The organism is Saccharothrix sp. ST-888, from assembly GCF_000955975.1.
Classification (GTDB): Bacteria; Actinomycetota; Actinomycetes; order Streptomycetales; family Streptomycetaceae; genus Kitasatospora.
Genome location: NZ_JYJF01000035.1, coordinates 1 through 57,671 on the forward strand (window position 1 = coordinate 1; position 57,671 = coordinate 57,671).

At 72.9% G+C, this 57,671-nt stretch carries 45 protein-coding genes (1 of these 45 running past the window's edge); 20 read left to right on the forward strand and 25 right to left on the reverse strand.

Annotated elements, in window-relative coordinates; all coding sequences use genetic code 11:
- The 3 genes from UK12_RS43275 to UK12_RS13980 all read left to right on the forward strand — a co-directional run.
- A partial coding sequence (locus tag UK12_RS43275; protein ID WP_231591197.1) for an LLM class flavin-dependent oxidoreductase occupies nt 1–618 on the forward strand: 618 nt, incomplete at its 5' end.
- A gap of 57 nt (nt 619–675) precedes the next feature.
- Nucleotides 676–2,061: an amidase gene (locus UK12_RS13975; RefSeq protein WP_045303254.1), complete on the forward strand. Its 1,386-nt coding sequence runs from the start codon at nt 676–678 to the stop codon at nt 2,059–2,061.
- Nucleotides 2,062–2,261: 200 nt separating this feature from the next.
- Complete coding sequence (locus UK12_RS13980) at nt 2,262–3,740, forward strand: glutamate synthase subunit beta (protein WP_045303255.1); 1,479 nt, start codon at nt 2,262–2,264, stop codon at nt 3,738–3,740.
- 34 nt (nt 3,741–3,774) lie between these two features.
- Here the strand turns inward: UK12_RS13980 and UK12_RS13985 are convergent, their stop codons facing one another.
- Nucleotides 3,775–5,448: a phospholipase D-like domain-containing protein gene (locus UK12_RS13985; RefSeq protein ID WP_197084841.1), complete on the reverse strand. Its 1,674-nt coding sequence runs from the start codon at nt 5,446–5,448 to the stop codon at nt 3,775–3,777.
- 414 nt (nt 5,449–5,862) lie between these two features.
- Here UK12_RS13985 and UK12_RS13990 point away from each other — a divergent pair, with 414 nt between their 5' ends.
- From UK12_RS13990 to UK12_RS14020, 8 genes are all read left to right on the forward strand, one after another.
- Nucleotides 5,863–6,648 carry an HAD family acid phosphatase gene (locus UK12_RS13990; protein WP_045303256.1) on the forward strand — a complete coding sequence of 262 codons (786 nt, stop codon included), beginning with the start codon at nt 5,863–5,865 and terminating at the stop codon, nt 6,646–6,648.
- 349 nt (nt 6,649–6,997) lie between these two features.
- Nucleotides 6,998–7,300 (forward strand): hypothetical protein, encoded by a 303-nt coding sequence (locus tag UK12_RS13995; protein WP_045303257.1) that lies wholly within the window; start codon nt 6,998–7,000, stop codon nt 7,298–7,300.
- A gap of 293 nt (nt 7,301–7,593) precedes the next feature.
- The gene (locus UK12_RS14000; RefSeq protein WP_045303258.1) at nt 7,594–8,478 is read left to right on the forward strand and encodes a hypothetical protein; all 885 of its coding nucleotides are present in this window, start codon (nt 7,594–7,596) and stop codon (nt 8,476–8,478) included.
- Between the two features lie 164 nt (nt 8,479–8,642).
- On the forward strand, nt 8,643–9,194 hold the full coding sequence (locus UK12_RS14005) for a SigE family RNA polymerase sigma factor (protein ID WP_063838259.1): 552 nt from the start codon (nt 8,643–8,645) through the stop codon (nt 9,192–9,194).
- Between the two features lie 712 nt (nt 9,195–9,906).
- A complete protein-coding gene (gene lanKC / locus UK12_RS14010) occupies nt 9,907–12,507 on the forward strand; it encodes a class III lanthionine synthetase LanKC (RefSeq protein WP_052681873.1) in 2,601 nt (866 codons plus the stop codon).
- A gap of 64 nt (nt 12,508–12,571) precedes the next feature.
- Nucleotides 12,572–12,694 carry a SapB/AmfS family lanthipeptide gene (locus tag UK12_RS39695; RefSeq protein ID WP_156178706.1) on the forward strand — a complete coding sequence of 41 codons (123 nt, stop codon included), beginning with the start codon at nt 12,572–12,574 and terminating at the stop codon, nt 12,692–12,694.
- Nucleotides 12,695–12,923: 229 nt separating this feature from the next.
- Nucleotides 12,924–14,735, forward strand: a complete 1,812-nt coding sequence (locus UK12_RS14015; RefSeq protein ID WP_063838260.1) for an ABC transporter ATP-binding protein — start codon at nt 12,924–12,926, stop codon at nt 14,733–14,735.
- Nucleotides 14,732–16,603: an ATP-binding cassette domain-containing protein gene (locus UK12_RS14020; protein ID WP_197084842.1), complete on the forward strand. Its 1,872-nt coding sequence runs from the start codon at nt 14,732–14,734 to the stop codon at nt 16,601–16,603. Before UK12_RS14015 ends, UK12_RS14020 begins: the two co-directional genes overlap by 4 nt.
- A 38-nt stretch (nt 16,604–16,641) precedes the next feature.
- On the opposite strand, the gene UK12_RS14025 is transcribed toward UK12_RS14020, so the two are convergent.
- Nucleotides 16,642–17,820 carry a PP2C family protein-serine/threonine phosphatase gene (locus UK12_RS14025; protein WP_082119597.1) on the reverse strand — a complete coding sequence of 393 codons (1,179 nt, stop codon included), beginning with the start codon at nt 17,818–17,820 and terminating at the stop codon, nt 16,642–16,644.
- Between the two features lie 250 nt (nt 17,821–18,070).
- Between UK12_RS14025 and UK12_RS14030 the strand changes: the two genes are divergently transcribed.
- Nucleotides 18,071–18,547 carry an AtaL-like protein gene (locus UK12_RS14030; RefSeq protein WP_045303260.1) on the forward strand — a complete coding sequence of 159 codons (477 nt, stop codon included), beginning with the start codon at nt 18,071–18,073 and terminating at the stop codon, nt 18,545–18,547.
- A gap of 86 nt (nt 18,548–18,633) precedes the next feature.
- Nucleotides 18,634–19,407, forward strand: a complete 774-nt coding sequence (locus UK12_RS14035; RefSeq protein ID WP_045303261.1) for an SDR family NAD(P)-dependent oxidoreductase — start codon at nt 18,634–18,636, stop codon at nt 19,405–19,407.
- 100 nt (nt 19,408–19,507) lie between these two features.
- Here UK12_RS14035 and UK12_RS14040 read toward each other — a convergent pair whose 3' ends face one another.
- Nucleotides 19,508–20,353, reverse strand: a complete 846-nt coding sequence (locus tag UK12_RS14040) for a GNAT family N-acetyltransferase (RefSeq protein ID WP_231591198.1) — start codon at nt 20,351–20,353, stop codon at nt 19,508–19,510.
- A gap of 215 nt (nt 20,354–20,568) precedes the next feature.
- On the opposite strand from UK12_RS14040, the gene UK12_RS14050 reads away from it, so the two are divergent.
- Nucleotides 20,569–21,090, forward strand: coding sequence for a GNAT family N-acetyltransferase (locus tag UK12_RS14050; protein WP_045303288.1), 522 nt, complete (start codon nt 20,569–20,571; stop codon nt 21,088–21,090).
- A gap of 366 nt (nt 21,091–21,456) precedes the next feature.
- Here UK12_RS14050 and lepB read toward each other — a convergent pair whose 3' ends face one another.
- A complete protein-coding gene (gene lepB / locus UK12_RS14055; protein WP_197084843.1) occupies nt 21,457–22,233 on the reverse strand; it encodes a signal peptidase I in 777 nt (258 codons plus the stop codon).
- Nucleotides 22,234–22,650: 417 nt separating this feature from the next.
- Between lepB and UK12_RS14060 the strand changes: the two genes are divergently transcribed.
- Nucleotides 22,651–24,699: an HAD-IIB family hydrolase gene (locus UK12_RS14060; RefSeq protein WP_156178708.1), complete on the forward strand. Its 2,049-nt coding sequence runs from the start codon at nt 22,651–22,653 to the stop codon at nt 24,697–24,699.
- 72 nt (nt 24,700–24,771) lie between these two features.
- Here UK12_RS14060 and UK12_RS14065 read toward each other — a convergent pair whose 3' ends face one another.
- From UK12_RS14065 to UK12_RS14085, 5 genes are all read right to left on the reverse strand, one after another.
- Nucleotides 24,772–25,923, reverse strand: coding sequence for an N-acetylglucosamine kinase (locus tag UK12_RS14065; RefSeq protein WP_231591199.1), 1,152 nt, complete (start codon nt 25,921–25,923; stop codon nt 24,772–24,774).
- A 102-nt stretch (nt 25,924–26,025) separates the two neighbouring features.
- Complete coding sequence (locus tag UK12_RS14070; RefSeq protein WP_231591200.1) at nt 26,026–26,781, reverse strand: ABC transporter permease; 756 nt, start codon at nt 26,779–26,781, stop codon at nt 26,026–26,028.
- A gap of 91 nt (nt 26,782–26,872) precedes the next feature.
- Entirely contained in the window at nt 26,873–27,853 is a 981-nt protein-coding gene (locus UK12_RS14075) for an ABC transporter ATP-binding protein (RefSeq protein ID WP_045303265.1), read from the reverse strand.
- Entirely contained in the window at nt 27,850–28,377 is a 528-nt protein-coding gene (locus UK12_RS14080; protein WP_063838261.1) for a MarR family winged helix-turn-helix transcriptional regulator, read from the reverse strand. The genes UK12_RS14075 and UK12_RS14080 overlap by 4 nt, the downstream gene beginning before the upstream one ends.
- A 144-nt stretch (nt 28,378–28,521) precedes the next feature.
- A complete protein-coding gene (locus UK12_RS14085) occupies nt 28,522–28,917 on the reverse strand; it encodes a hypothetical protein (RefSeq protein WP_045303266.1) in 396 nt (131 codons plus the stop codon).
- Between the two features lie 297 nt (nt 28,918–29,214).
- On the opposite strand from UK12_RS14085, the gene UK12_RS14090 reads away from it, so the two are divergent.
- Nucleotides 29,215–30,702: a purine-cytosine permease family protein gene (locus UK12_RS14090; protein WP_045303267.1), complete on the forward strand. Its 1,488-nt coding sequence runs from the start codon at nt 29,215–29,217 to the stop codon at nt 30,700–30,702.
- A 306-nt stretch (nt 30,703–31,008) separates the two neighbouring features.
- Here UK12_RS14090 and UK12_RS14095 read toward each other — a convergent pair whose 3' ends face one another.
- Both UK12_RS14095 and UK12_RS14100 read right to left on the reverse strand, forming a co-directional pair.
- Complete coding sequence (locus UK12_RS14095; protein ID WP_052681869.1) at nt 31,009–31,440, reverse strand: hypothetical protein; 432 nt, start codon at nt 31,438–31,440, stop codon at nt 31,009–31,011.
- A gap of 213 nt (nt 31,441–31,653) precedes the next feature.
- On the reverse strand, nt 31,654–32,097 hold the full coding sequence (locus UK12_RS14100; RefSeq protein ID WP_197084844.1) for a hypothetical protein: 444 nt from the start codon (nt 32,095–32,097) through the stop codon (nt 31,654–31,656).
- 220 nt (nt 32,098–32,317) lie between these two features.
- On the opposite strand from UK12_RS14100, the gene UK12_RS14105 reads away from it, so the two are divergent.
- Entirely contained in the window at nt 32,318–35,062 is a 2,745-nt protein-coding gene (locus tag UK12_RS14105) for an ATP-binding protein (RefSeq protein WP_197084845.1), read from the forward strand.
- Between the two features lie 186 nt (nt 35,063–35,248).
- Here the strand turns inward: UK12_RS14105 and UK12_RS14110 are convergent, their stop codons facing one another.
- A complete protein-coding gene (locus UK12_RS14110; RefSeq protein WP_045303269.1) occupies nt 35,249–36,676 on the reverse strand; it encodes an amino acid permease in 1,428 nt (475 codons plus the stop codon).
- Between the two features lie 440 nt (nt 36,677–37,116).
- On the opposite strand from UK12_RS14110, the gene UK12_RS14115 reads away from it, so the two are divergent.
- Both UK12_RS14115 and UK12_RS14120 read left to right on the forward strand, forming a co-directional pair.
- Entirely contained in the window at nt 37,117–38,526 is a 1,410-nt protein-coding gene (locus tag UK12_RS14115; protein WP_045303270.1) for a family 2B encapsulin nanocompartment shell protein, read from the forward strand.
- The gene (locus tag UK12_RS14120) at nt 38,513–40,117 is read left to right on the forward strand and encodes a SufS family cysteine desulfurase (protein ID WP_156178712.1); all 1,605 of its coding nucleotides are present in this window, start codon (nt 38,513–38,515) and stop codon (nt 40,115–40,117) included. Before UK12_RS14115 ends, UK12_RS14120 begins: the two co-directional genes overlap by 14 nt.
- 51 nt (nt 40,118–40,168) lie before the next feature.
- On the opposite strand, the gene UK12_RS14125 is transcribed toward UK12_RS14120, so the two are convergent.
- The 13 genes from UK12_RS14125 to UK12_RS14185 all read right to left on the reverse strand — a co-directional run bounded on the left by UK12_RS14125 (nt 40,169) and on the right by UK12_RS14185 (nt 56,578).
- On the reverse strand, nt 40,169–42,001 hold the full coding sequence (locus UK12_RS14125; protein WP_052681871.1) for a hypothetical protein: 1,833 nt from the start codon (nt 41,999–42,001) through the stop codon (nt 40,169–40,171).
- Nucleotides 42,002–42,134: 133 nt separating this feature from the next.
- Entirely contained in the window at nt 42,135–43,346 is a 1,212-nt protein-coding gene (locus tag UK12_RS14130) for an FAD-dependent monooxygenase (protein ID WP_045303271.1), read from the reverse strand.
- A 63-nt stretch (nt 43,347–43,409) separates the two neighbouring features.
- Nucleotides 43,410–44,750, reverse strand: a complete 1,341-nt coding sequence (locus UK12_RS14135) for a M1 family metallopeptidase (RefSeq protein WP_045303272.1) — start codon at nt 44,748–44,750, stop codon at nt 43,410–43,412.
- Nucleotides 44,751–44,844: 94 nt separating this feature from the next.
- On the reverse strand, nt 44,845–45,372 hold the full coding sequence (locus UK12_RS14140) for a nucleoside 2-deoxyribosyltransferase (protein WP_082119602.1): 528 nt from the start codon (nt 45,370–45,372) through the stop codon (nt 44,845–44,847).
- 92 nt (nt 45,373–45,464) lie between these two features.
- Nucleotides 45,465–46,082: a class I SAM-dependent methyltransferase gene (locus UK12_RS14145; protein ID WP_045303273.1), complete on the reverse strand. Its 618-nt coding sequence runs from the start codon at nt 46,080–46,082 to the stop codon at nt 45,465–45,467.
- 55 nt (nt 46,083–46,137) lie between these two features.
- Entirely contained in the window at nt 46,138–48,024 is a 1,887-nt protein-coding gene (locus UK12_RS14150; RefSeq protein WP_045303274.1) for a hypothetical protein, read from the reverse strand.
- A gap of 151 nt (nt 48,025–48,175) precedes the next feature.
- On the reverse strand, nt 48,176–49,441 hold the full coding sequence (locus UK12_RS14155) for an MFS transporter (RefSeq protein WP_045303275.1): 1,266 nt from the start codon (nt 49,439–49,441) through the stop codon (nt 48,176–48,178).
- Complete coding sequence (locus UK12_RS14160; protein ID WP_197084846.1) at nt 49,438–50,784, reverse strand: ATP-grasp domain-containing protein; 1,347 nt, start codon at nt 50,782–50,784, stop codon at nt 49,438–49,440. The genes UK12_RS14155 and UK12_RS14160 overlap by 4 nt, the downstream gene beginning before the upstream one ends.
- A complete protein-coding gene (locus UK12_RS14165; protein WP_045303276.1) occupies nt 50,781–51,959 on the reverse strand; it encodes a DegT/DnrJ/EryC1/StrS family aminotransferase in 1,179 nt (392 codons plus the stop codon). The genes UK12_RS14160 and UK12_RS14165 overlap by 4 nt, the downstream gene beginning before the upstream one ends.
- Nucleotides 51,956–53,122, reverse strand: a complete 1,167-nt coding sequence (gene blsG, locus UK12_RS14170) for an arginine 2,3-aminomutase (protein WP_052681872.1) — start codon at nt 53,120–53,122, stop codon at nt 51,956–51,958. Before blsG ends, UK12_RS14165 begins: the two co-directional genes overlap by 4 nt.
- A 235-nt stretch (nt 53,123–53,357) precedes the next feature.
- Nucleotides 53,358–54,347 (reverse strand): CGA synthase-related protein, encoded by a 990-nt coding sequence (blsF, locus tag UK12_RS14175; RefSeq protein WP_045303277.1) that lies wholly within the window; start codon nt 54,345–54,347, stop codon nt 53,358–53,360.
- Complete coding sequence (blsE, locus tag UK12_RS14180) at nt 54,335–55,336, reverse strand: cytosylglucuronate decarboxylase (RefSeq protein ID WP_045303278.1); 1,002 nt, start codon at nt 55,334–55,336, stop codon at nt 54,335–54,337. Before blsE ends, blsF begins: the two co-directional genes overlap by 13 nt.
- A 39-nt stretch (nt 55,337–55,375) precedes the next feature.
- Entirely contained in the window at nt 55,376–56,578 is a 1,203-nt protein-coding gene (locus UK12_RS14185) for a hydroxymethylcytosylglucuronate/cytosylglucuronate synthase (RefSeq protein ID WP_045303279.1), read from the reverse strand.
- Nucleotides 56,579–56,798: 220 nt separating this feature from the next.
- Here UK12_RS14185 and UK12_RS14190 point away from each other — a divergent pair, with 220 nt between their 5' ends.
- A protein-coding gene (locus UK12_RS14190) for an ABC-F family ATP-binding cassette domain-containing protein (RefSeq protein ID WP_045303280.1) crosses the window boundary here: on the forward strand, nt 56,799–57,671 show its 5' portion. It continues 768 nt past the right edge of the window; only the first 873 of its 1,641 coding nucleotides appear in the window; its start codon is at nt 56,799–56,801; its stop codon lies beyond the right edge, outside the window.

The window sequence follows — 57,671 nt, forward strand, 5'->3', positions numbered from 1 at the left end:
CAGGAGACGGTCGACTGGAAGGGCCGCTTCCGCACCCCGCTGCAGGGCTTCACCTCCACCCCGCGCCCGCTGGACGACGTCCCGCCGTTCGTCTGGCACAGCTCCATCCGCTCGCCCGAGATCGCCGAACAGGCCGCGTACTACGGCGACGGCTTCTTCGCCAACAGCATCTTCTGGCCCAAGGAGCACTTCCAGAAGCTCATCGAGCTCTACCGCACCCGCTACGCCCACTACGGCCACGGCACCCCCGAGCAGGCGTACGTCGGCCTCGGCGGCCAGGTGTTCATGCGCAGGAACTCGCAGGACGCGGTACGGGAGTTCCGCCCTACCTGCGCGCCACCGTACTGCCCACCGGCGTGTACGCGGCCTCGGCGGACTGGGGCGACGCCGAGCACGAGCTCGCACCCAGGATCGCCCGCGCGGCAGGAGAGTCGGCCTCGGCGCTGCTCGCCCGACCGTTCGCCGACCGCCCGGCGCAGGAGCCGGTGGTCCCGTTCGAGCAGCAGCTGGCGGCGCTGCGCGCCGGGTAGCACCGGGTCGGCAGCCGACGCCGCTGCGCGCCGGAGCCCGCGCCCCCGGCGTGGAGCCGGTCTTGTCCGCCCCAGGGGCGCTCGGTAGGTTGCTTCCGGGCGCCCCTTCGGGCGCTGCGGACGGGGTGGAGCAGGGGAGCGGCTGGTGGCGGACTGGGTCGGGCGTACTGCCGGGGAGATCGCCGGGGCGGTGCAGCGCGGTGAGGTGACGCCCCGTCAGGTGGTGGCCGAGCACCTGGCCCGGATCGAGCGGGTGGACCCTCGGATCGGGGCGTTCCGCAAGGTCCTCGCCGAGCAGGCGCTCGCCGCGGCCGACCGGCTCGCCGACCGGGACGACCTGGCGTCGCTGCCGCTGGCGGGTGTCCCGGTCGCCGTCAAGGACAACCTGGCGGTGGCGGGTGAGGCGACCCGGAACGGTTCGGCCGCGACCCCCGACACACCGGCGCCCGCCGACCACGAGACCGTCCGCCGCCTGCGGGCCGCCGGAGCCGTGGTCATCGGCCTCACCGCGGTTCCCGAACTCTGTGTGTTCGGCACCACCGACAGCGTGTTCGGCACCACCCGCAGCCCGTGGGACCTCTCCCGGAGCTCCGGCGGCTCCTCCGGCGGCAGCGCCGCCGCGGTGGCGGCCGCGATGGTGCCGATCGCGGTCGGCAACGACGGCATGGGCTCGATCCGCATCCCCTCCGCCAACTGCGGGGTGCTGGGCCTGAAGCCCGGCCACGGCCTGGTGCCGGCCGACCTGGGCCACGACGGCTGGTCCGGCATGTCGGAGAACGGGCCGATCGCCACCTGCGCCGCCGACGCCCGGCTGCTGCTGGCGGTCCTCGCCGGCGGGGGGCCGGCACCTGCTGCCGGCACGGACCCGGCCGCGCGCGCTGAGGACGGTCCGCTGCGGATCGCCCTCTCCGTCCGCTGCCCCACCGCCGGAATCCCGGTCGACCCGCAGCTGGTCGCCGCCGTCCGCGATACCGGCCGGCACCTCGCCGGGGCCGGGCACCGGGTCATCCGGGCCGAGGTGCCCTACCCGTGGTGGCTGGGGGCCGCGTCCGTCGGCCGCTGGCTGGCCGGGACGGCCGACGACGCGCGTGGACTCCACCCGCAGCTGCTCAACCCCCGGACCCGGCGCCATGCCGCCCTGGGCCGGGCGGTCACCCGGGCCGGACTCGTCCGCCAGGCCCAGCGCAGCAGCTGGCAGACGCAGCTGGACCGGTTCTTCGCGCAGTACGACGTGCTGATCACTCCCACCCTCGCGCGGCCCGCGCCGCCCGCGTACCGCTGGCACACCCGTGGCTGGCTCGGCAGCGTCCTGTCCAATATGCGGTACGCACCCTTCAGCCACCCCTGGAACCTCGCCCGCTGGCCCGCGCTCGCGCTGCCCGCCGGGCACCACCCCGACTTCGCCGCAGCCCTGCCGCTCTCGGTGCAGCTGGTGGCACCGCCCGGGGGCGAGCAGCGCCTGCTCGCGCTGGCGGCGGAGCTGGAGGAGCGCCGCCCCTGGCCGCGTACGGCGCCGGATCCGGCGCGCTAGCCGCACGAGGAGCACGGTGCCGGAGCCGGCCGGGCCCCGCGGCGGCCAGGACCTCGGGAGTCCCACCGGTGTCACGGCTTCCCGTCCGACCCGCGTGGGCGTACCGTGGCGACACGGTGCCGTATGTCGTCCCCGCGCCCGCGGGAGGGGTGGGCGGCCTTGCCGGTCCGGTGTCGTCGCGCAGGCGGTGGAGGCGACCGATGGGCGATCCGAAGGCATTCCTGAACAATCCCCGCCGACACCGTGAGCGGCGGGCGGTGCCCGAACGCGTCCAGGACTGGGCGGAGGTCTACCGGGAGCGGGCGCTGCTGCCGATCATCGGCGGGCAGGCGGCCCGCTGCATGGACTGCGGCATCCCGTTCTGCCACAGCGCCTGCCCGCTCGGGAACCTGATCCCCGACTGGAACACCCTGGTCGCGGCCGACGACTGGCAGGCCGCGAGCGCCCGGCTGCACGCGACCAACAACTTCCCCGAGTTCACCGGACGGCTCTGCCCGGCGCCCTGCGAGAGCGCCTGTGTGCTGGCCATCGACTCCGACGCCGTCACGATCAAGAACGTCGAGCTGGAAATCGCCGACCACGCCTGGGAGTTCGGCTACGAGCAGCCGCAGCCGCCGGAACGGCTCTCGGGTTGTACCGTCGCGGTCGTCGGCTCGGGTCCCGCCGGGCTGGCCGCCGCGCAGCAGCTGACCCGCGCCGGGCACACCACGACCGTCTACGAGCGGGCCGACCGGATCGGCGGACTGCTCCGCTACGGCATCCCGGACTTCCGGCTGGAGAAGCACCGCCTCGACCGCCGGATCGAACAGATGCGGACCGAGGGCACCAGGTTCCGTACGGGTGTCGCGGTCGGCCGCGAGCTGCGCGCCGACGAGCTGCGGGCGCGCTACGACGCGCTCGTGCTGGCCGTCGGTGCCACCGCCAGTCGCGAACTCGCCGTACCAGGGCGTGAACTGGCCGGTATCCACCAGGCGATGGAGTACCTGCCGCAGGCCAACCGGGTGGTGGCCGGTGACGGCGGACCGGCGGTCTCGGCCGAGGGCCGACGGGTGGTCGTCGTCGGCGGCGGCGACACCGCAGCCGACTGCGTGGGTACGGCGCTGCGCCAACACGCCTCGGAGATACGGCAGCTGGACATCAACCCGCGTCCGCCCGAACTGCGTGCCGAGGGCCAGCCGTGGCCGGTGCACCCGAAGGTGTACCGGGTCACTACCTCGCACGAGGAGGCGCGGGAGCTGGCCGCCGAGCCCGGCGACCCGCGCGAGTTCGCCACCACCACCGTACGGTTCGAGGGCGGCGCCGAGGGGCAGGTCCTGGCGGTGTGCCTGGCCGAGGCCGAACCGGGCGACCGGCGGCCCCGACCGGGCACCGAGCGGGTGATCGCGGCCGACCTGGTGCTGCTGGCGCTCGGCTTCTCCGGCCCGGAGCACGGCACCGACCTGGTCGACCAGCTCGGCCTGGGGCTGGACCCCGCCGGGAACTTCGCCCGCGACGGCGCCTTCGCGACCGGCACGGACGGCGTGTTCGTCGCGGGCGACGCCGGGCGCGGGCAGTCCCTGATCGTCTGGGCGATCGCCGAAGGCCGTTCGGTGGCCGCCGCCGTCGACCGCTACCTGACCGGCTCCACCGCCCTGCCCGCGCCCGTCGCCCCGACCGACCGCCCGCTCACCGTCCGGTGAACGAACCCACGGGGGTGGGCAGCGGGCGGGGAGGTCAGCCCTTGCACAGGCCCCGGGTGTAGTCCACGGTGGCGGTGTCCTGGGAGAACTTCCACTCGGGGCTCAGCAGTCGGGCGTCGAGCTGGGCGGCGGCGGTCGGGTCCTCGACGATGTAGCCGAAGTCCTGCAGCCAGGCCGGGTAGAGGTTCTTGGAGCCGATGTAGAAGGCGGCGCCGTCGACCGAGACCAGCTTGTGGTGCAGGGCGAAGGGCTTGCCGTCGGCCCAGGTGGCGGTGGGCGCGGCGCGGAACGAGGCCAGCTGGAGGTTCTGGCACATGGTGGACTTCGCCGCCTGGGCCGAACCGCCGTTCAGCTTGCCGAGCCGGGCCAGCAGGGTGTCGCTGATCTCCGACAGGGACTTGATCTGCGAGTAGCCGCCGCTGCCGACCGCGCCCCGGTTGGCCGGGTCGCTGACCACGATGCGCACCTTGACCCCGGCGGCCAGCTTGGCGGCGAGGGTGTCGTAGAGGCGGACGTCGTAGCGGGGGAGCGGCGGGCAGGTGCCGTTCACGTCCTGCTGGGAGATCTCGATGTGGCTGTCGGCGCCGGCGATCAGGGCCCGCAGGGCGTTCTCCTCCGGGTTGACGGTCTCGTAGTCCCGGTCGCCGTTGGTGTTGTCGTGCAGGTTGACCGGGCCGCAGGCGGTGTCGCCGCCGGCCGTCGGCGCGGGCCGGTAGGTGGAGAGCGGGTCCTTGTCGCGGATGCCGACGCCCAGGCCGCCGACGGCGATCACCGGGGTGCTGCCGGTGGCGGGCGCGGCCGAGGGGTTGCGGTCCTGCTCCATGGTCGGCATGCAGGCGGCGCCGTTGGAGGACGCGAACCAGGCGGCCGAGAAGACCCCGGTGTTCCGGCAGGTCCAGGTCCACAGCGTGTCCAGGTAGCGGCCGGCCGAGCCGGCGGCGGGACCGGTCAGCGCGAGGTCGACGTCCGACACCGGATGGGTGGTGTCGATGTAGTCGTCCTTCCAGCCGTTGATGCCGCCGGTGACCACACTCTGCCCGTCGACCACCAGCAGCTTGGAGTGGTTCCAGGAGAAGGCGGTCTTCGAGGTGGTCATCGAGGCCACCGTCAGCGTGATGTCCGGCGCGGCGCTGCCGAGCCTGCGCACCAGCTCGTCGCGGTAGGAGGTCGGCAGGACGTTGATGTTGTACAGCGGCGCGGCCCCGACCAGGATGCGCACCTGGAGCTTGTTCCCGGCGGCCGCCGCCGACTTGAGACCGGCGACGATCGCGTCCTCGAACGCCCCGTTCGGGAACGGGGCGAGGGTCGAGATGTCGACCGTACGGGTCGCCCCGGCGATGTTCTCGGTCATCTTGGCCAGCAGCGCCCGAGTCCCGGGCCGGTCGGTGCAGTTGGCGTCGCCCCAGCAGCCGGGGGTCTGCAGCAGCCAGCCGCCCGGGTCCCCGGCCGGGGCGTCGAGGGCGTTGCCGCTGGTGCGCTGCCAGACCGAACCCTCAAGGCCGGGGGAGACCTGGCGCAGCGCTTCCTCGACGGAGTCCAGGTGCGGGGTCGCCGATCCGGTCGCCGACCGGGCGGCCGCACCGGTCGCGGGCCGGGCGGTGTCCGCGAAGGCGGGGCCGGCGGCAGCGGGTATCGCGCCGAAGATGGCGGCACCGGCCAGGACCGTCCCGGTGAGTCGGCGAAGGCGTCGGGGCTGATGGCGGAGCAAGATGTGATCCTTTGGGAAGCGATTAACTGTGCATTTACTGTACGGTAACCTGATATTTCGTCAGAACCCGCCGAGCGGCGGGTTCATGTCATGCCGCTCCGATCACCAATCCGCCTATGGCCATGAGTAGTTGACGGAGTGGCCCGCCATCCGGCGGGGGTCGGCGCGCCCCCCAGGGGTCCGAGCGGTCCGCCACCGTGTCACCGATCGCACACCCGGCAGTCACGGCTCCACCTCCCGGCGTGCGGGATCCTTCGCATCTCCCCGTCGGCGGGCACCGCGCGTAGACAACGCGCATAGAGCGCCCTTGACCGGCTCTGTTACCCGCCAGTACGGTCTGGGGCACCGTGCCCGGAAGAGCGGCGACGGGCGAACCGCGCCCACCCGCTCGGGGGTAGAAGGAGCAGTGCTCAGATGGTCGGAAACACCCTCAGAAACCGGTCCCAGAAGCTCGCCATCCTCGCGGTCGGCGTGGTCGTGGGCGGGGCGGTGGCCGGTGGCGGCTTCGCGGTCGCCGACTCGTCGGCGCCGAAGAGCGACCGGCAGATCACCAACATGACCGACGAGGTCAGCAAGATCAAGGCGTACTACGGCGACACGGTGGACGCCAAGGGCGAGCACTGGGCTTCGCCGGACAGCAACTACGCCGCCCAGGTCAAGTCGATCGAGAACAAGGCGCAGAAGTACCTGGAGAGCAAGATACGGCACGACCGCGGCGCCAAGAAGGCGATCGTGCTCGACGTCGACGACACCTCACTGTCGACGTACAACTACGAGTTGGAGACGACCTTCGTCTACAACCCGGCCAGCAACGCGCAGTACATCGCCACCAAGACCATGCCGGCCGTGTTCGGGATGAACACGCTGGCGACCTGGGCGAAGCAGCACGGCTACACCGTCTTCTTCGTCACCGGGCGTCCCGAGACCCAGCGTTCGGCGACGGCGGCCAACCTCGCCGCCGTCGGGTTCCCGGCCGCCGACCAGGAGCACCTGTACCTGAAGAACCCGGTGACCCCGCCGCCGTACCTGCCCTGCGGCAAGACCTGCACGACGATCGAGTACAAGTCGGGTACCCGGGCGCACATCGAGAGCCTGGGCTACCAGATCGTCGCCAACTTCGGCGACCAGTACAGCGATCTGTCGGGCGGTCACGCGGAGAAGACCTTCAAGATCCCGAACCCGATGTACTACCTGCCCTGACATGACGTCGGCCGTGTGAACGGCGGCAGTGCGAAACGGCCCCCTGCTCCTGCCCGCTCCGGGCGGGGCAGGGGGTTTCGGGCATCCGGCTCCGGCTTCGGCCCCGTGGCCCGTGACGGTGGCCGCGCCTGTGGCTGTGGCCGTGGCCCGCGGCCCGGTGAGGTGCGGCCGGGTCGGTCGTGGTCGAGGGACGGCGCGTGCCGCGAGGGGTCTGCGAGACGTGCTCCTTTGCGCCCCTTGCTCACCCGCGTGGGTCATCGGTGCGTGACCGGCGCCTTCCTATCGTGAGGGGGAGTTCGTGCGCGTCACGCTCCTTGTAACGCGTGCCCGCACAGAGGGAGTTCAACCCATGCGCCGTGCCGCCACCGTGCTCGCAGCCCTGCTCTGGCTGCTGGCAGGGGCAGTTCCGCCACCGGCCAGTGCCGCGACCGGACTTCTGCTGCTCAACGGCGATGCCTACGACAACCCGCCGAGCCACCGCTGCATCGTCCACGACGGCGCACCGCTGACCGTCGAGAACCGGCTCGACACCGCCGTGATCGTCTGGTCGACCACCGACTGCACGGGGACCGACAACTGGGTGGTCGCCCGGGACCAGGTCTTCACCCTGCCCAACGGCCGCGCCGTGTACACCTGGTACGACCGGTCGTAGCAGGCCCGCAGTACGGGTCCGGTCCGTCGACCCCGGGGGGAGGGAGCCTGCGGACCGCCGTGTCACCGGGGCCGTCCCCGACCGGGCCGTCGCACCGCATGCAGGACCAACTCCCTGACGCACCGCCTCCGTGGCCCGGCCGCCGGGGCGCCGGTCGGGGCACGGCGAAAATTCTCCCGTTCAGGTGCGACCGGATCGGCCGCCCGACCCGTCCTTGGGTTCGGGGCCCGTAGCCGAGCGGGTCGGCCGGACCGCTGAACCGCAGGGGCGGCGGGTTGTGAGTGGGGAGTGAGATGGACGATTTCCGTGAGGTCCTGAGCGACGAACTGTCGCTCGAACCGCCACCGCCCCTCCTGGGCGGGATGATCGAGGAGGCCGCGCGTGCCGGGCGGCGCACTCGCAGGGTGCGGATGTGGACCGCCGTCGCGGGGTCGGCCACCGCGATCGCCGTCGTGGCGGTCCTGCTGGGCGTGGTGACCAACAAGGGGCCGGCCGCCGGTGGCGGGCCGGCCCGGCTCGACGCGGCTGCGGGGAGCGGCGCCCCGGCCGTCCCGCAGACCTCCGGTGCCGCCTCGGCAGCCGCACCGTCCGCTGCGCCGTCCACGGCTCTCCCGCCGACGTCCGGAGCGTCACCGACCGTCAACCCGGCGTCCTCGCGCACCGGTGTCCCGGGTACTCCGCCGGATGACGGGAAGGTCCCGGCGACGGCGCCCGGCCTGCTGCAGCAACTGCTGAGCCTGCTGCCTCCCGGCCAGACCAGCCACTACGCGGGGAACGGGGGCGACGAGCCGCTGGTGCAGACGTACCTGACCACGGCGGCCGGCACCGGGATGATCAGGCTGAGCGTGCACCCCATCGCGGGGCGGATGGTCTGCGACGGGGGAACGCCGAAGTGCGTGACCGACGCCGCCGGCCGGATCGTGCAGGTCTACCACATGGAGGGCAACTGCGTGCAGAGCACGGGGTTGCTGGCCGACCGGGGTGACGGCACGGTGGTGCAGATCGACCTCGGCAGCTGCCTGAACTACCAGGACGACCGCAACAGACCCGGTGTGCAGGCCCTGACGGTGGAGCAGGCCATCGCGATCGCCGAGAACCCGGCCGTCAGCACGCGTCTGGACCGCACGACGGTCCTGGCCGGTGCCGCCCGGTTCCCGGACCTGCCGGCCTTGTTCTGACCCTGCGGCGGCCGGGGGCGGTACCCGGTACCGGGATCCCGTCCCCACGAATGACCGCCGCACAGTGACCGACCAGCAGCGCCACGGCCCCCCGTGTCATCGACGGGCCGTGGCGCCAGTATCGTTTCCAGGCCGGTGAGCCGGTCGGAACGGGGGGAAAGCTCATGCGTGGTGAGCAGGAGTTCATAGCCTTCGCCGAGGCCAACGTCGTGCGGCTGCGGCAGATCGCCTATCTGATGTGCCGTGACTGGCACCTCGCCCAGGACCTCACTCAGAGCACGCTCACCAAGATGTACGTCGCCTGGAACCGGATCGGCCGCAAGGGCCCCGACGACCCGTTCCACTACGCCCGCAAGGTGCTGCTGAACACCTTGCTGGACCACCGCCGCCTGCGCAGCAGCAGCGAGGTCACCGTCGAGCAGCTGCCGGATCGGACCGCCGACAGCGACCCCACCGCCGTGCGGCTGACGCTGCTGGACGCGCTGGGACGGCTGGCCCCGCGCGACCGCGCCATCCTCCTGCTGCGCTACTGGGAGGACCACAGCGTCGAGACGACCGCCGAGATCCTCTCGCTCAGCCCGTCGATGGTGAAGTCGCGCAGCATGCGGTCCCTGGCGGTACTGCGGGAGCAGCTCGGCGGCGACCGCCGCCTGTTCTTCGACGACGCCGGGCGCGACGCCGGGCTGAGGTTCCGGGCGGCGGCCGGGACCCACTGAGCGATTCGTCCACGGGCCCGGGAGCCCTCGCACTCGCCCCACCGGGATGCCCGGCCGCGTGAGTGCGAGGGCTCCCGGGCCGTTTCGCTGCCCGTTGCCCGCCGGACCGCCGCCGGCTGTGGCTCCGCCTGCCGCACCGCCGCCCGCTGTGGCTCTGCCCGCCGGCCGCTGGAGCGCGTCGCGGGCGGCTGCGCCGTGCTGCCCCTCCGGACGCCCCGTCAGGGTGCGGAACAAGCCACCCGGGCGTCGGCGCGGGCCGTGTGCCCGGGTGTCGCGGGGGGACGACGGGACGGGTGGGACCTGCGGGGAACCCGGCCGGAACGGTGTACGAGGGTGAACGAACGGGTCGTACACCTATTCCAGGTACGAACAGTCCCTGGCAGGGCGGGCACAAGCCCACGTGTACGGACACGCGTACGCCGGGGCGGGTGCGGCGCGCATCCGCCGACCGCCGCAGCGCCGCCCCGCGCCCCCGGAGCGGACGGCATCCGGCCAAAGCCCCGGAAAGCCTGGCATGCCCGGGCCGGGCCACTCTAGGCTCCGCTGCGTGAACGAGGCGTTGCGCCAAGTAACGCCACATGAATCGTCTTTGACGCCCCGTCATCTCTCGGATCAGCAGTCGGCCCGGTTCCGGTGGCCGCCGGCCCGAGCCGGTCCGAGAGCCGTGCGACGACCGGAGCGCGACTCGCGACCGAGGAGATCTGTGGTGGACATGCGGTACGAGGCGTATTCCTACGCCGACCCGCTCTTCTACGACTCGCCCGTCCGGTGGGCCGCCCATGAGGAGTTCGCGGCCGTGACCGAGCCCCTGCCGCCCGGCTGGGTCCGGCAGGACCGGGACATCTGGGTCGTGGTCCAGCCGGCCGGGGTCGCACTGCCCGACCAGGGCTGGAAGATCCACGTCTCCGCCTGCCTGGACAACGCCGAGCGGGTGCTCGACACGGTCCGCTCGTACTGTCAGCGGGTCGGCGTGCCGTTCAAGTACCTGCGCAGCCTGCCGATCCTCCAGGTCCAGAACTCCAAGTACGCCAACCGGGGCGGCAGCGGGAAGTTCTGCACGCTGTACCCCCTGGGCGAGGACGGGCTGCGGCGCTGCCTCACCGAGCTCGGGGCCGAACTGGCCGGGGAGCCGGGCCCGTACATCCTGAGCGACCTGCGCTGGGAGGACGGCCCGCTCTACCTCAGGTACGGCGCCTTCACCGAACGCTGGTGCCGCGCCGACACCGGGGAACAGGTCCCGGCGCTCGCCGATCCCGAGGGCCGGCTGGTGCCCGACGTCCGTGCCGCCGTCTTCGAGGTGCCGTCCTGGGCGCCGGTCCCCGACTTCCTCGGGCCCGCCCTGGCAGCCCGCAGGGCCGGCGGCGGTCCGGCCCTGCCCTACCGGGTCGAGCGGGCCCTGCACTTCTCCAACGCGGGCGGCATCTACCTGGCCCACGACCGCTCGGACGGGACAGCGGTCGTCCTCAAGGAGGCCCGCCCGCACGCCGGTCTCGACCAGCGGGGAGCCGACGCAGTCACCCGGCTGGGGCACGAGTACGACATCCTCGCCCGGCTGGCCGGCATCCCCGCCGTGCCCGCGCTGCACGGCCGGCTGACCTCCTGGGAACACCACTTCCTGGTCCAGGAGTACATCGAGGGCACCACCCTGAACGAGTGGCTGGTGCAGAACTACCCCCTGGTCCACCCGGATCCGGACGAGGCCGCCGTCACCGACTACGTCCGCCGGGCCCTCGACATCCTCGACCAGGTGGAACGCGGGCTCGCCGCTATCCACGCCCGGGGCGTGGTCTTCGGCGACCTGCACCCTCGCAACCTGATGCTCCGCCCGGACGGCTCCGTCGTCTTCATCGACTTCGAACTCGCCAGCCCGATCGAGGAGTTCGTCCGTCCCGCGCTCGGTGCCGCCGGATTCGCCGCCCCGGCCGGCCGCACCGGAGTCGACCTGGACCACCACGCCCTGGCGGCCCTGCGGCTGTGGCTGCTGCTGCCGCTCCAGCAGCTGCTGGCACTCGACCCGGGCAAGACCGACGAACTCATCGACGCGGTGGAACGCCGCTTCCCCCTCCCGGACGGCTACACCGCCCCGATCCGCACCCACCTCGTCCGGCGGGAGCCACCGCTGCCCGGCTACGAGGAGATCGGCCACCGCCGCGCCGAACTCACCGCGCTGCTCACCGCGGAGGTCCCCGACTGGAAGGCCATCCGCGGCTCACTGGCCGCCGGGATCGCCGCCACCGCGACCCCGGACCGCGCCGACCGGCTGTTCCCCGGCGACGTCGCCCAGTTCACCCACGACTCGCTCGGACTCGCCTACGGCGCGGCCGGCGTCCTCTACGCCCTCGACGCCACCGGATGCCGGATCGACCCGGAGCACCTGGACTGGCTCACCGAGGCCGCCGGGCGAAGCCCCGTACGGCCCGGCCTGTACACCGGAAGCCACGGCGTCGCCTACACCCTGGACCTGCTCGGGGCCCGCGCCGCCGCCCTCGACCTGCTGGACCGGCTGAACGGCGGGCCCGGCCGACCGGCCGGCGCCGACCCCGTCCAGGGGCAGGCGGGTCTCGGCCAGGGGCAGGCGGGCATCGCCCTCACCCTGCTGCACTTCGCCGAGGCCGCCGTCGACCCCGCACTGCTCGACCGGGCCATCGCCCTCGCCGAGGCCGCCGCCGACACCCTGACCGGTGCCGTACCCGGGATCGCCGCCGCCGCGCCCGGCCTGCTGAGCGGCCCCACCGGAGCGGCCCTCGCCCTGCTGCGGCTGTACGAGCACACCGGCGACGTCCGGCTGCTGGACCGGGCGGAGGCCACCCTCACCCATGACCTGGAGCGCTGCGTCCTCGCGGCCGACGGAACCGTCCAGGTGCGGGACGGCCTGCGGGTCCTGCCCTACCTGGAGGGCGGCAGCGCCGGAATCGGCCTGGTCCTGGACCAATTGCTGACCCACCGCCCGGACTCCGCGCTGCGCGGGCACGCACCCGCGCTGATCCGCGCCGCAGAGCCCGAGTTCATCATCCAACCCGGCCTCTTCAACGGGCGGGCCGGCCTGCTCGGCCACCTCGGACTGCTCCGCAACACCGGCGACCGCGCCCGCTGCGCCGCCCACGCCGACCGCCACCGCAAGCTGCTGAGCTGGCACCAGATCTCCTACCGAGGCGAACTCGCCTTCCCAGGTGAGCAGCTGCTCAGGCTCTCGGCCGACCTGGCCACCGGCTCGGCCGGCGTCCTGCTCGCCCTCGGCGCCACCATGGCCGGAACCCCGTTCCTGCCGTGGACCGCGCCCATCGGGCGCCCCGGTCCGGCGTCCGCGCGCTGACCGGCCCAACAGACCCCCGGCGACCCCCGCCGGGAGACATCCCGTCCGCACACAGGAGGAAACCATGGAGATTCTGGACCTGCAGGCCCTGGAGGCACCCGAGGCTCCCGTCGAGGAGACCGCACCCAGCACCCTGAGCGTGCTCAGCTGCACCGTGAGCACCGCCAGCACCATCCTGTGCCTCTGATAACTGCCGATCAGCACCCGTCGCCGGCCAGGGGGCTTTCCACCCCCTGGCCGGTGGCCCGGGTCCGGCGCCGACCGAGGGCCCGCCCTCCTCAACCACCCGGTCACAGTCGCCGGCTTGCGCCGTTCCCCGCTCGCGCAGCTCCCCGCGCGCCCCTGAAGTGCACGGCCGTCCGCCCGGGGCCCGTCTTCAAATCCACGTCCGTGCCACAGAGCGGAGCCGACCGCCGATGCCCCTCAAGAACGGCCGCGCCGGCGACCTCCTGCTGCGCGCCACCCTGCGCGGCAGCGCCCTGGCGACCTCGCTCCTGCTGCTGGCCATCCTGGTCGGCACGGTGGCCACCGTCGCACTGCCCGCCACCCTCGCCGCCGCCGTGGACGAAGCCCTGGCCGGCCGCACCGGCCACGCGACCTGGGTCTTCCTGCTCACCCTCGCCGTCCTCACCGCCGCCGAGACCGGCTCCGACCTGGCCGAGCCCTGGACCGCCGCCGCGAACACCGCCGGGCTGAGCCGGCGCCTCGTCCGGCACGCCCTGGCGCTGGGCCTGCCCGGCAGCCGAAGGTTCGGCACGGGCGACCTGGTGGCCCGGCTGGTCGCCGCCGCGCCGGAGGCCGGCGGCGCGGCGGCCGCCCTCGGCTACGCCGCCGTACAGACCGCCGCCTCGGTGGCCGCGCTGGTCGCCCTCGCCCTCATCGATCCGGCACCCGCCCTCGTCGTGCTCGCCGGAGCACCGGTCGGCCTGATCGCCGTCCGGCTCTTCGTCCGCCGCGCCTCGCAGGCCGCCGCCGACTACCAGCTCGCCCAGGCCGACCTGCTGACCCGGCTGCTCGACGCCCTCGCCGGGCTGCGCACCATCAGGGCCGCCGCCGGGACGGACCGGGAGATCGCCAGGATCCTGCGCCCGCTGCCCGACCTCGACCGGGCCGGCCGCGCCCTCTGGGCCGACCAGCGCACCGTCCTGTGGCGAACGGCGTTGCTGCTGCCCGTCCTGCAGATCGGCACCCTCGCCGTCGCCGGGACCGAGGCGGCCACCGGCCGGGTCACGCCGGGCGAACTGCTGGCAGCCGTCGGCTACACCACCCTGGCCCTGGGCTTCCTGGGCAGCGCGCAGTCCCTGCTGGCCTTCGCCCGGGCCCGGGCCGGCGCCGCCCGGCTGGCCGAAATACTGGACACCCCCGCGATGCCGCCCGGAAACCGCGAACTGCCCGATGGGCCAGGCGAGTTGGTCTTCGACGAGGCCACCGTACGGATCGACGGCGCGACCGTGCTCGACCGCGTCAGCTGCCGTGTCCCAGCCGGGGCGACCGTCGCCCTGGTCGGTCCCAGCGGCTCGGGAAAGTCCACACTCGCCGCCCTCGCCGGACGCCTGATCGACCCGGACGAAGGACGCGTCCTGCTGGACGGCGTCCCACTGACCGAGATCCGGACCGGCCGGCTGCGCCGCGCGGTCACCTACGCCCCGCCGCGCCCCGCCCTGCTCGGCGACACCCTGGCCGACGCCCTGGCCTACACCGACCCGCCCGCCCCGGGGCCGCCGGACGTCAGGGCCGCCGCCCTCGACGCACAGGCGGACGCGTTCATCCGGCGGCTCCCCGACGGGTACGACACCCCGCTGCGCGGACTGCGGCTCTCCGGCGGCCAGATCCAGCGGCTCGGCCTGGCCCGCGCGATCGCCCGGGGCGGACGGCTGATCATCCTCGACGACGCCACCTCCAGTCTCGACACGGCGACCGAGGCCAGGATCGACACCGCCATCCGCCGGGCCCTGCCGGGCCGCACCCGCCTGGTGGTGGCCCACCGGGCCGCGACCGCCGCCCAGGCCGACCTGGTCGCCTGGCTGGACGCCGGACGGCTGCGGGCCCTCGCGCCGCACCGAACCCTGCGGGAGGACCCCGGCTACCGTGCCCTGTTCGCCGACTCCTGCGGCCCTCCCGATGAACCGGACCGTCCGAGCAGCACCGCCCCCGGCCCGGCCACCGCCCCAGCGGCCACAGCGCCGGCCGCCGCAGCCTCGGCGTCCGCCGCCCCGGCGGCGTCGTGAGCGCGCCCGGCTGGTCCCTGCTCCGGTCCGAACTGGCCGCCAGGAAGCGGCCGTTGGCCATGATGGCGTTCTGGACCCTGGCGGAGGCCCTGCCGGCGGCACTCTCCGGCCGACTGGTCGCCCAGGCGCTGGACGAGGGTTTCCTGGCCGCCCGCCCGGCGGTGGGCGTGGGCTGGCTGCTCGCGCTCGGCGCGGTCTCCGTGGTCGGCGCCTTCGGCCAGCGCCGGGTCTACCCCCATGTCGCGGACGTGGTGGAGCCCCTGCGCGACGCACTGGCCACCCGAGTGGTCGGCGCCACCCTGCGCACCACCGCCGGTGCCGGAGAAGGCGACAGCGCCGCCTCGTCCCGGCTGGCGCGCCAGGTGGAGACGGTCCGCGACTGCGTGGCCGGCCAGCTGCTGATCGTTCGCCACTTCGCCGTGACCGTCGTCTTCGTCCTGCTGGGCGCGGCCTCGCTCGCCCCCGGCCTGCTACCGCGCATCGCCCTGCCGCTCGGGGCGGCCCTGCTCGCCTTCCTGCTCCTGCTCCCTCGACTGACTATCCGTCAGATCGCCCTGCTGGAGGCCGAGGAGGAGCTCGCCGAGCTGGCGTCCCGGACCTTCACGGCGGTCGGTGACATCACCGCCTGCGGCGCGGTCGGCAGAGCCACCGCCCGGCTCGACGAGGTGATCACCGCACAGACCCGGGCCCGGCAGGCGCTCGCCAGAACCGGCGCGCTGCGCCGCCTCACCGTGGCCGCCGGAGCCCACCTGCCCGCCGCGCTCATCCTGCTGGACGCCGGGGGACTGGTCAGGGGCGGGCTGCCGGCCGGTGCCGTGGTCGGTGCCCTCGCCTACGTCACGATGAGCCTGGAACCGGCGCTGCGCACCCTGGTCCAGGGCGTCGGCGCCTCCGGACTGCGACTGACGGTCGCACTCGACCGCCTGGCCCGGCAGACCGCCGTACCTCCCGTTGTTCCTTCGGTACATGCGGTGGGCGCGGTAGGTGCTGTACCGGTCGGCATGCCGCCGCCCACCGGCGGGCGGTGGCCGCACGGGCACGTGGTCGAGCTGGACCGGGTGAGCTTCACCCACCACCCGCAGGCCGATCCGATACTCGACCGGTTCAGCCTGCGGATCGAGGACGGTGAGCACCTGGCGATCGTCGGCCCGAGCGGTATCGGGAAGTCCACGGTGGCCGACCTGATGGCCGGGCTGACCGCCCCCACCGGCGGGACCGTCCGCCTCGGCGGCGTCGCGGTGGACGGACTGACCGCAGCCGAGCTCGCCGCGTTCCGGGTGCTGGTCCCGCAGGAGGCGTACGTCTTCGCGGGCACCCTGCGGGAGAACCTCTCACCGCTCGGTCCGGCCCTGCCGGGGGCGGACGGTGAGCGGCTGGCCCAGGCCGTCCGGCTGCTCGGCCTGGGGCCGGTGGTCCGGCGGCTCGGCGGGCTCGACGCGCAGGTCGGCGGTGCGCAGCTGTCCGCCGGCGAGCGGCAGTTGGTGGCACTGGTCCGCACCTATCTCTCCCCGGCCCGGGTGGTCCTGCTGGACGAGGCGGCCTCCCATCTCGATCCGGCGGCCGAGGCGGTGGTCGAGACGGCGTTCCGCAGGCGTCCGGGCACGCTGGTGGTGATCGCCCACCGGATCAGCTCGGCCCTGCGCGCCGACCGGATCGTCCTGCTGGACGGCGAACCCGCGGTGGGCACCCACGCGGAGCTGCTGGCAGCGGCGCCCGGCTACCGTGAGCTGGTCGCCCACTGGGAGAACGGCGCGGGACGCGGTGCGCCGCCCGATCGAACGCGGAGGCGACCGACTCCCCTGGAGGCCCGGCCCCGTCCGGCGGCCCCGGCCGGGGCCGCGACACCGGTCCGGCGCGGCGGGGGCTGATGCCGCCGTCCGGCCGGACGCACTGCCGGAACGGCCGGCTACCGGCCCGGCAGGCGTCGAAGGGCCAGGATCGCGGTGTCGTCGCCGAGCCGTCCCCGGGTGTGGTCGAGGACCATCCGCTCGACCAGGGCCACCAGTTCGGTGACGGTGAGCCGGTCGGGGCCCGGTGTCCCGGCCAGCCGGGAGCGGACGGGGAGGAACACCCCGCTGCGGTCCCTGGCCTCGCTCACCCCGTCCGTGAACATCAGCAGGCTGTCGGTCTCCCCGAAGGGCACCCGGACGGACTGCGGGGGTCCGTCGACCAGCGCGCCCAGGCCCAGCGGCGGGTGGGTTCCCTCGGGGAGCACCCGCACGCCGTCGGGCCCGATGGCGAGGGGGCCTTCGTGGCCGAGGTTGACGAGTTCGATCCAGTCGGGGGGCGAGCCGTCCGCCGATGCCGGGAAGGACACCAGGACGGCGGTGGCGAAGCGCTCGTCGGGCCGGCCCATGGCTGCCGAGTAGTCGTTGCTGCGGACCATCCGGCTCTCCAGGCGCTCGGCCACGGTGACCAGGTCCCGCTCGTGGAAGCCCGCCTCCCGGAAGGTGCCGACCAGGGCCGAGGCCGCAGACACCGCACTGATCCCCTTGCCCTGCACGTCGCCGAGGAGGGCGCGGGCACCGTACGGGGTCCCCAGGACTTCGAAGAAGTCGCCGCCCACCCGGGCCTCGCTGTCCGCGGCGAGGTAGGTCCCGGCCACGTCCAGACCGCCGGTTCCCGGGGGAATCGGCCGGAGCACCACCTGACGGGTCGCGTCCGCGGCGCTCTCCACCCGGAGCAGGTGGTTCTGGGCGCGGATGCGGAGCCAGGAGACCAGCACGGCGACCGCGCCACCGACGACGACCAGCGCGTGGTCGGTCGGCCCCATCTGGTCCGGGTGCGGCCAGGCGTTGTCGAGTTCGGGGTAGCCGATCGCCGCCGCTGCCGCGAACAGCGCGGTGATCACGGGGCCGCAGACGGCCGCCGCGATGCCCGGTACGAGCACGATCCAGGTGACGATCCGGAACTCCCCGGAGGAGTTCCAGTCACCGAGCGCGATGACCGCGAACAGCACGGCCGGCAGCACCCAGGAGACGTCCCGGCCCCGGAAGCTCATGACCGGCTTGACACTGCGCGGGGGCGTCAGGGCCCGCAGGCCCGACGCGCGACGCGGGAGGTTCCGGTCCTCGGCCGTGTTCATCGTCCCTCGTGCTGCTCCTCTTCCCCTCCTTTATGGCACATCCGCACGCGGTTTGGCCCGCTCAGCGGCGATGTTCCGAACGCGCTGCCGAACGCGCTGCGGATCGGACTGCCGGGCAGGGTCTCAGGCCGAGTGTGGCCCGGGAGACCGGCCGAGGTGACGAAGTGCCCCGCAGCTCTGTTGAGGCCGGGCGCAACGGTGCAAAGGATTGTTGACCGACGTCCCGTCGCCCCTCGGAGGGAAGCAAGAAATGCTGACACTGTCCTGGACCACCCCGGTCACGGTGCCCGGAGACCCCGCGACCGCGCGGGACCGGCTGTGGCGGGCGCTGCTGGACAAGGCGGAGAACCCGGTCCCGTACGTCCCGGCGATCACCGCCTGCGCGGTGGTCGAGCGGTACGCCGACGGGTTCCTGCGCGAGGCGGTCCGGGGCGAGCGCAGACTGGTCCAGCGGGTCTTCGCGGACGAGGCGGCGGGCCGGATCGTCTTCCGGCACGCGGACGGCACCGACTTCGCCGAGATCTGCGACCAGCTCGGCGAGGCCGAGGACGGCGGACTGACCCTGACCCTCGCGGTGCGGCTGACCGCCGAGGCCACGGAGCGCGCGGAGCGCGACAGCGGGTACGTCCGGGCGCTGAACCGGGACTTCGAGGGCACGCTGGCCGAGATGACGCAGGCGCTGCTGTCGGCGGCGGCGCGGTTCGGGGAGCTCGCCGGGGTGCGGTGAACCGGCGAGCTGCGCCGAGCAGGTTCGCCGAGCAGGTTCGCCGAAAGTCCTCCGACCGCCGTCCGTTCAATGCCAGGATGATCTTCATGACTGCACCTTCGACTGCGCGTTTCACCGGAAAGGTCGCCCTGATCACGGGCGGCGGCACCAACATCGGCCGGACCACCGCCCTGAGCTTCGCCCGTGAGGGCGCGCTGGTGGTCGTCGCGGGCCGGACCGCCGAGAGCCTGGCGGAGACCGTCGGCGCCATCGAGGCCGAGGGCGGCAAGGCCGACGCGATCACCGCGGACGTCACCGACTCGACCGAGGTGGCGCGGCTGGTCGCGACCGTGGTCGAGCGGCACGGCGGCCTGCACATCGCCTTCAACAACGCGGGGACGGTCGGAAAGCCAGGCCTGCTGGCCGAGTTGGAGGAGGACGTCTGGGACCGGGTGTTCGCCGTGAACACCCGGGGCGTCTGGCTGGCGATGAAGTACGAGATCGAGCACATGCGGCAGCACGGCGGCGGCGTGATCGTCAACGCCGCCTCCAACATCGGCTTCCACGGCCGCCGTCCGGGCCTCGGCGCGTACGCCGCGTCCAAGGCGGCGGTCAGCGTGCTCACCCGCAACGCGGCCCGCGAGTACATCGGCGAGGGTGTCCGGATCAACGCGGTGAGCGCCGGGGGCACCGACACCCCGATGTCCTACCGCAGCGGTGAGACCACCGAGCAGCGCGACGCCCGGGTCGCGGCGGCCGTCCCGCTGGGCCGGGTGGCGACCACCCAGGAGATCGCCGACGGCGTGCTCTGGCTGGCCTCCGACCAGTCGGGTTACGTGGTCGGACACGACCTGGTCATCGACGGCGGCGCCACGGCCTGACCCACCGCCCTGCCGCGCAGCCTCGTCCAGGTCGGGGCCCCCGGAGGACGGCGTCCTCGGTGCTGATGGTCCGGTCTGCGTGTGACCGGATCCCGTGCCCCTACGGGTGGTTCAGGTCGAGTTGCCAGCGGATCTCGCCGTCGTGGAGTCGGTCCGTCGGCCGGAGGCCCAGGGCGGTGGCGACGGCGGCCGAGGTGTGGTGGTCGGGGTGGATGTGCGCGATCACGGTGGTGAGTGGTGCGGTTGGGGCGAAGGGCTGCTCGGCGAGGCGGGTGAGCAGGGCGCGGGTGGCCTCGGTGGCGTACCCGTGGCCCTGCCACCGGGTGCCCACGACCCAGGACAGCTCGGCGGTCGGTCCGGTGACGGTGGCCTGGACGGTACCGATCAGGCAGCCCTCCTCGCGCAGGCGCAGCACCCAGTTCAGCCACAGCTCTCCGGGTTCGGGGGAGCCCGCGGTCAGCCGCTGGTAGCGGGTGCGGAGGGCCTGTGGGGCGTAGGGCTCGCCGCCGGTGAAGGTGTGCAGTCGGGGATCGCCCAGCACCTCGGCCATCTCCTCGGCGTGCTCCACCCGCAGGGACAGCAGATCCAGTCGCCCGGTCGACGGGAGGTCGAGCGCGGGCACGGGCGACCGGTCGGCCTGCGAGCGCGCCTCGACGTAGGCCATCCGTTCGGCGAAGACCTGGCGCGCCTCGGGGTTGAGGGTGCGCAGCGCGACCAGGGCGGCGAAGATCACGTCGCAGAGCTCGTGCTGGACGTCGTCCCAGGAGTGCGTCACGCCCTTGCGCGGGTTCTGGCCGGTCGCACCGATCACCGCCTGTCCGACCTCGCCGACCTCCTCCGAGAGCTTGATGATGCGCAGCAGCCGCTCGTCCCCGGCCGAGAGCGGGCTCTCACGGTCGAGCCAGCCGACCAGGCGGTCGACGGTGTCCCAGATGGTGCTGTCCATGTGTGCCGGCTCCTTCGAAGACGGGTGCGCCCCCTACCGTACGGGCTGCGCGCGAAGGACCCCGGGCCGCCCGTACGGCCGCAGCCTGTGAGCTGGGGATACCGGATGATCGCGTGACGGTCTGACGCACCGTCAGAGCCGCAGGACGGCCTGACGGGACGGCTTTCAGGTAATTGGGGTTGCCATCCGCTGTGACGGGCGGGCAGGCTGCCGGCATGATCGGGCTGCGTGTACTGACCTCGGACGACTGGAAGATCTGGCGCGAACTGCGGCTGGCCTCGCTCGTCGAGGCGCCGGACGCGTTCGGTGCCCGGCTGGCGGACTGGCAGGGCGAGGGGGACCGGGAGGAGCGCTGGCGCTCGCGCCTGGAGATCCCGGATTCGCACAACATCGTCGCCCTCCTCGACGGCACCCCGGCCGGGATGGTCAGCGGAGTCCCGACCGAGCAGGACGACGTCGCCGAGCTGATCACGATGTGGGTGAGCCCTCCGGCCCGGGGCCGGGGCGTCGGGGACTTCCTGATCCGGGAGGTCGAGCGCTGGGCGGTGCAGCGCGGCGCCGCCGTCCTCCGGCTGTCGGTGGCACCGGGCAACACCCGCGCGGACACCCTGTACCGCCGCAACGGCTTCCGCGCCACCGGAGCTCTCGGCGACCCGCTGCCCGGCGGCGCGGGCTGGGAGCGGCGGCTGGCCAAGCAGCTGGCCTCGCAGTTGGTCGGGCAGCGCCCCGCACGCTGACGGCCGGCCGCGTCCGGCCGCACCTTCCGCCGCCCGCAGGTTCCACTGCGTCGCCTGCGGCCACAATGCGCACGCCGACACAGTGGCAGCCATCAACGTTCTACGGGCCGGTCCCGGGCGATCCGTCGGAGCGGCGCGGCTACTGGATGACCTTCGCCACCGACCGTACGGACCTGACCAGTTGGCTCGTGGTCATCCGACCGCCCTCGCCGACTCGATCCGGCCCGTCCGAGCGGATCCGCCCGAGCCGGAGACCACCGGGAGCCGGAGACCGCCCGAGGCCGTCGGCCCGACTCGGTTCCGGGCGGGCTGTCGGAGATTCGATACGGAACCGGCTGTTTCGGGCCTTACCGTACCGCCGGGCGGCTACTCGGTACCGTGCGGCGCGTCGGTCCCGGTCGGCGTGGAATCCGTGGCCGCCGTACGCCTGCGCCTGAGCCAGAGGGTCAGCGGCACCGCGGAGGCCAGCCCCAGCAGTCCGGGAGCCTCGGTCTCAGGGATGTCGGCCGTGGCGCGCGCCTGGAGCCGCGGCTGGTCGAAGGTGGCGGGCTCGGGCAGGGTGGCCCAGTGCGTGACGGGCCAGGCCACGACGACGGCGCGGCCGATGACGTGGTCCAGCGGGACGAAGCCGTCTCCCGCGACGGTGAGTTGGTGGTAGCGCGAGTCGGCGGAGTCGTTGCGGTGGTCGCCCATCACCCAGAGCTTGCCCTTCGGCACGGTGACGGTCCCGACCGAGTCGTTGTCGCACGGTGTCGCGCCGGGGTAGAGGTAGGGCTCGTCGAGCGCGACGCCGTTGACCGAGACGGGGGAGCCCGCCGTGCACTTCACGGTGTCCCCGCCGACCGCGATGACCCGCTTGATCAGGTCCTGCTCGTCGGCCGAGGGCATCAGCCCGACCAGGCTCAGCGCCCGGTGCACGCCGCCGACGTGCGGCACGGGCTCGTCCTTCAGCCAGTCGCCCGGATCGCGGAAGACGACCACGTCACCGCGTGACGGTGTGGAGCCCAGCCACGGTGTCAGTTTGTCGACCAGGACCCGGTCGCCTATCCGCAGGGTGTTCTCCATCGACCCGGACGGGATGTAGAAGGCCTGGATGAAGAAGGTCTTGATGACGAAGGACAGCGCGAGCGCTATCCCGATCATGACCGGAATCTCCACCCATGCCGGACGTTTCACCCGATCCCGGGCGCGCGTTCCTTGAAACCGTCCCCACCTGCGACCCATCCGGATCTCCCCGTGCCCATGTTCGTACCTGCGCGTGCGGGGGCGCGTGGTGCGTCCCCCCACCTCTCCAACGCGCGATGGTTCCCGGCCCGCCGCCGGTCGGCACCCGTGTGGCGCGGCTCGGTTCCCGGGCCGTCGGCGCACCGGGCTGCGGAGCCCCGCCTCTCCGGTCAGCCCAGGCACAGGACGTGAGGACCGATATCTGACACTCCATCATCAAGAGCGTTAAGCATGGGGTATGAATAGATGTCCGGTCGGCGCTGACGGTTGGTGGGGGACGCGGCGATGAGCCGTACGGTCGTTCCCGGCAGGCCCCCGCCGACGAAGGGAGCCCGTGTGCCGATCCTGGTCACCGACCTCGACGGAACCTTACTCGGCGGAGACGCGGTCGACCGCCGCCGCCTGCGCGACGCCCTGGAGCGCCACCCCGAGGTGACGGTCGTCTTCGCCACCGGACGCTCACTGCCCTCCGTGCGCGAGGCGCTGGAAGACCCACTGGTGCCGCGACCCCGCTGGATCATCGCCGACGTCGGCGCCAGCGTCCTGGACGGCACCGACCACACCCCGGTCGAGCCCCTCCAGAGCGAGCTGCGCGGCGACTGGCCCGGCACCGAACACGTCCGCGCCCGGCTGCGCCGCTTCCCCGCGCTTCGCTACCAGGACGGCGTACCGCAGGACGGCCGCTGCTCGTTCTTCGTCCGCCCCGAGGACCTCACCCCGGACATCACCGAAGCCGTCGAGGCGCTGGGCTGCACCTGGGTCTACTCGGCGGACCGCTACTTCGACGTACTCCCCAGCGGCGTCTCCAAAGGCAGCGCGCTCGCCGCGCTCGCCCGCCGGCAGGGCTGGCCGACGGCCGCCATCCTGGTCGCCGGCGACACCCGCAACGACCTGTCCATGTTCCGCCTCGGTGCGCACGGCGTGGCCGTCGGCAACTCCGAACCCGCGCTGATCGCCGCGCTGGAGGGCCGGCCGGCCGTCCACCTGCCCCGACAGCACGGCGCCGCGGGGGTGCTCCAGGCGCTGCTGGAGCTCGGCTGGGTCGAGACCGGCTCGCCGCTGGTGATCGGCTACCACCGCCCGCCGGTCGCCTGGACCCCGGAGGCCGGCTGGCAGGAGCCGTCCAGCCCGAACGGCATCCTGCCCACCCTGCGCAGCCTCTTCGGCGGGGGCCTGGACGCCACCTGGGTGGCCGCCGCCGTCCTGGCCGAGGACGAGCACGCGGCCCGGCTCGACGGGCACGGCACCAAGATCCCGCTCTCCTTCCTGCCGCTGCGCCCCGACGAGTGGCGGGCCTACTTCCACCGGGCGTGCAAGGAGGTGCTCTGGCCGGTGCTGATGTCCCAGCCAGGCCGGCTGCGCTTCGATCCCGCCGCCTGGGAGCGCTACCGGGCGGTCAACGCGCGCTTCGCCGAACGGATCGCGGACGAGGCGGGGCCGGGCGGAACGGTCTGGCTGCACGACTACAACCTCTGGCTGGTGCCGGGCATCCTCCAGGAGGCCCGTCCCGACCTGCGGGTCGGCCTGTTCCACCACACCCCCTTCCCGGCGCCGGAGGTCTTCGCCCGGCTGCCCGTCGCCGACGAGATCCGGACCTCGCTCGGCCACCTGGACTGGGCCGGATTCCACACCGGGACCTTCGCCGAACACTTCCGGGCGCTCCTCGCGGACGGCGCGCGGCCGAGGATCGGCGTCCATCCGCTCGGCGTCGACCGGGACACCATCGAGGCACTGGCCCGTAACCGGGCGCCGGGCGTCCGGCGCGGGGACGGCCAACTGGTACTCTCCGTCGAGCGGTTGGACTACGCCAAGGCGCCGGTCGAGAAGGTCGACGCGGTCGCGATGCTGCTGGCCCGCCGCCCCGAGCTGCGCGGACGGTTCCGCTTCCGGCTGGTCTGCGCCCCGCCGGAGCCGGGCATCACCGCGTACGACACCACGCTGCGGGAGCTCGAACGGCGGGTCGCGGAGGTCAACCGGGCCTGGGGCGGCGGTGGTTGGGAGCCGATCGACTACCGGCCCCGCTCGCTCTCCTTCACCGAGGTGGTCGACCTCTACCTCGCCGCCGACGTCCTCTGGGTCACTTCGTTGCAGGACGGGATGAACCTGACCGCCAAGGAGTTCATCGCGGCGCAGGCCGCAGTCGGCCGCTCCGGCGTGCTGGTGCTCTCCCGGTACGCCGGAGCGGCCGAGGAGTTGGGGCCGGCCGCAGTGCTCACCGACCCGAACTCCCCGGACGACCTCGCCGACCGCCTGGCCTTGGCCCTCTCCCTCACCCCCGCCGAACGGCGCGCACGGCTGGCCGACCTCGCCGACCGGCTCGGGCACCGCCACCCGACCCGGTGGGCCGCGGAGATCATCGCCGCCATCCGGACCTCGGACAGCTGATCCTGCGGCTGAGCGGCTGAGCGGCTGAGCGGCTGAGCGGCTGAGCGGCTGAGCAGCTCAGCAGCTCAGCGGCTATGCGGGCGGCGGCCACGGGAGCGGTGCCGGGTACGCCGCCCGGAGCCGCTGCCGGGCCGCCCGGCCGCCGTCGGGGCGGGAGGCCGCGAGGTGGTCGAGGCCCAGGAGTGCGGCGCCGACGACCGGGGGAGCGGTCACCACCCTGATCTCGGCGAGCGGTGCACGGGCGGCCAGCCGGCCGGCGACGTTGTCCAGCAGCAGTGGCCGGTACGCGGCCAGCACCCCGCCGCCGAGCACCAGCGGTGTCGGTGTCCGCAGCAGGCCGAGCCGGGTGAGCGCGACTTCGGCGAGCCGGACGATCTCGTCGGCCTGACGGTCGACCAGCTCGACAGCGGTCGGGTCACCGGCCGTGGCCGCGGCGAACAGGAGCGGGACGATCTCGTGCAGCCTGGTCCGCTCCACCTCGCCGAGGTGGACCGCCTCGGCGAGCCGGGTCGCGCTCGGCAGGCCGAAGTGCGCGGCGATCGCGGGTGCGAGCGCGGTGGCCGGACCGCGCCCGTCCTCCGCCCGTACGGCGTGCCACATACACTCCGCGGCCAGCACCTCGCCGCCGCCCCAGTCGCCGGTCAGCCGTCCGAGCGCGGGGAACCGGGCGGTCCGGCCGTCCGGCAGCAGACCCACACAGTTGGCCCCGGCGCCGCAGACCACCGCGACCCCGAACGGGCCCTCCGTACCTGCCCGCAACACGCCGAAGGTGTCGTTGCGGACGGCCACGGACCGGGTCCAGCCCTGCTCCTCCAGGGCCTTCCGTAACCGCTCCTCCTCTATCGGCAGATCGGCGTTGGCCAGACACGCGCTGGTGTGCTCGGCCACCACACGCTGCTCGACTGCCACGTGCTGTCCGGCGGTCGCGTGCAGCTCCGCCACGGTGTCCCGCTCCGTCGGCGTGCTCGGCCCCGGCGGCAGTCCGGCCTGCGCCGCAGCGGCCCGGACCAGCGGCGCCAGTGCGGCCACCGCAGCCCGCGCGCCGACCACGTGCGGCCGGAAGCCCCCGCCCCGCGCGCTGCCGAGGACGGTGCCGTCCTCGCCGACCAGGAGGACGTCGGTCTTGCTGTTGCCCGCGTCGATGGCGAGCACGCCCGGAAGGCCGCGCGGGGTGGGCGCGCCGGAGGCATGGGTCAGCCGGGGTGGGCGGGGTGCGGCAGGCAAGCGGATTCGGCCTCTCGGGTCGACCGGTGTTCCCGGACAGGGGTGGGACGCCGGCACGTCTGCCGAGCGGTCCTATTCTGCCGGCCCGAAAACCCGGTCGGGTCAGCGTGCCAGACGACCCATCAGGGCGGAGGCGGCACCGATGCCGGCCAGGGCGGCGAAGACCAGCACCGCCAGGTCGAGGCCGAGATGCGCGGGGGTGCCGAGCAGCAGGCCGCGCAGGGCGTCGACTTCGTAGCTGAGCGGATTGCCCTTGCTGACCGCCTGCAGCCAACCGGGCATCAGGGCCACCGGATAGAGCGCGTTGGAGGCGAAGAAGAGCGGCATGGTGATGGCCTGGCCGATGCCCATCAGCCGGTCCCGGGTGAGCACGATCCCGGCGATCGACACCGACAGGCAGGAGAAGAACGCCGAGCCCAGCACCACCACCACGGCGACCCCGGCCAGGTCCAGCGGGTTCCAGCTGAGCGAGACGCCCAGGGCGGCGGCGATCAGCAGCACCACGACGGCCTGGATCAGCGCCTTGACCCCGGCGGCGAAGGCCTTGCCGGTGACCAGCGCCGAACGCGGGGTGGGGGTGACCAGCAGCTTGGTGAGGACGCCCGAGTCGCGCTCCCAGATGATCATGATGCCGTAGAAGATGGCGATGAACATCGCGGACTGCGCGATGATCCCGGGTGCCAGGTAGTCCAGATAGGGCACGTCGCCGGTGGGAATCGCCCGGAGCCGGGTGAAGGTCTCCCCGAAGATCAGCAGCCAGAGGGCCGGCTGGACGGCACGGGTGTAGAGCTCGGTCCGGTCGTGGCGCAGCTTCTGCAGCTCCACCAGGCACATCGCGAGCATCCGGTTGACCACCATCCGCCAGCCTCGGCGCGGCTGCGGTGGCACCAGCAGCAGGCTCGCCCGGTCCGACGCGGAGTCGGCGGGCACTGTTCCGGCCGGGCCCCGGTCAGCCGACGCGGGACGCGGTGCGGCGGGTACGGCGGACATCGCTGAAGTCGCCTCCGTCCTCGGTGGATTCCCGGCCGTCGAGGCCGCTCCCGGCGTAGTGCCGGAAGACGTCCTCCAGGGTCGGCGCTGTGGCGGTCGGTCCGGTTGGCCCAGCCGGTCCAGTCGGTTCGGTCACCGTCGGTCCGGTGGCCGAGGGCTCAGCGGCCGAGGGATCGGCGGCGGTCTGCCCGGCGGCGAGGGCGGCGCGGCCGAGCCCCGTCCTGAGCTCCTCCGGCGTGCCGACGGCCCGGATCCGCCCGCGGTGCATCAGGGCGACCCGGTCGCAGTACTGCTCCGCCTCGTCCATGTAGTGCGTGGTGACCAGGACCGTCATCCCGGTGGCCACCCGCACCCGGGTGATGTGCTCCCACACGCTGGTCCGCGCGATCGGGTCGAGCCCGATCGTCGGTTCGTCCAGGATCAGCAGACGCGGTGCGCTCACCAGCGCCTGCGCCAGTTCGAGCCGGCGCACCATGCCGCCGGAGTACGTGCCGGCGAGCCGGTCGGCGGACTCGGTCAGTCCGACGGCCGCCAGCACCGCGTCGACCCGGTCGGCGCGTTCGCGGCGCGGTATGTCGAAGACCCGGGCGAAGAGCGCGACGTTCTCCCGGCCGGTCAGCCCGCTGTCGGCGGAGAGCTGCTGCGGGACGTAGCCCAGCAGCCGCCGTACGGCCATCCGCTCCCGGGCGCAGTCGTGACCGAACACCTCGACCATGCCCGCCGGGACCGGCAGCAGCGTGGTGATCACCCTGATCGCGGTGGTCTTGCCCGCGCCGTTGGGACCGAGCAGGCCGAACACCTCCCCGGGCCGGACGTCGAGGTCGACCCCGTCGACGGCCCGGGTGCTGCCGAAGGAGTACCGCAGCCCGGTGCAGCGCAGGGCCCCGGGCCCGGTGGTGCCCGGTGGCCGGTGGCGCTGTGCCTGCCCTGTCGCCGTCATGTCCGGGCTCCCTCCTGGCCGCAGTGCTCCTGCTCCAGCCGTTGGGCGTGCTCCTGGCGGCACTGTTCCTGTTGAGGGCCCTCGTCCTGCCGCAGGCTCTCGGTGAGCCTGCGCAGTGCGGGCAGCGCCGCCGCCAGGGCTGCCCGGTCCTCCTCGGTCAGTGCGGCGAACCGCTCCCGGACCAGGGCGCTGCGCCGGGCGTCCCAGGCCCGCAGCCGCTCCACGGCCGAGGGCGTGACGTACAGCAGTGCCGCACGGCGGTCGAGCGGATCGGGTTCGCGGCCCAGCAGCCCGGCCCGCACCAGCTGGTTGACCAGCGTGGAGACCGAGTTGTCGGCCAGGAACAGCTCCTCGGCCGCGGCCGAGACCCGGATCCCGGGCCGTGCGGACACCAGGCGCAGCAACTCGACCTGGGCGCCGCGCAGTCGTGGTGCGGCGAGCCCGCTGCGGAGCCTTCGCCGCAGCACGCGTTGGAAGCCGACCAGCTGCTCGGTGAGTTCGCCGGCCAGGTCCTTCGGCACCATGTCTCCGATTTTAGCTCTCAAGCAGAGCTAACGGCAGGGGCGTACGGATGGCCCGGGCGCAGGCCGAGGCGGCGCAGTGCGAGCAGGCATAGCGAGGGCGGGCACGGCGCGAGCGGGTGCAGCGGTCCGCTCGCGGCGGGGGCGTCAGAACCAGCCCGGTGTTCTCCATGCGCTGTCCGGCAGAATGGAGAAGACGCCGGTCGGCAGCAGGGCCGTGAGCCCGCTCACCGGCCAGTACCGGGGCCCGTGGAGGTCGGTCATCCTGCGCACCGCGAGATTGACCAGGAACCAGAGCCCCAGGCAGAAGCCGAGCACGATGGTCAGGAGGATGAGCCAGGGCAGGATCCCGTCGTTGTCGTTCGGGTCTCGTGTCCCGAGTCCGAGCCGGACGAGCGGGTAGTCGCGGACGAAGACCACGGCCATGCCCAGCGGGAGGATCCCGAGATAGCCCAGGCCCAGGTTGGCCGTCACGGGGGCCAGCCAGGAGAGCGGCCTTCCCGCCCCGGTGCCCGCCCGGTCGGGTGTCGTGCTGTCACGCATGGCGCGCCCCCACTGTCCGAAACTCCCCAGAGCCGCCCGGACCTGTCCGAACTGTCCAACTGCCGCATTGTCGGGCCCCGCGAGTCCCTTGCCGGGCGCCCGAGGCTGTGTCTCCAGGCCGCCTCCAGGTCCTCCGACAGGCAGCGTAACCGGCCGTGTTGTTGCCGTCCCGATCCGTCAACCGGTCAGATTTTGGTCAAATCAGGATAGTTGCCACTCTGTGACGCGCGTAGACTGCACAGCGTACCTGTCTGGCCCATGCGTCCAGACCCGATAACACCTACGGAGCCCCCTCATATGGACACTGTGTCCACCGCCGACTCCGACGGCGCCATCGAGACCCGAGGTATCGAGCCAGTACCGGACAGTGAGCGGCACGGCCGCGTCCGTGAGCTCTTCCCGACCTGGGTCGCGGCCAATATCAGTGTGTTGTTGCTCACCATGGGTGCGGCCCTGGTGGTCTTCAACGAGCTGAACTTCTGGCAGGTCCTGATCGTCGCCGCGTGCGCCGCGACAGCGTCGTTCGGCATGGTCGGACTGCTGTCGGTCTCCGGCAAGTGGGGTGGCGCGCCGGGCGCGATGCTCTCCCGCGCGACCTTCGGTGTCCGGGGCAACCTCTTCCCGGGCTCGATCCTGTGGGTCGCCCGCTTCGGCTGGGAGACGATCAACGCGGTCACCGGCGCCTACGCCGTGCTGACCGTGCTGGACCTGCTCTTCGGCATCAAGAGCAACACCGTGCTCATCGTCGTCACGCTCTTCGTGTTCGTCGCCTGCACCTTCCTGGTGAGCGGCATGGGCCGCAAGGCGCTGAACGTGTGCAACAAGTGGTCGACCTACCTGTTCGGCGTCTTCAGCGTCATGGTGCTGGTCTACCTGATCGCCAACATGAACTGGAGCGAGGTCTTCGCCAAGCCCGCGGGCACCACCGCGATGCTGATCACCGGTATCGGCACCATCGCGGCCGGCGGTATCAGCTGGGTGCCCACCGGCCCCGACTTCGCGCGCTACCTCCCGCGTGCGGCCTCCGGCAAGAAGATCGTCGGTGTGACGGTCTCCGGCGCCGCTCTGGTGATGGTCCCGATGGTGCTGATGGGCGGGGTCATGGCGGTCGCCACCCCGGATCTCGCCAAGGCGCAGGACCCGGTCTCCTTCCTCGGGGACATCCTGCCGACCTGGCTCGCCGTGCCGTACCTGCTCACCGCGATCGTGGGCATGCTGCTGATCAACAGCCTGTCGATGTACTCGGCCGGATTCACCGCCCAGACCATGGGCGTGAAGCTGCCGCGCGCCATGGCCGTCAGCATCAACGCGGTGATCTCCCTGGTCGGCGGCCTGATGCTGATGCTAGTGGCGAAGAGCTTCCTCGGCTCCTTCATCACCTTCCTGATCCTGCTCGCGGTCTCCTTCTCGGCCTGGATCGGCGTCTACACGGTCGACATGCTGCGCCGCCGCTCCCGGGCCGTGCGGTACGACCCGGAGGGCCTGATGGACACCGGCCGCACCAGCCGCTACTGGTACGTCGGCGGCTTCTGCTGGCAGGCGATGACGGCCTGGACGCTCGCGCTCGCGGCGGGCATCTGCTTCACCAAGTGCGACTGGTTCACCGGCCCGTTCGCCTCCACCCCGGTCGGCGAGTACGGCCTCGGCTGGGCCGCCACCATCGTCATCTCCGCGCTGATCATGGCCCTGCTCCCGACCCCCCGGGAGAACACGGAGGACACCGAGAACACCCCCGCCCCGGCGGCCGCCCCGGTCGCCGAGGAGCGCGAGGACGCGACCGTCTGACGGCTCGCGAGCCCAGGCAAAACCCCGAAGGCCCCGGCACTCCGCCGGGGCCTTCGGGGTTTCCTGCGCCGCTCCCGGCCCTGCCTGCGCCCGGGGGTGATCCTGGTTCCGGGCGGACGGAGGAGCGGCGGCGGATCATCGGCGGGTGCTGGGGCCGGGGCGGTCGTACCGCGACGGTCGGGTGCGTGCTGGACAGTGCGGTGTACCCGATCGGAAATCTGGACGGAGCCAGCCGTCGGCCTGCGCCGGCAGAAGGCTGACGGCCCGTCGGAGAACCGGCGGACCGTCACGACAACGGTGCGAGGCTCAGTTGCAGTGGTCCGGGCCCTGGCTGAAGTTGCCCCAGTAGTCGCCACCGCCCCAGTAGATGCACTGGCCCGGGGCGTACACGTACACGGGCCCGGCGTAGTACGAGTAGGTGCCCGAGTCGGACTGCGACGACGGCGGGTTGGGCGTGGTGTCGATCCATGCGTTCGTGTTGTCGATCGGCGACCCCCAGTCGCCGGGCACGTGCATGGTGACGACGCAGTCGGTGCCGCCGCTGTACGAGAGGTAGACGTGCTCCGAGTTGAGGTCGATCTCGTCGAGAGGGCGGTAGCCGGATCCGCACAGCGCGGCGGCACCGTACTTGTCGTCGGAGACCGCCGAGGCCGGCGTGGTCATGAACGTGGCCGAGACGAGGGACGCAGCGCCGAGGGCGACGGCGGCCCGCTTGAGTACGGACTTTCCGATGAACACGACATCTCTCCGTCATGGCTTTTGGTGGACTGACTTGGATGGAGAACATGACAGCAGCGGGACTCCGGCCTCCGTATCCCGAGGCGGCCGGAGTCCCGCTGCCGGGTGGGGCAGCGGGTACCGCTCCGGTGGGACGCACCAGGGTGGTTCCAGGGGCAGGGCCAGGCCCGTTGCCGGCTGGAGGTCATCCGCAGGTGCGACGGATGACTGCGGTCAGCCGCAGTTGTGGGGCTGGTAGTTGTAGCTCTGGGCGATCTCGTTGCCGGCCGGGTCCCACATGTCGACCTCTTCCCACACGCACGAGCCGGCCGCGTAGACCGAGACCGGACCGGCGTAGGACGAGTAGTAGCCGGTGTCGTCCTTGGGGCTGTCCACGTTGGACCAGAGCGTGATGCCGGTACGCGTCGACTGTCCGACGAACACCCGCTTCACCGCGACCTCGCAGTTGTGGCTGCCGTCCCAGTAGCCGTAGACGGTCGCCACCACGGTGTTGGTGTAGGCGCCTTCTCCCATGAAGTCCTGGGAGTAGACCTGGGTTCCGTTGCAGCCGTACCCTCCGGCGTGGGCGGTGCCGGAGATGCCCGTCACCAGACCGGCCGCCAGTACGGCCGAGGTGCCGACGCCGGCCAGACGCCGCTTCAGCCCAGACTTCCTCATGGTCATCCTCTCCCCATTCCTCTGCCTCCCCTGCTCCCCGCAGGGACGCCGTTCCCGGACGAGGACCATCGTCGAGTACTCTCCCCGCCGATCCCATGGCGTTGACTCGGCGTTCGTCTGGTCTTCCGTCACCGCGATGGTCTACGGTCGTGGACTGACCGACGGCACGGTAACCACCGGGCCGCCGGCCGGGTCTGACGGCTGTCGGCGGGGGACGCACATGCCTGGGCGGTTCGGGGAGGAACTCCGGCGCTACCGGTTGCGGGCCGGTCTGACACAGGAGGAGCTCGCGGAGCGGTCCGGTGTGTCCGCGCACGCGATCAGCGTGCTGGAGGCCGGCCGGCGGAGTCCGCGGCTGTCCTCCGTGTCCAGGCTCGCCGCGGGCCTCGGCCTGGAGCCGGTCGAGCGGGGCCAGCTGATCGCGGCGGTCGGCGGGCCGGATGCCCCCGCCGCCGCTGCCGCCGGCACCGGCAGGCCGGCCGAGCGGCCGGACCACCGCGCCGCGCCCTGCCAGCTCCCGTACGACACGAGGCTGTTCACCGGCCGCACGCGCGAGCTGGAGCAACTGCTCCGGGTGGCCGAAGGAGCGCCCGCGGGCAGCAACGCGGGAATGGTGGTGGTCTCCGCGATCGACGGGATGGGAGGCGTCGGGAAGTCCGCGCTCGCCATCCGGGCCGCTCACCGGGTCCGCCCCCGCTTCCCCGACGGCCAGCTCTTCGTCGACCTGCACGGCCACACCCCCGGCACCGCACCGCTCACCGCGGAGGACGCGCTGGGCCTGCTGCTGCGCTCGCTCGGCGTACCCCCGCGGCAGGTCCCCCGGGACCTGGGCGAACGCGCCGCGTTCTACCGTGACCGGCTCGCCGGGACGCGCACCCTGGTCCTCCTGGACAATGCCGCCAGCACCGCCCAGGTCCGCCCCCTGTTACCCGGCACACCGGGCTGCCTGGTGCTGATCACCAGCCGCACACACCTCGCCGGCCTCGACGACGCGCACCAGCTCGCGCTCGACGTCCTGCCCGGCACCGAGGCCGTCGCCCTGCTGCACGAGGCCGCCGGCCCCGGACGCATCCCCGCCGGCGATCCGGCGACCGCCGAGCTGGTCGATCTGTGTGCCCGGCTCCCCCTGGCCATTCGCATCACCGGCGCCCGGCTGCGCCACCACCGCCCTCTGCGCGTGGCGGACCTGGTCGAGCAACTACGCGACGAGCACGGCCGCCTGGGCCACCTCCAGGACGAGGACCGCAGCCTGACCGCCGTCTTCGACGCCTCCTACGCCGCTCTGTCGGACGCCGAACAGCGGCTCTTCCTGCACCTGGGCCAAATCCCCGGACCGGACTTCGATCCCTTCGCCGCCGCCAACCTGACCGGCACCGACCACCGCACCGCTGAGCGCCTCCTGGAGGCGCTGCTGGACCACAACCTGCTCGTTCAGCAGACGCCGGGTCGCTACCGCTTCCACGACCTGGTCGGCCTCTACGCGCGCACGCGGTGCGACCGGGTCGGGCGGACCGAGTCCGAGGCCGCCCTGGAACGGCTGCTGGACTACTACCAGCACACCGCCCGAAGCGCCGACCACCACCTGGCCCGCCGCACCCGACCCGGACCGCCGGCCCTGCCCGCGGCGTCCGTCACCGCACCGCGCCTGGCCGACCGGGACGCCGCCCTGGCCTGGATGCGCGCCGACCGCGACAACCTGACCGCCGCCGTCACCCGTGCCACCGCCCGCGCCCAGCACGCACGCGCCGTCGCGCTCACCGCCTCCCTGGCCACCCTGCTCCTCCTGGACGGTCCCTGGACGCAGGCCGCCCGACTGCACCGCTCCGCGGCAGCCGCCGCGCGGACCCTCGGGGACCGCAACGGCGAGGCAGCGGCCCTCTGCGACCTCGGCCGCACGCACCACGCGACCGGGGACTACCACGCCTCGGCCGAGCTGTACGAGCGGGCTCTGGCCATCTACCGAGAGATCGGTGACCGCCGCGGCGAGGCGGCCGGCCTGCACGAACTCGGCCGCATCCGCGTCCTGACCGGGGACTACGACGCGGCAGCCGGACTGCACGAGCTGGCCCTGGCGATCTTCCAGGATCTCGGCGACCGCCTCGCCGAGGCACGGACGCTGTGCGATCTCGGCCGCGCGCGCCATTCGACGGGCGACTCGCCGGCAGCCATCGCGCTGATGGAGCGAGTCCTGGCGCTGTACCGGTCGTTCGGCGACCTCCGGGGCGAAGCAGGCGCCCTCCACGACCTGGGCTATGTGCTGCACGAGACCGGCGACTACACGGCCGCCGCGAAGCTGCACCAACGAGCCCTGACCATCTACCGCGACATCGGCAGCCGCCAGGGCGAGGCCATCATCCTCTGGAACCTCGGCCGCGCCCGGCACGCGACCGGGGACTTCCCGGCCGCCGCCGAGTTGCACAGGCAAGCCCTGAGCATCTACCGCGACATCGGCAGCCGCCAGGGCGAGGCCGACGCACTTCAGGGCCTGGGCCGCGTCAAGCATGCGACCGGAGATCTCCCGGCCGCCGTCGACTTCTACCAGCAGGCCCTGGACATCTACCGGAGCATCGGCAGCCGCCCCGGCCAGGCCGAATTGCTCACCAACCAGGGCGCGCTGGTAGCCGACACCACCGGCCCGCGCGAAGCCCTGCCCCTCTACCAGCGCGCCACGCAGCTCGCCCGCCAGATCCACAGCCCCCTGGACGAGGCCAGGGCCCTGGAGGGCACCGCCCACTGCTCCGCGCACATCGGCGACCGCGACACCGCACTCGCCGACCTCCGGCAGGCCGCAGCGATCTACCAGCGCATCGGCGCCCCCGACGCCCAGGCCGCCGCCGACCTCCTCACCGCCTGGGAGACCACCGGGCCTGCGCCTCGACCCGCCGCGCGCCCTCACGGCAATCCACGCCCCGCCGACCACCACGCCCCCGCGATCGAAGCAGCGCGCACGCAACCGCCCAGCTGAGCCCCGACTCCATCGTGAGGAGGGACGCGAACGAGGAGCCTCGTCGGTCACCTGCCCTGCCGCACTGTACGGGCTACTTCATGGGGACACGGATCACGCTCTCGCCGTCGGGTATCCCCGGCGTGTGGCCGGGGGACTACGCGGTCCCGGGGACCTTCGCTCTCCCCGCTTCCTGCCCCTGGCCGCTTACGAGCCGGCTGTCTCCCGGCTCTTGCGGCCGGCCATCCAGACGTAGACCAGGATTCCGGCGAAGAGGAACAGGACGCCCTGGTAGACGGCCGCGTAGCCGGCGCCGGCCAGCAGCCACAGGGAGAAGGCGAAGGCGCCGAGGCCGAGGACGGCGTCCCGGGTGAGGTGTCCTGCGGCGACCTTTGAGCGCTCGCCGCGGACCAGCCAGTAGAGCTGTGCGGCGGTCGAGAGGAGGTACGGGACGGTGGCGGTGAAGGTGGTCACCAGCACCAGGATGTTGAACGCGCCCTTGGAGCCGGAGGTGAAGTTGACGACGGTCAGCACCGAGGCGAGCGAGACGCTGACCAGGACGCCGAAGACCGGGACCCCGCGGCGCTTGGTGGCGAAGGCGGCCGGGAAGAGGCCGTCCTGCGCGGCGGCGTACGGGGCCTGGGCGGCCAGCAGGGTCCAGCCGTTGAGCGCGCCGGTCATCGACACCAGTGCGGCGACGGCGATCACCGTGCCGCCCCACGACCCGCCGAACATCGCGTCGACGGCGTCGGAGAAGGGCGCGGTGGAGTGGACGAGCCGGTCGTGGGCGACCGTGCCGAAGACGGCGAGCGTGCCGAGCAGGTAGACCACCGCCGCACCGGCCGTGCCCAGGACGCTGGCCCGGCCGACGTTGCGTTCCGGGTCGCGGACCTCGCCCGCGCTCATCGCGGCGGACTCCACACCCAGGTAGCTGAAGAGCAGGATCGCCGCCGCGGCCGTCATCCCGCCGAGCCACCCGTGGCCGGAGGCGTCGAAGGGGCCGAGCTTGGCCGGGTCGAAGAAGCCGAGGCCGCCGATCGCGACGAGCGCGAGCGGGATGAACTTCAGGACGGTGGAGACCAGTTGCACCACGCCCACGTACCGGGTGCCCGCCAGGTTCGCCAGCGCGGGCAGCCACTGGACGGTCAGCGCGGCGCCGATGGTGAGCCAGGTGGAGTGCTGGATCGGCAGCAGGACGTCGAGGTAGCCGACGGCGGCCACCGCGAGCGCGGCGTTGCTGACCCAGGTGGTGATCCAGTACGACCAGGCGGAGAGGAACCCGGCGAAGTCCCCGAAGGCCTCCCGGGCGTAGACGTACGGCCCGCCGGTGCGCGGGTTCCGCCGGGCGAGCTGCCCGAAGACCAGCGCGAGCGCGATGGCCCCCACCGTCAGCACGGCGAACGAGAGCAGGCTGACCGTCCCGTACGGCGCGACGGCGGCGGGGATCATGAAGATGCCGCCGCCGATGATGTTGCCCATGACCAGCGCGGTGGCGGTCGGCAGGCCGAAGCGTCCGGGCCCCCTGCCGGCCGGGCGGCCGGCCTCGGCGGTGGCCGCATGGGGTGTGTCCGCCTCGGCGGTGTGCGGCGTGCTGGGTTCGGCTGCCTGCCGGGGTACGGCCGGGCTGGTCTGCATGAGGGTGATGCGCCTTTCCTGGTCCTGCGCGCGCTCTGTGGAGCGTTCGACAATGCTCGCGTAGGCGACACCTCGTACCAAATCGGTTGGATTTGTTCAGCGGGCCCGATATGACACCGCAAAACTTGCGGTCCACGGCCCTCGGACCGGTAATCCGTCCGGTCCGGCGCGCACCGCTGGATCGACCGATCCCCAATGGGAACTTTCGAACATCTCAGTACCGCTTATAGCCCAACTCGTACTTTTGCGTGAGTTTCGCGGTGCGGATGCCTTGACGCTCCGCACCGGAACCAATCGGCCTAATCGAACATGCTCACGCCGGCGCAATGGCGTGGCAACAATCTCCCTGGCGAACGCGCCGAGAGCGGATCTCCCTTCCGCCGTACGTGCTCTGACGTTCCATCAGTTCTCCGGACCCAGGACAAGGACCAGGATCAGCCATGACCACCGAGAGCGTGCAGCAGAACCAGCAGAGCCTCAGTACCTCCGCCGCGAGGAACCTGGCCACCACCACCAAGACCGCGCCGCAGATGCTCGGGATCACCCCCCGCTACCTGCTGCGCGCCCTGCCCTGGGTGGACCTGGAGGCAGGTGTCTACCGGGTCAACCGCCGCCGGGGCTTCATCCTCGGGGACGGTCTGATCAGCACCTACACCGACGGCGGCGGCGCCTCCCGGGTGATTGCCGAGGACCTGCGCGAGATCGCCTTCCTCCGCCCGCTGGAGAGTCCGCTGCTGAGCGCCCTGGCAGGAGGCTTCGTGCAGCGCGAGGTCGAGCCGGGCGAGCTCATCGCCGGTACCGACGGTCCCGTCGAGCAGCTGCACATCATCGCGTTCGGCCGCGCCGAGAAGCGCGCCACCGGCCAGTACGGCGAGGACGCCCTGCTCGCCGTCCTCGGCGACGGCGACTTCTTCGACACCGCCGCCTGGGTGCGCGGCGAGGCGATGCCGTACCAGGTCCGCGCGGTCACCCCGTGTACGGTGCTCTCGCTCGACCGCCAGATGCTCACCGAACTCGCCGACCGCGAGCCCGCGTTGCGCGCCCAGCTGGACGTCTACGCCGCCGACGGCCAGGGCCCGGCGGACCGGGAGCACCCGATCAACCTGACCTCCGGCCACAGCGGCGAGCCCGAGCTGCCGCAGACCTTCGTGGACTACGAGGAGAGCCCCCGCGAGTACGAGCTGAGCATCGCGCAGACCGTGCTGAAGGTGCACACCCGGGTCTCCGACATCTACAACTCCTCGATCGACCAGGTCCAGGCGCAGCTGCGGCTGACCACCGAGGCGCTGCGCGAGCGCCAGGAGTGGGAGATGCTCAACCACCCCGAGTTCGGGCTGCTCAACAACGTCGTCCCCGGCCAGCGGGTGCACACCCGCAAGGGCGCGCCGACGCCGGACGACATGGACGAGCTGCTCGCCCGGGTCTGGAAGCAGCCCGCGTTCTTCCTCGCCCACCCGAGGGCGATCGCCGCGTTCGGGCGCGAGTGCACCCGGCGCGGGGTGCCGCCGCAGATCGTCGAGCTCTTCGGCAGCCCGTTCCTCACCTGGCGCGGGGTGCCGCTGCTGCCCTCCGACAAGCTGGACCTCAAGGGCTCGGCCAACTCGGCGCCCGGGACCACGAACATCCTGCTGATGCGGGTCGGCGAGGCCGAGCAGGGCGTGGTGGGCCTGCGCCCGTCGAAGGTGCCGGACGAGGTGGAGCCGGGCCTGTCGGTGCGTCCGATGGGCGTCGACCGCCAGGCCATCACCTCGTACCTGGTGACCAGTTACTTCTCGACCGCGGCGCTGGTCGACGACGCCATCGCGGTGCTCCAGAACGTCGAGGTGTCGAACTACTATGACTACTCCTGACGGATTCGGGCGCAGCGCCGGCATGGGCCCGCTCGCCGCCGTTCCGCTCGGGCTGCCGGGCGACCTCCCCGCGACGGGCGGGACCGGGGTGCCGGGCGCGGCCCCGGCGCAGGCAGCCGTCCCGGTGCGGGGTTCCACCCCGGTGCAGGGTTCGCTGCCGACGGCAACCGCCGTGCCGGAGACGGGTGCTGTGCCGGCGGCCGGTATGCCCGGGGGCCTCCCGCAGACGGGGGTGCTCCCGGCGCCGGAGACCTGCCCGCTGCCCGCGGCCCTCGCCCACGCGGCGGGCGGCCCCCGCTACTGGCTGCCGCAGCAGCCGGTCGGGACACCGACGGTGACGCGGCCCTCGGCTCCGCCCTCCGCGCCGCCGAGCGGCTTCGACGTCGAGGCCGTCCGGCGGGACTTCCCGCAGCTGCACCGGGAGGTGAACGGCCGGCCGCTGGTCTGGCTGGACAACGGGGCCACCACGCTCAAGCCCCGCCAGGTCTCCGAGGCCGTCGCCGAGCACTACTCGATGGGCACCTCCAACGTCCACCGCGGTGCGCACAGCCTGGCCAAGCAGGCCACCCAGGTGTACGAGGAGGGCCGGCAGGCGGCGGCCGACCTGCTCGGCGCCGAGGACACCGGCGATATCGTCTTCGTCCGGGGGACCACCGAGGCCGTCAACCTGGTGGCCCAGAGCTGGGGGCGCGCCAATCTGGGCGTGGGCGACGAGATCCTGGTCTCGGCGGCCGAGCACCACTCCAACCTGGTGCCCTGGCAGCTGATCGCCGCCGAGCGGCGGGCCAGGATCCGGCCGATCCCGCTGCTCCCCGACGGGCAGTTGGACCAGGACGCGTACCGGGACCTGCTCGGCTCCCGGACCAGGATGGTCGCGCTGACCCACGCCTCCAACGTACTGGGGACCGTGCCGCCGGTGGCCGAGATGACCGCACTCGCCCACCGGTACGGCGCCAAGGTGCTGGTCGACGGCGCGCAGGCGGTGAGCCACTTCCCGGTGGACGTCACCGCGTTGGACGCCGACTTCTACGCCTTCTCGGGGCACAAGATCTTCGCCCCGACCGGGATCGGCGTGCTCTTCGGCAAGCGCGAGCTGCTGGAGGCCATGCCCCCGTGGCAGGGCGGCGGCAACATGATTGACTCGGTGAGCTTCGAAGAGACCACGTACGCCCCCGTCCCGCACCGGCTGGAGGCGGGGACCGGCCATATCGCCGGGGTCGCCGGACTGCGGGCGGCCCTGGGGTACCTCGCCGGGCTGGACCGGGCCGCCGCCGCGGCCTACGAGGAGCAGCTCACCGGGTACGCGATGGCCGCGCTGGCGACGGTCCCCGGGCTGCAGCTGATCGGCAACGCGCCGGGGAAGATCGGGGTGCTGACCTTCCTGCTCGCCGGGACCGACCCGATCGAGCTGGCCGGGGCGCTCGACCAGCAGGGCATCGCGGTCCGCGCCGGGCACCACTGCGCGCAGCCGGCGCTGGCCGCCTTCGGCCTGCAGAGTGCGGTCCGGGCCTCACTGGCCCTGTACAACACCGTGCAGGACGTCGACTCCCTGGTGGCCGCGCTCCAGGGCCTCCAGGAGCGGGCGGGCTGAGGGCGGTCCGGGCGGGCGCCGACTGCGGCGCCCGCCCACCCGCTCCACCACTCACCCCGTGGGTGTCGCCTGCAGTCGGCTCGCCAGTGCCGAGGAGAGGGAGGAGACGCACGAGGCGAGTTGGGCGGTGCTCAGCGCCGCCGGATCGCCGCCGCAGCCGGTGGTGGACGACGGAACCGGGGAGGGGGCGGCCGTGGCCGGGGGAGCGGGAGACGGCGCCGGAGTACTCCCCGGCGAGGGCTGGCCGCTCGGCGAACTCGGCTTGAGGTAGACCAGGTTGGGTGTGGTCCGACCGTCCCCGGAGACGTCGATGTAGTCCTGGGTCTGGCCGTTGATGTCGACGAACCCGCGCCACATGCCCTGCCCGAACGGGATGATCTCCTGAAGCTCCCCGCCCGCCCCGGTGGTCACCGTCACCGAGGTCTGCTGGGCGATCCAGGCGACCATCCGGCTGGACAGCTCGGTCAGGTTGGTGGGCTTGCTGGTGTCGCTCTGCACGTACACGTGAAGGTCGTTGAGGCCCGCGCCCACCTCGTCGGCGCGCAGCACCGCGAAGGCGACGATCGCCTCCGAGGAACTGTTCCGCGGGACCAGCGGGGTGACGTAGTAGAAGTGCCCGTCGGTGGCCGAACGCAGCAGGTACTCGCCCGGGTTGGTGGCGTTGGTGTCGGTGGAGGTGTGGGCGAAGCCGAAGCCGTCGCGGTTCTTCACGCCGCGTCCGGCCAGCCACTGGACGGCGCTGATCTGCTCCTTGACGATCGAGCCCGGATACACCGTGCCCGGCAGCTCGCCGGGCCGCACCGTACTGCGGTGCACGATCTCCGGCCGGCCGCTCGGTGATCCGGTCAGCACCAGGACGCCGTCCGGGCGCAGCACCGTCCGGTGCTGCCAGGCGATCTGCCGGGTCACCGCGATGACGACGGTCGGCCTGGCGGTGGCGAGGTCGGGGCCGTCGCAGTACCCCCAGATGTCCTGGTCCTGGTAGACGAGTCGGGGAAAGCGCTCGGCGAGCAGGTTCCGCAGGCTGTTCGCCCGGTTCCCGCCGAACGCCCGGTCGAAGGCGTGGTCGCCCTTGAACTCGCAGGCGCCGTTGGTGTTGGAGGTGCCGTCCCAGACCGCCACGCCTTCGGCGGGCTGGGATCCGGAGCCGTCCAGGAGGGCGGTCCAGACGCCGTGGCCGGTCGCCGCGTTGGAGCCGCCGCCCGTCCCGGTGCCGGGCAGGTAGTGGACGCTGTGGCCCATCAGGCTGACTCCGGAGGCGAGTCCTGAGCCGGTTCTGAGCGCGGTCGAGGCCGCGGCGTAGGAGGCGGTGCGGGGCTCGAAGCCGAAGTCCGGCATGGGCTCCACCTTGACGCAGGCCGGGACGTCGGCCGCGCCGAGGTAGTCGCAGCGCTTGCCGTCGCCCTTGCGCGCGTCCTTGGTGAGCGGACGGGCGGACGCCGGGGCGTCGCCCGCTGCGGCCGGGATGTCCAGTACGGTGGCGCTGGAGTAGTACCGGCCCTCGTCCTTGTCGTTGTCCCAGAACGCCGTGACGGTGCACCCGATCGAGGCCAGCAGTGCTGCCGTGGTGGTCCACACCACGAGGTGCCTGTGCCACCGGCGCACCTCGGTGTCCAGCAGCAGGTTCAGCAGGATCAGCAGGCTGCCCAGCAGGCCGATCGAGACCCAGATCCAGAACAGCACGGTGGCCTGCACGGGCCCGCCGTGCGGGAACAGCTGGGACTGGAGGAAGAGCAGGTAGCTCTGGTCCTGCTGCCCGAAGCCGCCGAACAGGAAGTGCTTGACCAGCCAGACCAGCAGTGCCCCGACCGGGAGCCAGAGCCACCACAGGGCCAGGACCCCCGCCGTCCGCCAGAGTTCCGCACGCCGAACCGCCCTTGCCATGGAACTCCCCCCGGTCCGCGACACCCGTGCACCCGCCACCGAGTCTTCCGCCGAGCACCCGGGCGCGCCGGCGGATCCGGCGGACCGTCAGCATTTCGCAACCTTCGGCCCCCGGGCGCCGGGTGCTCCGAGGTCAGCGGCGCAGGGCCTGCCCGCCGAACCCGTAGCCGCCGCCCGCCTCCTGCCACCACCGCTCGATCGCCTGCTGGTCCATGGCCGCCCACTCGGGGGTCTCCTGGACCTGGGCGCGCCCCAGGCTCCGGCCGAGCTCGACCGTGGCCCGCCCGACCGGGGTCCGATCGGTGTCGTAGGCGTGCAGGGCCTCCTCCCAGCTGTCGGCCGACCGCAGGGCGCGCTCCAGGCCGGCGGCGTCCTGCAGGGCCTTGATCGCACCGCTGCCGGTGTTCGGACGGGCGATCGAGGCGGCGTCGCCGAGCAGGGCGAGCCGCCCGCGCGCGAAGTGCGGCACGGCCATGTCGTACATCGGCTGCACGAAGGTCGACTCGGCGGGGGTGAGGTGGACCACCTCCTGCCAGTAGGGCGGGAAGTGCTCTTCCACCAGTTCGTGCTGGCGGCGCGTCAGTTCGGCGGTGGCCGCCCTCGGATGGGTGGTGGCCGGGTCGTTGAACCGGAGTCCTTCGGCGGCCGGCGGGCTGGTGTAGAAGACCCAGTTGACGTCCGTCCCGCGGCCGCCGGGGCCGGGAATGCGGTAGACGATCATGTGGCCGCCGGGGAAGGCGACCGTCGTCGCGTCCTGCTCCGAGAACGCCTCGCGCGGGGCGGGCAGCCGGTCGGCGGGCAGGGTGCCGCGCCAGGCCAGGAAGCCGCCGTACCGGGCGGCGGTGTCCGGGTACATCGCGGCCCGTACGGTCGAACGGTAGCCGTCCGCCCCGACGACCAGGTCGAACCGCTCCTCGCCGCCGTCCGCCAGCCGCACCACCGCGCCGTCCGCCTCGGGCTCGACCCGCGCGACCGCCGCCCCCGTGCGGTAGTCGACGACCCCGGGGATCCGGTTGCGCAGCTCCTGCCAGAGCGAACCCCAGTTGTACGAGCGGAACGGGAACGGCAGCACGCCGATCTCCCGCCCCGCCCGCGCCGTCCCCTCGCGCACCACCCAGGGCCGCCGGGCCAGTTGGACCCAGGGCATCCCGGCGTCGAGATAGCCGGCCGCCTCCAGTTCGGCGTACCGGTCGTTGTGCAGGGCGAGGCCGACGCCCCGGTCCTGGAGCCGGTCGTCGGCCCGCTCGAACACCACGACCTCGTCCGCGCCGGCCCGCGCCGCGGCGAGCGCGGCGGCGCACCCCGCGATGCTCCCGCCCACGACCGCCACCCGTCCCTTGCGCACAGTCGGCCCCCTCTCCTCGCTGTCCGGTCCACCGGGTACCGAGTATGGCGGCGCGGGAGTGGATCAGTCCCCGATACGGTGCAGTTTCCAGAACCCGGTCAGATCGGTGCCGGTGGCGGCCCGGGCGGCGGCCTTGAAGTCCGCCGTGGTCGAGACGCCGTACCAGTGGTCGCGCGCGTAGTCGTGGAGCAGCGCGGCCATCGCGCCGTCGCCGATCAGGCGGCGGAGGTCGTGCAGGGCGCACTTGCCGTAGTCGTAGACGACGGTCTCGTACCGGGTGGGGTGGGCGTCCCAGTACCGCATCGAGTTGGTGAGCCGCTCGGCCGGGGAGGCCCAGGAGACGGCGTCCCAGCAGTTCTCCCCGGTCCGGCCGAGCGCGAGGTCGGTCGCGTAGTCGCTGAACGACTCGTCCAGCCACGGGGCGTGGTACTGGTCGTCGCCGACGATGCCGTACCACCACTGGTGCGCGAGTTCGTGGACCAGCGCAGTGGTGCTGACGCGGTCGAGGACGAACCCCGGGTACTCCATCCCGCTGAACCAGAAGTGGCCGTCCAGCACGGCGTCCAGCTCCCCGTACGGGTAGGCGCCGAACCGCCGGGCGTGCGCGTCGAGTGCCGAGGTCGCCAGGGCCAGCATCGACTCGGCGTCCGAGGAGGTGACGTCGGCCGTCGAGTAGACGTTGACCCGGACCCCGGCGGGGGAGGCGGCGGCGATCCGGCGGAACGGGCCCGCCGCCCAGGCGAAGTCGCGGACCATGCTCGCCGCCGCCCTGGTGACGGTGCGTCCGGGAGAGCCGAAGGTGTCGACGGAACTGCCGGTGGCGGGCACCAGCAGCTCGGAGGGGTGGTCCAGGGTGACGGCGAAGTCGGCGGCCAGCGCGTAGAAGGACTCGCCGTGGTCCGTGTACGGGTCCAGGTGCGGGCCCGCGGAGTCCCTGACCGCCAGCACCGGCAGGGCGTTGCCGAGGAAGGTGTACGGCCCGTCCCGGCCGAACCGGTCGGTGCCGCGGGGGGCGTCGATGCGCAGATCGAAGCCGATCGAGTCGCTCTCGCCCGGCCCGAGCGGTTCGGGCAGGGCGACCCTGAGCGCGGTGCAGTCCACCGACGGCTCACCGGCGGTGCCGCCGGTGAGGGCGGTCACCGTGACCGGCGGCGCCGGGCATCCGCCGTGGGCGTTGTCCCACAGCCGCAGGTACACCTCGCCCAGCGGGTCGGCCGAGGCGTTGGTGAAGCTCACGCTCTCGTGGCCCCACCAGCTGCTCCCCGAGGCGTCGCTGGTCAGCTCGACGACGTAGGCCGGGGCGGCCGGGGTGCGCACCCGGTCGGCGACCGGCACGGGGGCGGCGGTGCCGACCGCCGTCAGGAGGACGGCCAGGGTGGCGAGCAGCGCCAGGGCGTTTCTCATCGGATCCTCTCGGGCCGGCCCGCACCCACGGCTGACCGGCGGTCACCCGGGGCCGGGCCGCCCGGGGGACGGCCCGGCCCGTACCGGCCTGGGGTCACTCCTTGCGGGCCGCCGCCCGGTGGCGGGTCACCGCCCGGCGCATCGCCCGGTCGACGGCGGCGAGAGACCCGGCGATGTCCGTGTACACGACGTACTCCACGGTCGCCACGGTGTGCAGGCCCTGGATCAGGAAGGTGTACTCCCGGCCCCGCTCCAGCAGCAGCACGATCGGCTTGTCGAAGGCGCTGGCCCAGCCCACCTCGATGTGGGTGCCGGGGGAGGCCGGGAAGCCCGGCAGCGCGACGAAGACGTCGGCCTTGCGGATCTCCTCCTGGTCGAGCCCGGTGCACTGCTCCGGCCGCATCAGCTCCGCTCCCCACGCCTCCCGGCGGTGGGCGTTGTGGACCGAGAGCCCCTGCGCCTCGAAGTGCTTGATCAGGATGTCGAACGGGGCGCGGGCCTCGTCCGGCATCTCCCCGGTGGCCGGGTCCAGCAGCTGGATGAAGGGGCCGGCCAGGAACAGCGAGCGGATGTCCAGAACGTCCAGGTCGTCGGGGTGATCAGTGGTCAGTGCGGTGGTCATACGGGTACCTCCGGAGCAAGGCCGCTGCGCGGCGTCGGGTGAGGGCCGACCGGCGGGGCGGTCGTGGACTGGTGCGTCACTGCAGGCGGGTGTCACAGCTTGCGGAAGCACTGGATGTACGCGTCGCCGCTGGTGCCGTACGTGTACTCGGTGGTGTCGTACGCCACGTAGGGGTGGCGCTCGACCCGGATGCTGCGGAAGTGCGGCAGGTACTGCCAGCGCAGCTCCGGCTTGGTGCTGAAGAAGGGGATGAACACCCCGCCCGGACGCAGCACCCGGACCACCTCCGGCATGGTCCTGGCCCACAGGTCGGCATTGGTCCAGACCTCCATGTCGAGGGCCGGATCGAAGAACATGCCGTCGAGGCTGGCCGACGGCAGGGCGAAGACGCGCTGGAAGAAGTCGCCGCGCTCGATGGTGAGGTTGTCGGGCAGCTGCGGGTGCCGGGCCCGGAACAGGTCCTCGACCTCCCCGAAGAGCTCCAGCACCGTGTGGCTGCGGGTGGCGGGGTTGCCGGCGATGCGCAGTGCGGACAGGCCGAGACCGAGCCCGACCTCGTAGAAGTCCTGGCCGTACTCGCACAGCAGGTCGGCGCTGGCCCACATCAGGTCGCGTTCCCAGGCCTGCATGGCCTGTTCACCGCCGATGCTCAAGGTCACCTCGCCGTCGCGTTCGATCAGCTCGATCTCGGGCTTGGCCTGCGTTTCCATGACAACCGTCCTTCGTTCCAGCAGTCGGGGGTTCTGGTGGGGGTCTGGTGCGCGATCAGGCGCGGCGCGGTACGACGCCGAAGTGCCGCCTGGCCGTCGAGACGGCCAGGTCCTGCACCGCGAACACCGTGAAGTAGTAGGCCTGCGGTGCCGTGGCGGGGGCGAACCGCACGCGGAAAGCGACGTCCTCGGGCTGCCCGCCCGAGGCCCTGACCCTGGTGGTGGCCGGTTCCACCACGGTGTCCTCGCGCAGGTAGGTGGGGACGAACAGGCCCAGCCGCACGGGCCCGGGACGGGCGGCGGCGAGCGAGGCCCGCACCTCCAGCACCCCGCCCTGCTCGACCTCGTCCGCGGCGTGGGCCAGCAGCGCGGGCGCCTCGGGCAGGCGGAAGGTGACATCGCCGCAGCGCATGCAGACCGCGCAGGTGGTGTCCAGGATGTGCGGGAGCAGCCCGCGTCGGGTGAACTCCTGGGCGGGACGGCCGCAGTGGCAGGTCACCTCGCGCACCTGCGGATCGAGCGAGCTGCGGTCCCCGAAGTGCGCCGGGTAGTTCATGATCTCGTTCTCGGGGTTCGCCGCGACCTGCTCGGCGATCACGTGGTCGAGCGACTGGAGGTCCGCGGTGAGGGAGGAGCGGATCTCCGCCGGAGACTGGTCGGCGAGGTGGGTGGGGCGCGACACCCACAGGTCCACCTTGCGGGCCAGCTTGGTCAGCCGGGGGCGCAGCGGATGGTTGTGCGGCAGCAGCTCCGAGGTGAGCAGGGCGGTGAGCCGACGGCCCACGGTGAGGACCAGCGGGTCGGGGCGGTGCTCGGCGGGCTCGGGTGCGGCGGGTGCGTGCTGCGGTGCCTGCGGGAGCCCGAAGCGCATGAACGCCGGGTAGGGGTGCGAGCCGGCCAGGCTGGCGTTCAGGGTGTCCACCGAGTCCGCACCGGTGAGGGCTGCACGCATCCAGGCGACGTTCTCGGGCCGGTCGGAGTCGTGCACGGAGACGGCGGAGACGACGGTGCGGGCCGGTCCGTCCAGGGCGTTGAGCAGCAGCTGGTACTTGGGGTCGTACAGCGCGAGGTCGGCCAGCGGACCGCTGTTGCAGGCACTGAGCACCAGCTCCACCGCCTCAACCCGGCTGAGCGGGACGAGCTTGTCCTCGGGCTTGTAGCAGGGCAGCCCGTAGGCGCACCGGGGGCCGAGCAGGCCGGGCCTGGCCGGGACCTCGTGGTTCAGGCCGCAGATGGTGAACTCGCCGAGGTTGACGCTGTCGTCCTTGCCGTGGCCCTGGAAGGCCACCCGGCGCCAGCGGGTGCCCAGGATCTCGGCCTGGATGTCCGCGCGTTCGAAGTCGCGGTCGTCGAAGACCTGGACACCGGGCAGGTGCGGCGGCCGGTCGGTGTCGGTGAACAGGCCCAGGGCGTCGACCCCGGCGGCAGGACGCGCGTACTGCTTGGCCACGTTCCAGGCGACCGAGGCGCCGTCGCGACCGCTCAGCAGGGTGAGCCCGTACTCCCGGCTGCGGTAGGTCGCCAGCAGCAGGGCCCGGACCGGATCGAGGTTGAGCCGGTCGTAGCCGCCGATGACCAGCAGCGTCCCGGGGCGCCGGGCGTGGAACGCGGCGAGGTCGGCCAGCTCCTCCTCGGCCACCCACGCGCGGGCGAGCGGCCGCGCCAGGGCCGCGACGCCCTCGGGCAGCTGCTCCGCACCGAGGACGACACCGAGGTCGAGCGGGTGCGGCCGCTGCAAGCCGGTGTAGAGGCGGGACGCCAGCTCCACGCTCTGCGCCAGATCGGCACGCCCCTCGACCGGGACGGGCACCGCCGTGGGCTCGGCCGCCTCCAGGAACTCCTTCACCGCGCCGGGGAGTTGCCCGTAGGTGACCGGGCGGAAGAGCGGGGAGTCCGGCCCCGGGTGGGGCCGGTCGGGCCGCTGGCCGGTGACAGCATTCATGACGGATTACCTCGTTGGCAGGAAGGACGGAACGGGGACGGCGACCGGGCAGGGCCTGCGGGGCAGGCCGGTCGGGCGGATGGAGCTGCGGCGGGCGGCAGGGTGCTCGCGCGCGGCCCCGCGCTCCCGGGCGAGTCGCCTGGTCGAGTGGTCATGCCGCGCACTCCGCGGGGAGGACCGGGCCCCGGGCCAGCAGCCCCCGGCAGGCGAAGGCCAGGCCGGCTCCGGCCAGGGCGGTGGCGAAGGCGAGGCCGAAGACGCCGCGCGGACCGACCGGATCCATCAGCAGCCCGCCGGCCTGCTGTCCCACCGCGTCGCCCAGCACGGTGGCCAGCGACGCCCAGGTGAACGCCTCCGCCAGCGAGCGGCTGTCCGCGACGGTGCTGACCAGCGTCATCTCGGCTGCGGACACCAGCGCGATCGGCGCGCCGCCGACCGCCAGCGCCACCGCCAGGGCCGGTCGGGAAGTGGCCGCCAGCGTCAGCCCGGTGCCGAGGGCGTAGGCGAGCACCAGCCGCGGGAACCGCAGATGCAGGGCGACCTGCGACTGGGAGCGCCCCAGCCACAGTGCGCCGAGCGCGCTGCCGACCCCCCAGCACGCGTACACCGCACCGGTGCCGCCCGGCGACCCGTGGGCGGCGACGAAGGCCGGGATGGCGAGCGTCATGAGGCCGATGGGCAGGGCGCAGGTGGCCATGATCCCGGTGAGCGCCAGCATCGCCGGATCCCGCAGCGGGCCCGGCGGACGGTCCGGCGGACGGCTCGGCCCGCCAGGCCCGTCGGCCGCCTCAACTCCCCGCTCTCCCACGGCCGTCGGTTCGGTGCCCGCCGGCAGCCGGACCAGGCCGAGGCCGAGGGCCCCCAGGCCGCCGACCGTCGCGACGACCGTCAGCGCCGCTCCGGCGGAGCCGGCGAGCATCAGCGCGGCGAGCATCAACGGCGCGCCGATCACCAGCACTTCAGTGAGCAGCGCCTCCCACAGATAGGCGGTCTCCCGCTCGTCCTCCCCGAGTGGCAGCCGCGCCCAGAGCGAGCGCATACAGGCGTTCGCGGGCGGCAGCGCCACCCCGGCGACCAGCGCCGCGACGGGCTGCGCCCAGCCGCCGGGCCGGGTGGTCCACACCAGCAGGGCGAGCGCCGTCGGGTAGACGACGCCGGTGACGGCCAGCACCGCGCGCCGCCCGCTGCGGTCGAGGCGCCGGGCGATCAGCGGGCTGCCGAGCGCCATGCCGACGGTGTACAGCGCAGCGGCCAGACCGGCCTGCGCGTAGCTGCCGCCCTGCTCGCGGACCACCAGCACCATGGCCAGCGACATCAGGTAGACGGGCAGCCTGGAGACGACGCTCCACCAGGCCACCTCGGCCACCTGGCTGCGGGTGAGCAGGTCGAGAAAACGGCGGGGCAGACCGTTCGTCACCGGGCCGGTCCCCGTTCCGTGGTCGCTGAAATGGTCGCTGAATTGGCCGCTGAGGTGGCCGCTGCGCGGGCCGTTCGGGTGGCCGTTCGCGCGGCCGGGCCCGAGGTGGCGGTGCCGCCGGTCTCCCGGTCCGCGGACACCTCGATGGTGAAGGTGTCGAGGACCTCGCGCATGCGCTTCTCCACCTCGCCGATCGACGCTCCCACCACATGGGCGTACCCCGACGCGTTGTGCGAGGCACGCCGGGCCGACACCGAGTCGCCGACGCCCACCTTGAGCACGGCCTCGACGACCCCGGGCAGCCGCAGCAGCTCCGCTGCCGGGGTGATCCGGCGGACCGTCCCCGATCCGGGCAGCGGCAGCAACAGGTCTCCCGCGCAACGGCGTTCACGGTACCGGAGATCGGGGCGGCGGCCGAGGTACACGTCCAGGGTGGCGCCGAAGACGTCGAAGCCGTAGGCGTGCCCGTGGTTGGCGGGGATCTCGCAGCCCGCCAGCCGGACGCCGATCTCGCCCGCGAACACCTCGCCGTCGACCAGGAAGAACTCCATGTGGGCGTAGCCGTGGTCGATCCCCATGCCGGTGACGATGAGCTGGAGCAGGGCGCGCAGGTCGACCGGCGGGGCCTCGTCGGTGCCGACGCTGATGTTGGCGTTCATCGCGCCGTCGACGATGTCCAGCGGGCGGCAAGGCATCGCGCTCGGCCAGGCGTCCAGGACCTCGCCGCCGTGGATCAGCGTGCACACCTCCCACTCGGTGCCGCCGAGGAACTCCTCCACCATCCAGTCCCGCGCGCCGAAGTCGATCCCGGCCAGCGCGTCCGGGCCGGTGAGCCGGTAGGTGTCCACACAGGCGAAGGAGTCCACCGGCTTGAGCACCAGCGGCCAGCCGTGCCGCTCGGCGAACCACTCGACCTCCCGGGCGCGCTGCACCCGAGCGAACCCGGCTGTCCGCAGGCCGAGTTCACGGAACCGGGTCTTCATCTCGGCCTTGTCCCGCACCCAGGTCACCTGGCGATCCGTCAGATGGGGCAGTCCGGCCAGCGCGGCGAACCGCTGGGCGACCGCCTGGCGCGGCTCGGACGGATTGCAGAACCTGGTCGGCCGGACCGGCAGCCCGGCGGCCCAGTCCTCATAGCGGCGGGCCTCCTCCGCCAGCGGCGCTCCTTCGCGCACCCAGAAGGCCGGCAGGTGCGCGGTCTGCCGCAGGTAGTCCTCCGTCAGGTCCCGGCGGAACTCGGCGAACCGCAGCAGCACCAGGTCGTCGGGGAGCGTTCGGGCGGCGTACCGGGTGAACGACGATGCGCGGTCGTCCACCATCAGCAGCACGGGACCGTGACTCACACCGCCTCCAGGACCCGCCGGACGGCCTTGACCGCGAGGACCTGGTCCTGCTCGGCAAGCTCCGGGGACAGCGGTACGCACAGGGTGCGGTCCAGCAGGTCGCGGGTGCGGGCGAAGCCGTCGCGACTGAGGGCGAGGGGCCCCTCGGGGGCGTGGTTCCACGGGAAGCCGTCGGCGTAGAGCGAGCGCCGGCCGGTGAGCACCGGGTGTTCGGTCAGCAGGTACTTGCCGAGCGTCCAGTTGGCGATTCCCTCGGCGGTGAGGGCGGCCACGGCGGCGTCGCGCAGCTCGCGGCTCTCCCAGCGGAACCGCAGGCTCACCTTCACATCGCCCGCGGCCCGCGGCCGCACCTGGAGATCGGCGCGGTCCGGCAGCTCGGCCATGGCGATCGCGTACATCCGCTCCAGCCCGGCGAGCAGTTCGTCGAGGTGGCGGAACTGCTGGTACTGGACGGCCGCCACCTGCTCGCTGGTGACGAAGTTCTCGCCGAAGTGGGCGTCCTGGTTCCACGTCGGGTAGTGGCCGGGCACCCGGGCCGAGCCGTGGTCGTGGTAGCAGCGCATCGTCGCCCAGGCCTCGTCGTCCCCGGTGACGACCAGTCCGCCCTCGCCCGAGGTGAGCACCTTGTTGTGGTGGAAGCTGAACGTTCCGGCGTAGCCCGCCGTCCCGACGTGCCGGCCGTCCGCGAACCGCGCGCCGAGCGACTGGGCGCAGTCCTCGACGACGTACGGCACGCCCTCGGGCAGGGGCGCCACGGTGCCCTCCATATGGGCCACGATCACTCGCCGGGCGTCCGGCGGCAGCAGGGTCGGGTCCAGCGAGAGCGAGTCGTCGGCGTCCACCAGGACCGGGATCAGCCCGCAGGAGAGGACCGCGCCGGCCACCGCCACGAAGGTGACGGCCGGGATGTACACCAGGTCGCCGGCGGACGGGCGGGTGGAGATCAGCGCCAGGCGCAGCGCCTCGGTGCAGTTGTGGACCGCCAACGCGTGCCCGGCGCCCAGCCGTTCGGCGGCCCGGCGCTCCAGCCGGGAGGCCATGCTCTCGGTCTCCGTCTGGTAGCGGAACAGCACCTGGTGGTCGATCACCTCCCGCAGCTCCGCCATGTCGGACCAGTCGAGGTAGTTCGCGCCGTAGGGCAGGTAGCGCTGTCCGAGCCGTTTGTCGAGGGTCATCGGGTGTCAGACTCCGTGATCGGGTGCACCGCGCTGTCGACGACCATCTGCTGGCCTCGGTAGTTGCGGAGCAGCAGGCCGTCGGGGGTGGCGGTGAAGTACGGCTGGGAGATGGGGATTTTGCCGATCTTCGTGGTCAGGACGTACTGCGGCACCCCGAACCCGGTGATGTGGCCCTGCAGGCCCTCCATGATCTCCCAGCCCTTCTCGACGGAGGTCATGAAGTGCGAGACACCGGTGACGTTGTCGCAGTGGTAGAGGTAGTACGGCCGCACCCGGATCCGCAGCAGTTCGGTCATCAGGGTGCGCATGGTGGCGACGTCGTCGTTGATCCCCCGGAGCAGCACGGTCTGGTTCCCGACCGGGATCCCGTGCCGCAGCAGCCGGTCCACCGCGTCGGCGGCCTCCGGGGTGATCTCCTTGGGGTGGTTGAAGTGGGTGTTCAGCCACACCGGGTGGTAGCGGGAGAGCATCGCGCACAGCTCGTCGGTGATCCGCTGCGGCAGTAGCACCGGGAAGCGGGTGCCGATCCGGATGATCTCCACACTCGGGATCGCCCGCAGCCCGGCGACGATCTCCTCCAACTTGCCGTCCTGGTACGACAGCGGGTCGCCGCCGGTGAGCAGCACGTCCCGGATCTGAGGGTGTTCGGCGATGTAGCGCAGGTCCTCGTCGAACGACCCGCCCTCGTCGTCACGGAAGTAGGTGCCGTTCACATCCGTGGTGTGGAACTTCCGGGTGCAGTGCCGGCAGTAGACCGGGCACGCCTCGGTGATCAGCATGATCACCCGGTCCGGGTACTTGTGCACCACCCGGTTGGTCTTGCGGTACACGGTGTCACCGACCGGATCGACCTCCGCGCCGGAGAACTCGACCAGCTCCCCGGTCGCGGGCACGGCCTGCTGGCGGACCGGGCAGAGCGGGTCGTCGGGATCCATCAGGGACGCGTAGTAAGGGGTGATGCTCCAGCGGTACTTTCCCGCCACCCCGGCGATGGCCTTCTCCTCGTCGGGGCTGACGTTGATCCACTGCCGGGCCTTCTCGATGGTGGTGATCCGCCGGCGCATGTGCCAGCGCCAGTCGTTCCACTGCGATTCCGGGACCCGGGGTCGGATGAACGCGGGGCCTGCGGTGGTCCCGGTTTCGCGGGGTGTGCCGGACATGGCGGCTCCAGGGTCGACAGGTCTTCGATGAGTCGAAGCGGGTTACCGGGGCACGCGCGACTGCGGTCCCGAGGGGCGTGGTGCAGCCCCCGGGACGCGCGGCCACGGCGTGGACAGCTGTCAGGTGTGGACGGGTCCGCCGCCCCGGACGGGTTCGGCACGGACACGTTCAGCACGGACGGGTACGACTCGGACGGGTATGACGGGCACGGGCATGGATACGGCAGGCACGGGTTCAGAGTGGGGCGAGCGAGAGCTGGCGGAGGGTGCGGGCGACCCGCTGCGCGCCGCGCAGGTCGTCCAGGGCGGGGTCGAGCGCGCTCCACTGCCCGGTGCCGCCCGCTTCGGGCGGCACCCACAGGGACGGGTCGCCGGGGTCGGTGGCCAGCGGCACCGGGACCACCTGCGCCACCCGCGCGGCCAGCTCGCGCTGGGCGGACCCGAGCGGCGGCAGGAAGACCAGCGGTGCGCGCCTGGCCTGGGCCAGCGCGAGCGCGCCCAGGGTCGGCGCGGCGAGGAACACGTCGGCGGCGGCGTGCAGTGCGTCCACGTCCACCTCGGCGGCGCGGCTCACCCGCACCCCGTCGGCGAGGCCGTCGAGTGCGGAGCGGACCGGTGCCAGCCCGGTGTCGCAGACCACCTCGCAGCGTCCGGTGCGGGCGACCGCCGCACGGACCAGGGCCCGAAGCGGCCCGGCGGCGAACGCGTCCGCCTCCTGGCCGGGCACACCCCACACGGACAGCAGCAGCAGCGTCCCCTCGCGCACCCGGTTCCTGGTCAGCCGGACCGGCGCGAGCGCTCCGGTCGGCCGGGCACCCGCTGCCGACGGCCACGGGCCGGGCAGCCAGCCGGGCCGGTGCAGTCGGCGCAGCGCCCGGTCGGCGGTGGCGGCAGCGGCGGCGGCCCCGCCCGCCGTGGCCCCGTCAGGGGCGGCGCGGTGGCCCGACCGGAGGTGCACCACCGGGACGCCGAGGTCCAGCAGCCGGGCGGTGGCCACGTCGTCGTCGCAGACCAGTGCGGCGTCGGGCGGTGCGCCGCCGGACGCCAAGTCGACCGAGTCCACCAGGGCCTCCGGGTCGACCGGGTTCACCGGGGAGAGGTCGCCGAGGTGGGCGGTGACGCGGCGCAGCGCGAGCGTCGAGTCCAGCTGCTCCTCGTCGCAGGCCAGCAGGACCCGGCGGCCCGGTGCGAGCGGTGCGGTGCCTTCGGGGGTCAGTACTGCCACGGCGCCACCGACCCGAGCCGGGCGACGTCGTCGCTGTACCCGGCGGCCGTGGTGGAGCAGCCGCTGCACACCTCGGGGCCGCGCCGGCGGAAGAAGTCGGCGTGCGTCCGGAAGACCGGTGTGTCGAGTTGGATCACGCCCTCCTCGCGGACGGGGGCACCCCCGGGGCCTTCGTCGTCCTCCCGGTGCGGGATGCAGCTGCACGCGTACATCCGGCCGTGCTTGCCGTCGATGTAGATGACGTCGTCCGCGACGTGGCACAGCGGCCGGGAGGCGCGGGGGGTGATCGACTCGGCGAAGTAGCGCTCCTGCTCCCCAGGGGTGTCCCCGTAGAAGCGCTTGCCCATCGGGACCAGCAGGGCGCGCGGATCGGCGTCGTAGACCGGGTCGCACACCGCGCGCACCTGGTCCGGGTCGGGATAGCTGATGGCGCGGTCGAGCTTCAGCGCGGACAGCTCCCACTGCCGCACCCCGGCCTCGGTCAACACCTCTTGCAGCAGCGGCATTTCGGTGTAGTTGTGCGGACCGACCACCGTGTTGACCCTCGGCAGGACACCGAGCGCGGCGGCGGCGCGGAGCCCGCGCAGGCCGTTGTCGAACATGCCGGGGGAGCGCCGGTAGGTGTCGTGGGTCGCCGCCGAGGCGCCGTCCAGGCTGACGATCACCTGGGCCAGGCCCGCCTCGGCGAGCCGCTCGACCATCTTCGGCAGCAGCGAGCCATTGGTGATCAGGGACATTTTCATGCCCGCTGCGGTGCCCGAACGCACGAGTTCCATCACATCCGGATGCATGAGCGGTTCGCCGCCGGTGAACCGGACGTAGGCCACCCCGGCAGCCCGGGCCTTCGGCAGCAATTCGGCGAAATCCTCCCGCGAGAAACGGAATGTGTCGCGGGAGAGCGCGAATTCACACATGAAGCAGTCGGCGTTGCAGGCTTCCAGAATTCTGATGAACAGGTAGCGGTGACGCGTGTGCGCAGTGGAGGGCATTCCGGACCGTTCGTGGGAAGGGGCAGGACGAGCCGGGCGTCAGACGGGTGGCCAGGCACCTCGCAGGATGGTGAGCAGGATGCCGGCGACCTGGGCGGCGCCACCGGTGCCGATCGTCGAGGTGAGCGCACCCCAGTCGGTGCCCTCGACGGCCGAGCGCCGCAGCGCGGTCAGCACACCGTCGCGGAGGACCGCGCTCGCCCCTCGGCCGGCGGCCGCCGCGGCCGCCGTGGCGATACCGCCGTAGATCAGTTCCAGGGCGTGGTCCTCGCCCTGCGACCGGAGTGACAGGGCCTCCTCCTCGACCAGGACGTCCTTGGGCCAGACCACCCGGACGTCGACCCCGACCGCCTGGCTGTGGAAGCGGCCGTTGAAGATCTGGCTGAGGTTCTGCGGCGGCAGGCAGACGGTGGGGACACCGGCGGCGCCCGCCTCCAGCAGCGTGGTCAGCCCGGGGGAGGTGAGCAGGACGTCGCAGTCGGCCAGCCGGTCGAGGAACTCGCCGTGCGTCAGGGCGCCCGTGGTCGTCCGGGACGGCGCGAGGGAGGCGTCGACCAGGCGCCCGGCGAGGTCGGCGGGGAGATTGCCCGCCAGGTGCACCTCGTGGACGCCGTACGCGGCGAGTGCTTCGAGCACGGCGGGGACGACGGCCCGGGGGTAGTTCGTCCAGTCGGTGAGCCGGGGAGCCTGGAGGCCGCCCAGGCTGACCAGGGCACTGCGGTACGGCCCGGCGGCGGTGCGGTCGGTGGCGGCCGGGGGTGTGCCGATGACCGCGTCGACCCAGCGCAGCGCACGGACCGACGCCAGCACGTCCAGGCACTCGGGGGGAAGCTCGACGCACTTCTGGGCGCAGTAGACGGCGGCGTCCAGCGGCAGTGCAGCGCGGTCCCCCTCGGTCCACAGGAAGGGCAGGCTGTCCACGAACACGGTGGGCACGCCGGCCGCCTCCAGTGCCGTGGCGGTGCGGCCGTCCAGGACGACCACCGCGGCCCGCACCCGCTCGGAGCGCACGATCTCCCGGATCGCGCCGGGCGCGCCGTCGGCGGGGAGGTCGTACCAGCGGTCGACGGAGTGCGCGGAGAGCAGCGGACGGCCGAGACCGGAGGCCAGACCGACGAATCTCAGCGGCACGGAGGAACGCTCCTGCAGAGCCGACAGGATCGCGCTCAGCTTCCCTGAGCTGCCCCAGCCGAATTCTGCCCCGGCGACGGCGACGGTTTGCGCAGCTGAATCAGTGTGCATCGGGTCTGTCTCGGCTTCCTGGGCGGGCAGGCTTCGATCGAGCACAACCTTTGCGTATTCGGCTGATCGGCGCAAGGGGTCTATTGCCCCTTTCCGGCTGGGGGGTGAATATTCCTAATGGAAATATTCGTATTCGATGTGATCGATGGTTAGTGTGAAAATTTCCGGGGTGGCCGAAATGCCCCGACCCGAGCCGGCCGTGCGGTTAGGCTTCCGAGCCATGGGCTACCTCGAAGCCAGCGGCCTCGGCCACACCCTCGCCGACGGGCGTGAGCTGTTCAGCGATGTCTCGTTCCGCCTCCCGGCCGGGGAGACGGTCGCCCTCGTCGGCGACAACGGCGCGGGCAAGACCACCCTGCTGCGGATGCTCTCGGGCGAACTGCCGATCCAGCTCGGCTCGGTCCGCAGACAGGGGGCGGTCGCGGTGATGCCCCAGTTCATCGGCAGCCTCCGCGACGACCGGACGGTACGCGACCTGCTGCTGACCGTCGTGCCCCCGGCGCAGCAGGCGGCCGCGGCCGCCGTCGACGCGCTGGAACTCGAACTGATGGAGACCGACGACGAGGCCACCCAACTCCGTTACGCGGAGGCCCTGTCCACCTGGGCCGAGGTCGGCGGCTACACCTGCGAGGTGCTCTGGGACACCGTCACGGTCGCGGCGCTCGGCCTGCCCTTCCGGCTCGCGCAGTACCGCGCGGTCTCCACGCTCTCCGGCGGCGAGCAGAAGCGCCTGGTGCTGGAGGCCCTGCTGCGCGGCCCGGCCGAACTGCTGCTGCTGGACGAGCCGGACAACTATCTCGACGTGCCGGGAAAGCGCTGGCTGGAGGAGCAGCTGGCGCGGACCCGGCAGGGGGTGCTGCTGATCACGCACGACCGCGAGGTGCTGAGCCGGACGGCGACCCAGGTGATCACCCTCGAAGGCGGGTCGGCCTGGACGCACGGAGGCGGATTCGGCACCTGGCACGAGGCGCGGGAGGCCCGCTGGAAGCGGGCGGCGGAGCTGCGGCAGCGCTGGAGCGAGAAGCACGAGCAGCTCAAGGAGCTCGTCCGCACCCTGCGCCAGCAGTCCGCCATCAGCGACGAGATGGCCTCC

Excerpts from the sequence above, each read along its gene's own strand:
- UK12_RS13980 (WP_045303255.1), top strand. The coding sequence starts at position 2,262 with ATGGGCGATCCGAAGGCATTCCTGAACAATCCCCGCCGACACCGTGAG.
- UK12_RS13990 (WP_045303256.1), top strand. The coding sequence starts at position 5,863 with ATGGTCGGAAACACCCTCAGAAACCGGTCCCAGAAGCTCGCCATCCTC.
- UK12_RS13995 (WP_045303257.1), top strand. The coding sequence starts at position 6,998 with ATGCGCCGTGCCGCCACCGTGCTCGCAGCCCTGCTCTGGCTGCTGGCA.
- UK12_RS14000 (WP_045303258.1), top strand. The coding sequence starts at position 7,594 with ATGGACGATTTCCGTGAGGTCCTGAGCGACGAACTGTCGCTCGAACCG.
- UK12_RS14005 (WP_063838259.1), top strand. The coding sequence starts at position 8,643 with ATGCGTGGTGAGCAGGAGTTCATAGCCTTCGCCGAGGCCAACGTCGTG.
- lanKC (WP_052681873.1), top strand. The coding sequence starts at position 9,907 with ATGCGGTACGAGGCGTATTCCTACGCCGACCCGCTCTTCTACGACTCG.
- UK12_RS39695 (WP_156178706.1), top strand. The coding sequence starts at position 12,572 with ATGGAGATTCTGGACCTGCAGGCCCTGGAGGCACCCGAGGCTCCCGTC.
- UK12_RS14015 (WP_063838260.1), top strand. The coding sequence starts at position 12,924 with ATGCCCCTCAAGAACGGCCGCGCCGGCGACCTCCTGCTGCGCGCCACC.
- UK12_RS14025 (WP_082119597.1), bottom strand. The coding sequence starts at position 17,820 with ATGAACACGGCCGAGGACCGGAACCTCCCGCGTCGCGCGTCGGGCCTG.
- UK12_RS14030 (WP_045303260.1), top strand. The coding sequence starts at position 18,071 with ATGCTGACACTGTCCTGGACCACCCCGGTCACGGTGCCCGGAGACCCC.
- UK12_RS14035 (WP_045303261.1), top strand. The coding sequence starts at position 18,634 with ATGACTGCACCTTCGACTGCGCGTTTCACCGGAAAGGTCGCCCTGATC.
- UK12_RS14040 (WP_231591198.1), bottom strand. The coding sequence starts at position 20,353 with ATGGACAGCACCATCTGGGACACCGTCGACCGCCTGGTCGGCTGGCTC.
- UK12_RS14050 (WP_045303288.1), top strand. The coding sequence starts at position 20,569 with ATGATCGGGCTGCGTGTACTGACCTCGGACGACTGGAAGATCTGGCGC.
- lepB (WP_197084843.1), bottom strand. The coding sequence starts at position 22,233 with ATGATCGGGATAGCGCTCGCGCTGTCCTTCGTCATCAAGACCTTCTTC.
- UK12_RS14070 (WP_231591200.1), bottom strand. The coding sequence starts at position 26,781 with ATGGTGGTCAACCGGATGCTCGCGATGTGCCTGGTGGAGCTGCAGAAG.
- UK12_RS14075 (WP_045303265.1), bottom strand. The coding sequence starts at position 27,853 with ATGACGGCGACAGGGCAGGCACAGCGCCACCGGCCACCGGGCACCACC.
- UK12_RS14080 (WP_063838261.1), bottom strand. The coding sequence starts at position 28,377 with ATGGTGCCGAAGGACCTGGCCGGCGAACTCACCGAGCAGCTGGTCGGC.
- UK12_RS14085 (WP_045303266.1), bottom strand. The coding sequence starts at position 28,917 with ATGCGTGACAGCACGACACCCGACCGGGCGGGCACCGGGGCGGGAAGG.
- UK12_RS14090 (WP_045303267.1), top strand. The coding sequence starts at position 29,215 with ATGGACACTGTGTCCACCGCCGACTCCGACGGCGCCATCGAGACCCGA.
- UK12_RS14100 (WP_197084844.1), bottom strand. The coding sequence starts at position 32,097 with ATGAGGAAGTCTGGGCTGAAGCGGCGTCTGGCCGGCGTCGGCACCTCG.
- UK12_RS14105 (WP_197084845.1), top strand. The coding sequence starts at position 32,318 with ATGCCTGGGCGGTTCGGGGAGGAACTCCGGCGCTACCGGTTGCGGGCC.
- UK12_RS14110 (WP_045303269.1), bottom strand. The coding sequence starts at position 36,676 with ATGCAGACCAGCCCGGCCGTACCCCGGCAGGCAGCCGAACCCAGCACG.
- UK12_RS14115 (WP_045303270.1), top strand. The coding sequence starts at position 37,117 with ATGACCACCGAGAGCGTGCAGCAGAACCAGCAGAGCCTCAGTACCTCC.
- UK12_RS14120 (WP_156178712.1), top strand. The coding sequence starts at position 38,513 with ATGACTACTCCTGACGGATTCGGGCGCAGCGCCGGCATGGGCCCGCTC.
- UK12_RS14125 (WP_052681871.1), bottom strand. The coding sequence starts at position 42,001 with ATGGCAAGGGCGGTTCGGCGTGCGGAACTCTGGCGGACGGCGGGGGTC.
- UK12_RS14135 (WP_045303272.1), bottom strand. The coding sequence starts at position 44,750 with ATGAGAAACGCCCTGGCGCTGCTCGCCACCCTGGCCGTCCTCCTGACG.
- UK12_RS14140 (WP_082119602.1), bottom strand. The coding sequence starts at position 45,372 with ATGACCACCGCACTGACCACTGATCACCCCGACGACCTGGACGTTCTG.
- UK12_RS14145 (WP_045303273.1), bottom strand. The coding sequence starts at position 46,082 with ATGGAAACGCAGGCCAAGCCCGAGATCGAGCTGATCGAACGCGACGGC.
- UK12_RS14150 (WP_045303274.1), bottom strand. The coding sequence starts at position 48,024 with ATGAATGCTGTCACCGGCCAGCGGCCCGACCGGCCCCACCCGGGGCCG.
- UK12_RS14165 (WP_045303276.1), bottom strand. The coding sequence starts at position 51,959 with ATGACCCTCGACAAACGGCTCGGACAGCGCTACCTGCCCTACGGCGCG.
- blsG (WP_052681872.1), bottom strand. The coding sequence starts at position 53,122 with ATGTCCGGCACACCCCGCGAAACCGGGACCACCGCAGGCCCCGCGTTC.
- blsE (WP_045303278.1), bottom strand. The coding sequence starts at position 55,336 with ATGCCCTCCACTGCGCACACGCGTCACCGCTACCTGTTCATCAGAATT.
- UK12_RS14185 (WP_045303279.1), bottom strand. The coding sequence starts at position 56,578 with ATGCACACTGATTCAGCTGCGCAAACCGTCGCCGTCGCCGGGGCAGAA.